General features: G+C 71.3%; 44 protein-coding genes, 3 tRNA genes and 2 pseudogenes (1 of these 49 running past the window's edge). 26 read left to right on the forward strand and 23 right to left on the reverse strand.

The window, feature by feature from the left end:
• Positions 1-48: 48 nt before the first annotated feature.
• The 3 genes from ACWDZ7_RS06710 to ACWDZ7_RS06720 all read right to left on the reverse strand — a co-directional run bounded on the left by ACWDZ7_RS06710 (position 49) and on the right by ACWDZ7_RS06720 (position 462).
• Positions 49-125 (reverse strand) — tRNA-Ile (locus ACWDZ7_RS06710).
• 186 nt (positions 126-311) lie between these two features.
• Positions 312-384: transfer RNA gene (locus ACWDZ7_RS06715), tRNA-Asn, on the reverse strand.
• Between the two features lie 5 nt (positions 385-389).
• Positions 390-462, reverse strand: a tRNA-Asn gene (locus ACWDZ7_RS06720).
• A 214-nt stretch (positions 463-676) separates the two neighbouring features.
• Here ACWDZ7_RS06720 and ACWDZ7_RS06725 point away from each other — a divergent pair.
• The 4 genes from ACWDZ7_RS06725 (at position 677) to ACWDZ7_RS06740 (ending at position 6286) form a co-directional block, all read left to right on the forward strand.
• Positions 677-979 carry a YtxH domain-containing protein gene (locus tag ACWDZ7_RS06725; RefSeq protein WP_451795398.1) on the forward strand — a complete coding sequence of 101 codons (303 nt, stop codon included), beginning with the start codon at positions 677-679 and terminating at the stop codon, positions 977-979.
• 55 nt (positions 980-1034) lie between these two features.
• Entirely contained in the window at positions 1035-2462 is a 1428-nt protein-coding gene (locus tag ACWDZ7_RS06730; RefSeq protein ID WP_451795400.1) for an FGGY family carbohydrate kinase, read from the forward strand.
• A gap of 168 nt (positions 2463-2630) precedes the next feature.
• Positions 2631-4364: an ABC transporter ATP-binding protein gene (locus ACWDZ7_RS06735; RefSeq protein ID WP_451795402.1), complete on the forward strand. Its 1734-nt coding sequence runs from the start codon at positions 2631-2633 to the stop codon at positions 4362-4364.
• The gene (locus ACWDZ7_RS06740) at positions 4364-6286 is read left to right on the forward strand and encodes an ABC transporter ATP-binding protein (RefSeq protein ID WP_451795404.1); all 1923 of its coding nucleotides are present in this window, start codon (positions 4364-4366) and stop codon (positions 6284-6286) included. Before ACWDZ7_RS06735 ends, ACWDZ7_RS06740 begins: the two co-directional genes overlap by 1 nt.
• 9 nt (positions 6287-6295) lie before the next feature.
• Here ACWDZ7_RS06740 and ACWDZ7_RS06745 read toward each other — a convergent pair whose 3' ends face one another.
• From ACWDZ7_RS06745 to ACWDZ7_RS06765, 5 genes are all read right to left on the reverse strand, one after another.
• The gene (locus ACWDZ7_RS06745) at positions 6296-7630 is read right to left on the reverse strand and encodes a sigma-70 family RNA polymerase sigma factor (protein WP_451795406.1); all 1335 of its coding nucleotides are present in this window, start codon (positions 7628-7630) and stop codon (positions 6296-6298) included.
• Between the two features lie 141 nt (positions 7631-7771).
• Positions 7772-9670 carry a DNA primase gene (dnaG, locus tag ACWDZ7_RS06750; protein WP_451795408.1) on the reverse strand — a complete coding sequence of 633 codons (1899 nt, stop codon included), beginning with the start codon at positions 9668-9670 and terminating at the stop codon, positions 7772-7774.
• A gap of 66 nt (positions 9671-9736) precedes the next feature.
• Entirely contained in the window at positions 9737-10999 is a 1263-nt protein-coding gene (locus ACWDZ7_RS06755) for an NAD(P)/FAD-dependent oxidoreductase (RefSeq protein WP_451795409.1), read from the reverse strand.
• A 120-nt stretch (positions 11000-11119) separates the two neighbouring features.
• Positions 11120-12493, reverse strand: coding sequence for a deoxyguanosinetriphosphate triphosphohydrolase (locus ACWDZ7_RS06760; protein ID WP_451795923.1), 1374 nt, complete (start codon positions 12491-12493; stop codon positions 11120-11122).
• Between the two features lie 58 nt (positions 12494-12551).
• On the reverse strand, positions 12552-13472 hold the full coding sequence (locus ACWDZ7_RS06765; RefSeq protein WP_451795411.1) for a sirohydrochlorin chelatase: 921 nt from the start codon (positions 13470-13472) through the stop codon (positions 12552-12554).
• Between the two features lie 247 nt (positions 13473-13719).
• Here ACWDZ7_RS06765 and ACWDZ7_RS06770 point away from each other — a divergent pair, with 247 nt between their 5' ends.
• Both ACWDZ7_RS06770 and ACWDZ7_RS06775 read left to right on the forward strand, forming a co-directional pair.
• Positions 13720-14511 (forward strand): SanA/YdcF family protein, encoded by a 792-nt coding sequence (locus ACWDZ7_RS06770; RefSeq protein ID WP_451795413.1) that lies wholly within the window; start codon positions 13720-13722, stop codon positions 14509-14511.
• Positions 14512-14631: 120 nt separating this feature from the next.
• Positions 14632-16962 carry a molybdopterin oxidoreductase family protein gene (locus ACWDZ7_RS06775; RefSeq protein ID WP_451795415.1) on the forward strand — a complete coding sequence of 777 codons (2331 nt, stop codon included), beginning with the start codon at positions 14632-14634 and terminating at the stop codon, positions 16960-16962.
• A 7-nt stretch (positions 16963-16969) separates the two neighbouring features.
• On the opposite strand, the gene ACWDZ7_RS06780 is transcribed toward ACWDZ7_RS06775, so the two are convergent.
• Both ACWDZ7_RS06780 and ACWDZ7_RS06785 read right to left on the reverse strand, forming a co-directional pair.
• Entirely contained in the window at positions 16970-17266 is a 297-nt protein-coding gene (locus ACWDZ7_RS06780) for a DUF6355 family natural product biosynthesis protein (protein WP_451795417.1), read from the reverse strand.
• 197 nt (positions 17267-17463) lie between these two features.
• Complete coding sequence (locus ACWDZ7_RS06785; RefSeq protein WP_451795419.1) at positions 17464-18123, reverse strand: NADPH-dependent FMN reductase; 660 nt, start codon at positions 18121-18123, stop codon at positions 17464-17466.
• Positions 18124-18186: 63 nt separating this feature from the next.
• On the opposite strand from ACWDZ7_RS06785, the gene soxR reads away from it, so the two are divergent.
• From soxR to ACWDZ7_RS06805, 4 genes are all read left to right on the forward strand, one after another.
• Positions 18187-18693, forward strand: a complete 507-nt coding sequence (soxR, locus tag ACWDZ7_RS06790) for a redox-sensitive transcriptional activator SoxR (protein WP_451795421.1) — start codon at positions 18187-18189, stop codon at positions 18691-18693.
• 9 nt (positions 18694-18702) lie between these two features.
• The gene (locus tag ACWDZ7_RS06795; protein ID WP_451795423.1) at positions 18703-19527 is read left to right on the forward strand and encodes an aminotransferase class IV; all 825 of its coding nucleotides are present in this window, start codon (positions 18703-18705) and stop codon (positions 19525-19527) included.
• A 309-nt stretch (positions 19528-19836) separates the two neighbouring features.
• Positions 19837-20433, forward strand: coding sequence for a hypothetical protein (locus ACWDZ7_RS06800; protein WP_451795425.1), 597 nt, complete (start codon positions 19837-19839; stop codon positions 20431-20433).
• A gap of 114 nt (positions 20434-20547) precedes the next feature.
• Positions 20548-21276 carry a class F sortase gene (locus tag ACWDZ7_RS06805; protein WP_451795427.1) on the forward strand — a complete coding sequence of 243 codons (729 nt, stop codon included), beginning with the start codon at positions 20548-20550 and terminating at the stop codon, positions 21274-21276.
• Between the two features lie 13 nt (positions 21277-21289).
• Here the strand turns inward: ACWDZ7_RS06805 and ACWDZ7_RS06810 are convergent, their stop codons facing one another.
• Entirely contained in the window at positions 21290-22072 is a 783-nt protein-coding gene (locus ACWDZ7_RS06810) for a sulfite exporter TauE/SafE family protein (RefSeq protein ID WP_451795429.1), read from the reverse strand.
• 298 nt (positions 22073-22370) lie between these two features.
• Between ACWDZ7_RS06810 and ACWDZ7_RS06815 the strand changes: the two genes are divergently transcribed.
• From ACWDZ7_RS06815 to ACWDZ7_RS06835, 5 genes are all read left to right on the forward strand, one after another.
• Positions 22371-23720, forward strand: coding sequence for an NAD(P)/FAD-dependent oxidoreductase (locus tag ACWDZ7_RS06815; RefSeq protein WP_451795431.1), 1350 nt, complete (start codon positions 22371-22373; stop codon positions 23718-23720).
• 1 nt (position 23721) lies between these two features.
• Entirely contained in the window at positions 23722-26292 is a 2571-nt protein-coding gene (gene nirB / locus ACWDZ7_RS06820; RefSeq protein ID WP_451795433.1) for a nitrite reductase large subunit NirB, read from the forward strand.
• Positions 26289-26639 (forward strand): nitrite reductase small subunit NirD, encoded by a 351-nt coding sequence (gene nirD, locus ACWDZ7_RS06825; protein ID WP_451795435.1) that lies wholly within the window; start codon positions 26289-26291, stop codon positions 26637-26639. The genes nirB and nirD overlap by 4 nt, the downstream gene beginning before the upstream one ends.
• A 33-nt stretch (positions 26640-26672) precedes the next feature.
• The gene (locus ACWDZ7_RS06830) at positions 26673-27257 is read left to right on the forward strand and encodes a TetR/AcrR family transcriptional regulator (protein WP_451795437.1); all 585 of its coding nucleotides are present in this window, start codon (positions 26673-26675) and stop codon (positions 27255-27257) included.
• A gap of 116 nt (positions 27258-27373) precedes the next feature.
• Positions 27374-28150 (forward strand): SDR family NAD(P)-dependent oxidoreductase, encoded by a 777-nt coding sequence (locus tag ACWDZ7_RS06835; RefSeq protein WP_451795439.1) that lies wholly within the window; start codon positions 27374-27376, stop codon positions 28148-28150.
• 23 nt (positions 28151-28173) lie between these two features.
• On the opposite strand, the gene ACWDZ7_RS06840 is transcribed toward ACWDZ7_RS06835, so the two are convergent.
• Both ACWDZ7_RS06840 and ACWDZ7_RS06845 read right to left on the reverse strand, forming a co-directional pair.
• Positions 28174-28611, reverse strand: coding sequence for a group III truncated hemoglobin (locus tag ACWDZ7_RS06840; protein WP_451795441.1), 438 nt, complete (start codon positions 28609-28611; stop codon positions 28174-28176).
• 233 nt (positions 28612-28844) lie between these two features.
• Positions 28845-29444 (reverse strand): hypothetical protein, encoded by a 600-nt coding sequence (locus ACWDZ7_RS06845; RefSeq protein ID WP_451795442.1) that lies wholly within the window; start codon positions 29442-29444, stop codon positions 28845-28847.
• A 237-nt stretch (positions 29445-29681) separates the two neighbouring features.
• On the opposite strand from ACWDZ7_RS06845, the gene ACWDZ7_RS06850 reads away from it, so the two are divergent.
• From ACWDZ7_RS06850 to ACWDZ7_RS06860, 3 genes are read left to right on the forward strand one after another with little or no spacing between them, the layout of a single operon-like run.
• Positions 29682-30938: an ABC transporter substrate-binding protein gene (locus ACWDZ7_RS06850; protein ID WP_451795443.1), complete on the forward strand. Its 1257-nt coding sequence runs from the start codon at positions 29682-29684 to the stop codon at positions 30936-30938.
• Positions 30935-31846 (forward strand): carbohydrate ABC transporter permease, encoded by a 912-nt coding sequence (locus ACWDZ7_RS06855; RefSeq protein ID WP_451795445.1) that lies wholly within the window; start codon positions 30935-30937, stop codon positions 31844-31846. Before ACWDZ7_RS06850 ends, ACWDZ7_RS06855 begins: the two co-directional genes overlap by 4 nt.
• Before the next feature lie 5 nt (positions 31847-31851).
• Positions 31852-32688 (forward strand): carbohydrate ABC transporter permease, encoded by an 837-nt coding sequence (locus ACWDZ7_RS06860; protein ID WP_451795447.1) that lies wholly within the window; start codon positions 31852-31854, stop codon positions 32686-32688.
• Positions 32689-32698: 10 nt separating this feature from the next.
• On the opposite strand, the gene ACWDZ7_RS06865 is transcribed toward ACWDZ7_RS06860, so the two are convergent.
• Entirely contained in the window at positions 32699-34687 is a 1989-nt protein-coding gene (locus ACWDZ7_RS06865) for an amylo-alpha-1,6-glucosidase (RefSeq protein WP_451795448.1), read from the reverse strand.
• Entirely contained in the window at positions 34680-36110 is a 1431-nt protein-coding gene (locus tag ACWDZ7_RS06870; protein WP_451795450.1) for an MGH1-like glycoside hydrolase domain-containing protein, read from the reverse strand. Before ACWDZ7_RS06870 ends, ACWDZ7_RS06865 begins: the two co-directional genes overlap by 8 nt.
• Before the next feature lie 385 nt (positions 36111-36495).
• Here ACWDZ7_RS06870 and ACWDZ7_RS06875 point away from each other — a divergent pair.
• The 3 genes and pseudogenes from ACWDZ7_RS06875 to ppdK form a co-directional block, all read left to right on the forward strand.
• Positions 36496-37014: pseudogene (locus ACWDZ7_RS06875) on the forward strand (ROK family protein); the annotation flags it as partial.
• 684 nt (positions 37015-37698) lie between these two features.
• Positions 37699-38343 (forward strand): annotated as a pseudogene (locus tag ACWDZ7_RS06880) (ROK family protein); the annotation flags it as partial.
• 428 nt (positions 38344-38771) lie between these two features.
• On the forward strand, positions 38772-41525 hold the full coding sequence (gene ppdK, locus ACWDZ7_RS06885) for a pyruvate, phosphate dikinase (RefSeq protein WP_451795452.1): 2754 nt from the start codon (positions 38772-38774) through the stop codon (positions 41523-41525).
• Between the two features lie 133 nt (positions 41526-41658).
• Here ppdK and murJ read toward each other — a convergent pair whose 3' ends face one another.
• Genes murJ through ACWDZ7_RS06900 form a run of 3 tightly spaced genes read right to left on the reverse strand, consistent with a single transcriptional unit; the run spans position 41659 to position 45126 of the window.
• A complete protein-coding gene (gene murJ / locus ACWDZ7_RS06890) occupies positions 41659-43341 on the reverse strand; it encodes a murein biosynthesis integral membrane protein MurJ (RefSeq protein ID WP_451795454.1) in 1683 nt (560 codons plus the stop codon).
• 48 nt (positions 43342-43389) lie between these two features.
• Positions 43390-44877 (reverse strand): hypothetical protein, encoded by a 1488-nt coding sequence (locus tag ACWDZ7_RS06895; protein ID WP_451795456.1) that lies wholly within the window; start codon positions 44875-44877, stop codon positions 43390-43392.
• A gap of 60 nt (positions 44878-44937) precedes the next feature.
• Positions 44938-45126 (reverse strand): hypothetical protein, encoded by a 189-nt coding sequence (locus ACWDZ7_RS06900; RefSeq protein WP_451795458.1) that lies wholly within the window; start codon positions 45124-45126, stop codon positions 44938-44940.
• A gap of 408 nt (positions 45127-45534) precedes the next feature.
• Between ACWDZ7_RS06900 and ACWDZ7_RS06905 the strand changes: the two genes are divergently transcribed.
• Positions 45535-46242, forward strand: a complete 708-nt coding sequence (locus ACWDZ7_RS06905) for an O-methyltransferase (RefSeq protein WP_451795460.1) — start codon at positions 45535-45537, stop codon at positions 46240-46242.
• 249 nt (positions 46243-46491) lie between these two features.
• Here the strand turns inward: ACWDZ7_RS06905 and dusB are convergent, their stop codons facing one another.
• Both dusB and ACWDZ7_RS06915 read right to left on the reverse strand, forming a co-directional pair.
• The gene (dusB, locus tag ACWDZ7_RS06910) at positions 46492-47625 is read right to left on the reverse strand and encodes a tRNA dihydrouridine synthase DusB (protein WP_451795462.1); all 1134 of its coding nucleotides are present in this window, start codon (positions 47623-47625) and stop codon (positions 46492-46494) included.
• 95 nt (positions 47626-47720) lie between these two features.
• Entirely contained in the window at positions 47721-48584 is an 864-nt protein-coding gene (locus ACWDZ7_RS06915; protein WP_451795464.1) for a helix-turn-helix transcriptional regulator, read from the reverse strand.
• Positions 48585-48685: 101 nt separating this feature from the next.
• Here ACWDZ7_RS06915 and ACWDZ7_RS06920 point away from each other — a divergent pair, with 101 nt between their 5' ends.
• Entirely contained in the window at positions 48686-50131 is a 1446-nt protein-coding gene (locus tag ACWDZ7_RS06920; RefSeq protein ID WP_451795465.1) for an MFS transporter, read from the forward strand.
• A gap of 95 nt (positions 50132-50226) precedes the next feature.
• Positions 50227-51684: an MFS transporter gene (locus ACWDZ7_RS06925; protein ID WP_451795467.1), complete on the forward strand. Its 1458-nt coding sequence runs from the start codon at positions 50227-50229 to the stop codon at positions 51682-51684.
• Between the two features lie 80 nt (positions 51685-51764).
• On the opposite strand, the gene ACWDZ7_RS06930 is transcribed toward ACWDZ7_RS06925, so the two are convergent.
• Positions 51765-54299, reverse strand: coding sequence for an eCIS core domain-containing protein (locus tag ACWDZ7_RS06930; protein WP_451795469.1), 2535 nt, complete (start codon positions 54297-54299; stop codon positions 51765-51767).
• Positions 54300-54446: 147 nt separating this feature from the next.
• Entirely contained in the window at positions 54447-54908 is a 462-nt protein-coding gene (locus tag ACWDZ7_RS06935) for a VOC family protein (RefSeq protein WP_451795471.1), read from the reverse strand.
• Positions 54909-54987: 79 nt separating this feature from the next.
• Between ACWDZ7_RS06935 and ACWDZ7_RS06940 the strand changes: the two genes are divergently transcribed.
• A complete protein-coding gene (locus tag ACWDZ7_RS06940) occupies positions 54988-55872 on the forward strand; it encodes a helix-turn-helix transcriptional regulator (protein ID WP_451795473.1) in 885 nt (294 codons plus the stop codon).
• A 37-nt stretch (positions 55873-55909) separates the two neighbouring features.
• Here ACWDZ7_RS06940 and ACWDZ7_RS06945 read toward each other — a convergent pair whose 3' ends face one another.
• Entirely contained in the window at positions 55910-57292 is a 1383-nt protein-coding gene (locus ACWDZ7_RS06945) for a glycine--tRNA ligase (RefSeq protein WP_451795475.1), read from the reverse strand.
• 166 nt (positions 57293-57458) lie between these two features.
• On the opposite strand from ACWDZ7_RS06945, the gene ACWDZ7_RS06950 reads away from it, so the two are divergent.
• On the forward strand, positions 57459-57671 hold the start of the coding sequence (locus ACWDZ7_RS06950; protein WP_451795476.1) for a metal ABC transporter substrate-binding protein. The gene runs 795 nt beyond the window's last position; the window shows 213 of its 1008 coding nt (coding positions 1-213); the start codon lies at positions 57459-57461; its stop codon lies off the right edge, out of view.

The following is a 57671-nucleotide window of genomic DNA, read 5'->3' on the forward strand; positions in this document are numbered from 1 at the left end:
CGGGCGCACAGTTGACGCAGGTGGAATCGTTCCTGCGCCCTGACGCCGTGGTGGGGCGGGTGGGACTCGAACCCACGGCCGACGGATTATGAGTCCGCTGCTCTAACCGGCTGAGCTACCGCCCCTAACGGCGCGTCGCGCACATTTGTGCGCGCCGTCTGCCGCAGCATAGCCGCTCATACGATCTCTTGCTTCGGATGGTCGGCATCGCTGTCGCATCGCTCGACCATGAGGACCGCAGGGCTGCCCGCGTGGTTCCACCGGCACGGAAAAGGACCCCGGAGACGTGTCTCAGGGGTCCTTCCGTACAGCTCTCCCGACTGGACTCGAACCAGTAACCTGCCGGTTAACAGCCGGCTGCTCTGCCAATTGAGCTACAGGAGACCGAGCTCCCCCGACTGGACTCGAACCAGTAACCTGCCGGTTAACAGCCGGCTGCTCTGCCAATTGAGCTACAGGGGATCGTCTCGTTGCATCGAACGCACCTGCCTGGGAACTCTCCGGGCGGCGGGCGGTCGCTGCGACACATACATTAGCGCAAGCAGGGGGGTGCTCCGCCAATCGGTACCTCTCAGCCGATCAGTGGACGAGCGACAGACCGGCGACAGACAGCGACAGACCAGCGACAGACGAGCGAACAGACGTGCGATGCCGACGCAAGGGAAGGGTGGCAGCCATGCGGTACCGGCTCACATTCGTGGCGGGACTGGCCCTCGGGTACGTACTCGGTACCCGGGCCGGACGCGAGCGCTACGAGAAGCTGAAGAAGTCCGCCCGCGAGATCGCGCAGAACCCGGCCGTGCGCAACACCGTCGAGTCCGCGAGCCAGCAGGGGCGCGAGGTGGCGGGCAAGGCCTTCCACACGGTCTCCGAGAAGGTCGGGGACCGGATGCCCGACTCGGTGGCCGACCGGGTGCGGTCGGTGCGCGAGCGCGGACAGAGCCCCGGTGAGGACGACTGGGGCACGAGCAACACCTAGCCCTGATTCCCGCCGCAGTACGGGAGACGTTCAGCGGTGCGGCAGAATTCCAGGCATGGGGATAGTCGCAGGGTTGGACAGTTCGCCCGATTTCACGCGCATTGTGGTCTGTGACACGGACACGGGCGCCGTACTCAAGCAGGGGTATGCCCCGCATCCACTGGAGAGCGCCGAGGGCGGCGGGCGGCCGGTCGACGTCGATCCGCAGGCCTGGCTGCTCTCCCTCGGCGAGGCCGCGGGCGGGGGGCTGCTCGAAGGCGTGCAGGCCATCGGCGTCTCCGCGCAGCAGAACGCGCTCGTACCACTGGACCAGCACGGCAACACGGTGCGGCCCGCGCTCGTCGGCAACGACCGGCGGGCGCAGGTGGCCGCCGTCGACCTGATCGACGCTCTCGGCGGCCGCGAGGCCTGGGCGCACGCCGTGGGATGCGTACCGCAGTCCGCGCAGCCCGTGACGAAGCTGCGCTGGCTGGCCAGGACCGAGCCGGAGGCGGCGCGGCACGTGGCCGCTCTCATGCAGGCCCCCGACTGGCTGGTGTGGCAGCTCCTCGGCCGCCCGGGGCGGCGTACCACGGACCGCGGCGGGGCGTCCGGCACCGGCTACTGGTCGGCGGCGACCGGCGCGTACCGCCCGGACCTGGTCGAACTGGCCCTGGGGCACCAGGTGATGCTGCCCGAGGTGATCGGGCCCGCCGAGCCGGCGGGGACGACGCCCGAGGGGCTGCTGATCTCTGCCGGGACCGGTGAGACGATGGCGGCCGCCTTCGGGCTCGGCGTACAGCAGGGCGATGCCGTGGTGTCGCTCGGGGCGTCGGGGTCGGTGATGGCGGTGCACCACGAGGCACTGGTCGACGCGGGCGGGATGATCACCTCGCTCGCGGACGCCACAGGACTGCATCTGCCGGTGGTCCACACGATGAACGCCGTGCGGGTGCTGCGCGGCACCGCAGAGATGCTGGGCGTCGCGGACCTGGAGGAACTGTCCGCGCTCGCCGTGAAGTCGACGCCGGGGGCGCACGGCCTCGTACTCCTCCCCTACCTGGAGGGCGAGAAGACGCCCAACCTGCCGCATGCCGCGGGGACGTTGACCGGTCTTCGGCGGGAGTCGATGAAGCCCGAGCATCTGGCGCGGGCCGCGTTCGAGGGCATGCTGTGCGGGCTCGGGGACGCGCTCGACGTGCTGCGCGGGCGGGGGGTGGAGGTGCGGCGGGTGTTCCTGCTGGGCGCCGCCGCCGAGCTGCCCGCCGTGCAGGCGGTGGCCCCCATGCTCTTCGGTACGCAGGTCGTGGTGCCGCAGCCCGCCGACTACGCCGCGATCGGTGCCGCGCGTCAGGCCGCGTGGGCGCTGACCGGTCAACTGCCGTACTGGCAGGGGGCCGCGGCCCAGGTGTTCGAGCCGGGCGAGGAGCTGGCGGTGGGTCAGGCGGTGCGGCAGCAGTACGCGACGGTACGGGAGCAGTCGCACCCCGGAGCGTTCTCGTGACCCTTGTCTCGGCAGGGCCCACACGACCTTTGAGTGAGCCCACTTCTTTACCCGGGCTGATTTTTGACCCGGTCATGGGTTAATCGGTTGCATCCCGAGGGGTCGGGTGCCGCAGGATAGGGGCGACCTCGCCAACTTGCCGACACCCGACTCCTCGAGAGACCGAGCGTGCTCATACGACTCCTGCGGACGTACCTGCGACCGTACAAGAAACCGATCGCCCTGCTGGTGCTCCTGCAGTTCCTGCAGACCTGCGCCTCGCTCTATCTGCCCACCCTGAACGCGGACATCATCGACAACGGTGTCGTCGAGGGGGACACGGGCTACATCCTCACCTTCGGCGGCATCATGATCGCCGTCACCATCGTGCAGATGGTCTGCAACATCGGCGCCGTCTTCTACGGCGCGCGGACCGCTTCCGCGCTCGGGCGCGACGTCCGCGCCGCCGTCTTCGACCGCGTGCAGTCCTTCTCCGCGCGCGAGGTGGGGCAGTTCGGCGCGCCCTCGCTGATCACGCGGACCACCAATGACGTCCAGCAGGTGCAGACGCTGGTCCTGATGTCGTTCACGCTGATGGTGTCCGCGCCCATCATGTGCGTCGGCGGCATCGTGATGGCGCTCGGTCTGGACGTACCGCTCTCCGGTGTCCTCATCGCCGTCGTCCCCGTCCTCGGTATCAGCGTCAGCGTGATCGTGCGGCGACTGCGGCCGCTGTTCCGCACCATGCAGGTGCGGCTCGACACGGTCAACCGCGTGCTGCGCGAGCAGATCACCGGCAACCGCGTCATCCGCGCCTTCGTCCGTGACGCGTACGAGAAGGAGCGCTTCCGGGAGGCCAACGCCGACCTGACCGACGTGTCGCTCGGCACCGGCAAGCTGCTCGCGCTGATGTTCCCGATCGTCATGACCGTCGTGAACATCTCCTCGATCGCGGTGGTGTGGTTCGGCGCGCACCGCATCGACGACGGCGGCATGGAGATCGGCGCGCTCACCGCGTTCCTCGCCTATCTGATGCAGATCGTGATGTCCGTGATGATGGCCACCTTCATGTTCATGATGGTGCCGCGCGCGGAGGTCTGTGCCGAGCGGATCGAGGAGGTCCTCGACACCGAGAGCAGCGTGGTGCCCCCGGCCGCCCCGGTGCGCGCACTGCGCGGCCACGGGCACCTGGAGATCCGGGCGGCGGGCTTCCGCTACCCCGGCGCCGAGGAGCCCGTCCTGAAGGCCATCGACCTGGTCGCCCGGCCCGGCGAGACGACCGCCGTGATCGGCTCGACCGGCAGCGGCAAGTCGACGCTGCTCGGCCTCGTGCCGCGGCTCATCGACGCGACCGAGGGGCAGGTGCTCGTCGGCGGCGTGGACGTGGGCACCGTCGAGCCGGCGCTGCTCGCCAGGACGGTGAGCCTCGTCCCGCAGAAGCCGTACCTCTTCGCCGGCACGGTCGCGACGAATCTGCGCTACGGCAATCCGGACGCGACGGACGAGGAGCTCTGGCACGCCCTTGAGGTCGCCCAGGCCAAGGGGTTCGTGGAAGGCCTTGAGAAGGGCCTCGACGCGCCCATCTCCCAGGGCGGCACGAACGTATCCGGTGGCCAGCGCCAGCGCCTGTCCATCGCGCGCACCCTCGTACAGCGCCCGGAGATCTATCTCTTCGACGACTCGTTCTCCGCGCTCGACTACGCCACCGACGCGGCGCTGCGCAGAGCCCTGTCCCAGGAGACCGCGGAGGCGACTGTCGTCATCGTCGCCCAGCGCGTCTCCACCATCCGGGACGCCGACCGCATCGTGGTCCTCGACGAGGGCCGCGTCGTGGGCACCGGGCGCCATCACGAGCTGATGGAGAGCAATGAGACCTACCGGGAGATCGTCCTCTCCCAGCTCACGGAAGCGGAGGCCGCGTAATGCCCCCTGGCATCGGTGGACCGATGATGGGCCCCGACTCCCGGTCGATGGACTTCAAGGGCTCCGGCAAGCGGCTGCTCGCGCAGTTCAAGCCGGAGCGCGCCACGATGTACGGGATGATCGCGGCCGGAATCCTGAGCGTCGCGCTCTCCGTACTCGGCCCGAAGATCCTCGGCAAGGCGACCGATCTGCTCTTCGCGGGCATCATCGGGCGTGACATGCCCGACGACCTGACCAAGGAACAGGTCATCGAGGGCATGCGCGACAAGGGCGACGGCGGCACGGCGGACATGCTCACCGGCGTCGACTTCACGCCCGGCGAGGGCATCGACTTCGGCGCGATGGGCGAGGTCCTGCTGCTCGCCCTCGGCACGTTCGTGGTCGCCGGCCTGCTGATGGCCGTGGCGACCCGGCTCTCCAACCGCGCCATCAACCGGACCGTCTTCCGGATCCGTGGCGACGTACAGGAGAAGCTGTCGCGGCTTCCGCTGGCGTACTTCGACAAGCGGCAGCGCGGCGAGGTCCTGAGCCGCGCCACGAACGACCTCGACAACATCAACCAGACGCTCCAGCAGACGATGGGCCAGCTCATCAACTCGCTGCTGACGATCGTCGGCGTCCTGGTGATGATGTTCTGGGTGTCACCGCTGCTCGCGCTGGTGGCGCTGGTCACCGTGCCGCTGTCGTTCTTCGTGGCGACGAAGGTCGGCAAGCGGTCGCAGCCGCAGTTCGTGCAGCAGTGGAAGACCACCGGCAAGCTGAACGCGCACATCGAGGAGATGTACACCGGGCACACCCTGGTGAAGGTGTTCGGCCGGCAGGAGGAGTCGGCGAAGGCGTTCGCCGAGCAGAACGAGCAGCTGTACGAGGCCGGGTTCAAGGCGCAGTTCAACAGCGGTGTCATGCAGCCGCTGATGTTCTTCATCTCGAACCTCAACTACGTGCTCGTCGCCGTGGTCGGTGGCCTTCGGGTCGCGTCCGGGTCGCTGTCCATCGGTGATGTGCAGGCCTTCATCCAGTACTCGCGGCAGTTCTCGATGCCGCTCACGCAGGTCGCCTCGATGGCCAACCTCGTGCAGTCGGGCGTCGCCTCCGCCGAGCGGATCTTCGAGATCCTCGACGCGGAGGAGCAGGAGGCCGACCCGGTCCCCGGCGAGCGGCCGGAGAAGCTGCGCGGGCGGGTCGAGATGGAGCACGTGTCCTTCCGCTACGCCGAGGACAAGCCGCTCATCGAGGACCTCTCCCTGGTCGTGGACCCGGGCCACACGGTCGCCATCGTCGGGCCGACCGGCGCGGGCAAGACGACGCTCGTCAACCTGCTCATGCGGTTCTACGAGGTGACGGGCGGGCGCATCGCCCTGGACGGGGTCGACATCGCGAAGATGTCACGGGACGAGCTGCGGGCCGGGATCGGCATGGTCCTCCAGGACACCTGGCTGTTCGGCGGCACCATCGCGGAGAACATCGCGTACGGCGCGACGAAGGACGTCACGCGCGAGGAGATCGAGGAGGCGGCGCGCGCCGCCCACGCCGACCGCTTCGTGCGCACGCTCCCCGACGGGTACGACACGGTGATCGACGACGACGGCACGGGGGTGAGCGCGGGCGAGAAGCAGCTCATCACCATCGCGCGGGCGTTCCTGTCCGACCCGGTGATCCTGGTGCTCGACGAGGCGACCAGCTCCGTCGACACACGGACCGAGGTGCTCATCCAGAAGGCGATGGCTCGCCTCGCGCACGGGCGCACTTCTTTCGTCATCGCGCACCGGCTCTCCACGATTCGGGACGCCGACACGATTTTGGTCATGGAGGACGGGGCGATCGTGGAGCAGGGTACGCATGACGCCTTGCTGGCGGCGGACGGGGCGTACGCGCGGTTGTACGCGGCCCAGTTCGCTGAGGCGGTGGCTGAGGTCGACTAGCGCCGTTGGTCAGTCCAAGTAGCCCCTCAGCTGGTCCGCGAACGCGTGGTCGCGGAGTTTGTTGAGGGTCTTGGACTCGATCTGGCGGATGCGTTCGCGCGTCACGCCGAAGATGCGGCCGATCTCCTCCAGGGTGCGGGGCCTGCCGTCCGCGAGGCCGTAGCGCAGTTGTACGACCTTGCGTTCGCGCTCGCCGAGCGTGGAGAGGACCGCCTCCAGATGCTCGCGGAGCAGCAGGAACGCGGCCGATTCCACGGGGGAGGTCGCGTCGCCGTCCTCGATGAGGTCGCCGAGCGCCACGTCGTCCTCCTCGCCGACGGGGGCGTGCAGCGAGACCGGCTCCTGCGCCAGGCGCAGCACCTCGCTGACCCGCTCGTGGGGCAGGTCGAGCTGGGCGGCCACTTCCTGGGGCGTGGGCTCGTACCCGCGCTCCTGGAGCATGCGGCGCTGGACGCGCACGACGCGGTTGATCAGCTCCACGACGTGGACGGGCACGCGGATCGTGCGGGCCTGGTCCGCGAGGGCGCGGGACATGGCCTGCCTGATCCACCAGGTCGCGTACGTCGAGAACTTGTAGCCCCGGGCGTAGTCGAACTTCTCGACGGCCCTGATCAGGCCGAGGTTCCCCTCCTGGACGAGGTCGAGCATGGTGAGCCCGCGGCCCACGTAGCGCTTGGCGACGGAGACGACCAGGCGGAGGTTCGCCTCGATGAGGCGGCGCTTGGCCATCCGGCCCATGACGACCAGTTTGTCGAGGTCCAGGGCGAGTTGGGAGTCCAGGTCGGGGGTGTTGCTCAGCTTCTCCTCGGCGAAGAGGCCGGCCTCCACGCCGCGGGCGAGCTCGACCTCCTCCGCCGCGGTGAGCAGGGGGATCCGCCCGATCTCGCGCAGGTACTGGCGGAACAGGTCGGAGGACGGGCCGCCGGTGTCGGCGCGGCTGCGGGGGGCTGGCAGCTCGCTGGTCTCGGGTTCGAGGGCCAGGACCTCGGGGGCTTCGGGGGTTTCAGGGGCCTCGGGGGTGGGCCGTACGCCCGGCGCTTCGGCCACCTCCTGGGTGGCCAGTGTCTCCGGGTGACGGGGGGCGCGGCTCTGCTGAGGGACCGCTTCCAGGACGTCCGTATCCGTTTCCGTATCCGTATCCGCTTCGGCGCGCACGGCGGTTTCGGTCTGGGTGAGGGTCTGGGTCTGCACGGGGGCGACCTCCAGGGTGATCGCTGCTGAGGCGTGCGGCAACGGGAGAGGGACCACGGCCTCGCCGCTGTCCGTCCCGGACACGATGGGTGGAACCGCGGGGGTGTCGGGCCCGCTGTCTGCGGGCCGGCCGCGCTCCGAGGACTCAGGCACCGGAACCCAGTGTGGGGTACGACACACGGCCGCCACGAGGGGCGTGCGGTGACTTTTTGCGTCCAGTCCGTAACCGCCTGGTTACCCGCCGGGTAACCCTTGGCCCCAGGGCCACGCCTCTGGAGGGCCTTCAGAAGGCGCCTAGAGGGCGTCGACTCCGCGGTCGCGAAGCGCCTGGCCGTACTGCTGGAGGACCCACAACTCATTCTGTACGGCGGTCAGTTGCTGAGGGTCACCGCCCGCGCCCAGCCGGGCGAGGCTGCCCTGGACGTCGCGGATGCGGCGGTCGACGGCGCGCAGCCGGACCTGGACGAGCTGCACGCCCGCGTACACCTCGTCGACGGTCTTGCGCAGGATCGCCTCGACGGCCAGCTCGGTGACCATGCGGCGCACCGTGTCGTCGGGCGCCGCGTCGAGCACGCGCGCGAGGTAGGCCTGCGGCTCGGCGATGCCCGCGTCGGCGCCGCCCGCCTCCTCGATGCACTGGCGCACGGCGGCGTAGGGCGGGGCGGTGAACTCGTCCGCCCCATAGGCGTCGAAGGCCGGGGAGACCAACTGGGGGTACTGCAAAGCCAGTTTGAGCAGCTCGCGCTCCGTGCGGTGGGCGGGGCTGCGCAGGGTGAGCGCGGGGCCGCTGGGCGCGGGCGGACCCTGCGCGTATGTCTGCTGGGGCCTGCCCTGCGGCTGCGCGGGGCCCCTGCCGCCGCGGTCGCGGGCCCAGCGGGCCAGCTGCGACACGCGCTTGACGACGAACTGGGTGTCCAGGATGCCGAGCATGCCGGCGAGCTGGACGGCCACTTCGTGCTGCGCGCCGCTGTTCTTGATGCGGGCCACGACGGGCGCCGCCTCGTCCAGGGCCGCGGCGCGCCCGGCGGGGGTCTCCAGGTCGTACCGGCCGACGATCTGGCGCAGCGCGAACTCGAAGAGGGGTGTGCGGGGCTGGACGAGGTCGGCGACCGCCTCGTCACCCTTGGCGAGGCGCAGCTCGCAGGGGTCCATGCCTTCGGGGGCGATGGCGATGTACGTCTCGGCGGCGAACTTCTGGTCGTCCTCGAAGGCGCGCAGGGCGGCCTTCTGGCCCGCCGCGTCGCCGTCGAAGGTGAAGATCACCCGGGCGCTTCCATTGTCCATCAGGAGGCGGCGGAGGATCTTGATGTGGTCGCCGCCGAAGGCCGTGCCGCAGGTCGCGATGGCGGTGGTGACGCCGGCGAGGTGGCAGGCCATGACGTCCGTGTACCCCTCGACGACGACCGCGCGGGAGGCCTTGGCGATCTCCTTCTTGGCCAGGTCGACGCCGTACAGCACCTGGCCCTTCTTGTAGATCGGGGTCTCGGGGGTGTTCAGGTACTTCGGGCCGTTGTCGTCGTCGCGCAGCTTGCGGGCGCCGAAGCCGACGACCTCGCCGCCGATGTCGCGGATGGGCCACATCAGGCGGCCGCGGAAGCGGTCGATGGGGCCGCGGCGGCCCTCCTGGGAGATGCCGGAGAGGGTCAGCTCCTTGTCGGTGAAGCCCTTGCCGCGCAGATAGCGGGTGAGGTGGTCCCAGCCCGCGGGGCTGTAGCCGACACCGAAGTGCGCGGCGGCGGCCTGGTCGAAGCCGCGCTCGGCGAGGAACTTGCGGCCGATCTCGGCCTCGGGGCTCTCCAGCTGCTCCATGTAGAACCGGGCGGCGGCCTGGTGGGCCTCGACCAGGCGGATGCGCTCGCCGCGCTGGTGGCTGGGGTTGTACCCGCCCTCCTCGTACCGCAGCGTGATGCCCGCCTTGGCGGCGAGGCGCTCGACCGTCTCCGAGAACGTGAGGTGGTCGATCTTCATCACGAAGGCGATCGTGTCGCCGCCTTCCTGGCAGCCGAAGCAGTGGAAGAGACCCTTGCTCGGGCTGACCTGGAAGGACGGGGACTTCTCGTCGTGGAAGGGGCACAGGCCCTTGAGGTTTCCGCCCCCGGCGCTGCGCAGCTGGAGGTAGTCGGAGACCACGGCGTCGATCGGGACCGCGTCCCGAACCGCCTTCACGTCCTCGTCATTGATCCTGCCTGCCACGTAGGAATACTACGGCTCGCCTGTGACACTCCCTCCCGACCACCGCCCGGACCACCGTCCGGACCGTCACGCCAGGAGCGACTCCAGGGGGACGGACGGGTCCGCGAGGCGCTCGACGTCCGGCCGCGCGCCCGTGCGGATCAGCTCCTGGAGGGTCTCCGTGACGTCCCACACATTCACGTTCATCCCGGCGAGCACCCGCCCCTCGCGCAGCCAGAACGCGATGAACTCCCGCTTCCCCACGTCGCCGCGGGCCACCACCTGGTCGTACGTCCCCGGGGGCGCCCAGCCCGAGTACTCCAGGCCCACGTCGTACTGGTCGGAGAAGAAGTAGGGCACCCGGTCGTAGCGGACGTCCTGGCCGAGCATGGCGCGGGCCGCCGCCGGGCCGCCGTTCAGGGCGTTCGCCCAGTGCTCGACGCGCAGCCTGGTGTCGAAGAGCGGGTGGTGCAGGGCGGCCACGTCGCCCGCGGCGTGGATGTCCGGGTCCGAGGTCCGCAGGGAGGCGTCGACCACGATGCCGCCGCCGTGCGCGCGCTCGACGAGGTCGAGGCCCGCGGCCTCGGCGAGCGCCGTGCGCGGGGCCGCTCCGATCGCGGCGAGCACGTCGTGCGCGGGGTGCTCCTCGCCGTCGTCCGTGTGGACGGCCAGGACCATGCCGTCCTGGCCGACGATCTCGGTGAGGGACGCCCCGAAGTGGAAGCGCACCCCGTGCTCGGCGTGCAGGTCGGTGAAGACCTGGCCGAACTCGGGGCCGAGGACGGCGTGCAGCGGGGTCGGCTCGCGCTCGACGACGGTGACCTCCGCGCCGTACTCCCTGGCGGCCGCCGCGATCTCCAGGCCGATCCAGCCCGCGCCCGCGATCACCAGGTGGCCGTTGTCCCTGCCGAGTGCCGTGAGGACCTGCCGGAGGCGGTCGGCGTGGGCGAGGCGGCGCAGGTGGTGCACGCCCGCGAGGCCCGTGCCCGGGATGTCGAGGCGGCGCGGCTCGGCGCCGGTGGCGAGCAGCAGCTTGTCGTAGTGGACGACCGTGCCGTCGCCCAGGCGCACGCTCCTGGCCTCGCGGTCGATGGCGACGACGGGCTGGCCCAGGTGCAGTTCCACGTCCGCCTGCGCGTACCACCCCGGTTCGTGGACGAAGACGCTGTCGCGCTCCTCCTTGCCGAGGAGGTAGCCCTTGGACAGGGGCGGGCGCTCGTAGGGGTGGTCACGCTCGTCACCGACGAGGATCACCCGGCCGGTGAAACCCTCGGAGCGGAGGGTCTCGGCCGCCTTGGCACCGGCCAGACCTCCTCCCACAATGACGAACGTCTGATGCGCGTCGACCACTTGTTGCCTCCTTGTCGCCTTGCCAACACAGGGAGCGTCCCGCACGGAGCGTGATGACGGAAGGGGTCATGGCTCAATCCGGCCACTTTCCGTCACCCCCTGTGGTCACTTATCGGTCACTCACCGTTGCGCGCCGGGTGTCTGGCGTGCCGTGAGCCGCGCGTGCAGGGCGCGGGCCGCCGCGTCGGTGAGCGACGCGATCTGGTCGACCACGACACGCTGCGCGGCCCGGTCGTCGGGCGCCGTGTCGTACAGCGCGCGGAACTGCGGGTCGAGCCCGTCGGGGGCGCGCGTGGTGAGTGCCTCGGCTAGCTCGGCGACCACGATGCGCTGGTCCGCGCGGATCCGCTCCTGTGCGGGACGCTGCATCACATAGCGGTCGGCGACGGCCTTGAGCACCGCGCACTCGTGCCGTGCCTCGCGGGGCACGACGAGCTCGGCGGCGTACCGCGTGAGGGGGCCGTCGCCGTGGCGCACGCGCGTGGCGGTCTCCGCGGCCAGACAGAAGCGGCCGATGAGCTGGCTGGCGGCGTCCTTCAGCCGGGCCTGGGCGACGGCCGACCCGTCGTATCCATTCGGCCACCACTCCTGCTCCAGGAGGCGGTCGAGGGCCTGGGCGAGCTCTTCGGGGTCGGTGTCCTTGGGTACGTAGCGTCCGAGGGCCACGGCGTAGATGTCCTGCCGCTCGGGCTCGGCGTGCAGTGCGTTCGGGTCGATGTGCCCGGCGTGCAGGCCGTCCTCGAAGTCGTGGACCGAGTACGCGACGTCGTCCGACCAGTCCATGACCTGTGCCTCGAAACAGATGCGCTGCCCCGGGGCCTCCTTGCGGACCCAGTCGAAGACCGGCCGGTCGTCCTCGTAGACACCGAACTTCATGGACTCCGGGTCGGTGGGGTGGGCGCCGCGCGGCCAGGGGTACTTGGTGGCGGCGTCCAGGGCGGCGCGGGTGAGGTTGAGGCCGACGCTGACCAGGTCGCCGGTGGTCTCGGAGCGGACGAAGCGCTTCGGCTCGATGCGGGTGAGCAGGCGCAGCGACTGGGCGTTGCCCTCGAAGCCGCCGCAGTCCGCCGCCACCTCGTTCAGCGCCTGCTCGCCGTTGTGGCCGAAGGGCGGGTGGCCCAGGTCGTGGGAGAGACAGGCGGTCTCCACCAGGTCGGGGTCGCAGCCCAGGGCGGCGCCCAGCTCGCGGCCCACCTGGGCGCACTCCAGGGAGTGCGTCAGCCGCGTACGGGCGCTGGCGTCCCAGGCCTGGCTCCTGGTGCCTGGCGTGACGACCTGGGTCTTCCCCGCGAGACGGCGCAGCGCGGCGGAGTGCAGCACGCGCGCGCGGTCGCGCTGGAAAGCCGTACGCCCCGGCCTCTTGTCGGGCTCGGCGGCCCACCGCTCGACGGCGGCGTCGTCGTAGGCCTCGTGGGCCTCACATCGCGCGTCCGGTGCGGTGCCGTTCGGTGTTGCGCCGTTCGGTGCTGTGCCGTTCGGTGCTGTGCCTTCCATGCCTTCCATGCACCGACAGTAGACGCAAGCAGTGACAGAAAGGGACCTGGCTTTTTCGTCAGACCGCGGTCAGCCGACGGGGTTCGGCCACCGGCGGAGCGGTGCGGGCCCGGTCGTAGCGGTGCAGGACGAGGCGGGCGAGCGCCGGGTGGGCGCCGAGCGGGGCCGCGGCGACCCAGGGCGCGGCGGCCGCGCTCTGGCCGGCGAAGCGGCCCGGGGCGGTGAAGTACGCGGCGACGGCGGCCCGGGTCCGGCCCTCGGCGGCCAGCGCTTCGAGCGCCTCGGGCACGGTGCGGGTACAGGCCGCGGTGGGCGCGGCGTAGGCGGGAACGACGGGGACGCCCAGCCGGTCGGCGAGCAGAGCGGCGGCCCTCTCGGTGTCGGCGGCCGACTCCGGGTCCCGGGAGCCGGCGGCGGCGAGGACGACCGCGTGACGGCGGCGTGCGGCGGCGCCCGGAGGCCGTGCGGGCCAGCCCGCCTGGACGAGCCGGGTGTGCAGGGCCTCGGCGAGCAGCGGGTGCGGGCCGAGCGGGGCGGCCACGCGGGTATCGAGGTGGGACGCGTCGGCGGCGGCCGCCGGGATGTCACGCTTCACGTGCTGGCCGCGGCTCAGAAGCAGGGGCACGAGCACGGCCGGGCCCCCTCGTTGCGCGGCGAGGGTGTCGCCGAGCAGCGGCTCGTTCAGCTCGATGTGCCCGAGGCGGACGGCGAGCCCGGGACGCTGCTCGCGTATCCGGTCGGCGAGGGCCGTGACGGCGGCGAGGGCGCGGGGGTCGCGGCTGCCGTGGCCGACGAGGACGAGCGTGGGACGGGCGACGGGGCGGAGGCCGGGGCTGTGCAGGCCGGGGCGGCGCCTGCCGTCGGGTGAGACGAGGCTGAGCTGGCTGTCGAGCTGGCTGGTGATGCGGTCCATGAGTTGCGCCGTACTGTCGAGGTGAGTGCTGCCGGACTCGTCGCGGAGAGGGTTCGACGGCGTCATGGACCGAGGATGACCGGGCCAGATTGCGTAGGCGTTGCGCGGCCGTGACGACTGTTTTCGCGGGGCTCACGGAGGGGGGTGGGGCGTGGTCAGGGGCAGGCGTGAGGGGTGTGTGTAGGGGGTGGGGTCAGGGGGGTTTCAGGGTTGCTTCCGGGGCGCGGGGCATGCTCGGCGGTGGCGGGGGCGTTTACCGTTGTGGCAGTGATCGGATCGGGGGAGATCCGGGGGCACGGGGGGCGGAACGCATATGGACCGGATGGACCAGACGGGTCGGACGGACCAGACGGGTCGGACGGACCAGACGGGTGGGACGGGCCGGACGGGGTGGGCACGGCTGCGAGGCCGGGCATGGGCGTGGCTGCGGCGGCCCGCATGGCTGCGGCTTCCGCGTACACGCAAGGGACAGCGGCGGACCGTACAGGCCGCGATGGCGCTCTGCGTGCTCGCGCTGCTGCCCGCGACCTGGCTGTTCGTCACGACGGACCGTGACATCGGCACGGTCGCGGACGCGCCGCGCGCACCGGTCGCGGTGGTCTTCGGCGCCGGACTGTGGGAGGGCGAGCCCTCGCCGTATCTCGCGCACCGGCTGGACGCGGCGGCCGAGTTGTACCGGGCGGGACGGATAGAGGTCGTGCTCGTCACGGGCGACAACGGCCGCGATGAGTACGACGAACCGGACGCGATGCGCGCCTACCTGAAGAAGCACGGCGTGCCGGACCGGCGGATCGTGAGCGACTACGCCGGGTTCGACACGTGGGACTCCTGCGTCCGCGCCAAGAAGATCTTCGGCGTGGACCGGGCGGTGCTGATCAGCCAGGGCTTCCATATACGCAGAGCGGTCGCGCTGTGCGACGCGGCGGGCGTCTCGTCGTACGGCGTCGGCGTGGACGCCGTGCACGACACGACCTGGTACTACGGCGGCGCGCGGGAGGTGTTCGCGGCGGGCAAGGCGGCGCTGGACGCGGTGTTCACGCCCGATCCAAGGTTCCTCGGCCAGCAGGAGCCGGGCGTGGAGCGGGCGCTGGCGTCACGGCGCTGAGCCTTGGGCGGCTCGGTCCCGGACCTCACAGCGAGGCGCGGCCACGGCTGAGATCGGCTTACCGCGTGCGTAACGCGAGCACGTCGGGGCACGTAACAAGCACGGCGGACGCTGGGCGGCATGCACTCCACGGCGACACCCGCGACACCGGCGACCTCCGCGACACCCGCGGCCACGGCGGTGACGGCGACCCACTGCCCGTACTGCGCGCTGCAGTGCGGGATGGGACTGACGGCGAGCACCGGTGGTGCTGTGGAGGTCGTGGAGCGCGCGGCGTTCCCCGTGAACAAGGGCGCCCTGTGCGGAAAGGGACGTACGGCGCCCGCTCTGCTCTCCTCCCGGGTGCGCCTGACCGAGCCCCTCGTCCGATCCCACGCCACGGGCAAGCTCGCGCCGGCCACCTGGGAGGAGGCTCTCGACCGGATCGCCGGCGAGCTGTCCCGCGTGCGTACGGAACATGGCGCGGACGCGTGCGGGGTGTTCGGCGGCGGTGGGCTGACCAACGAGAAGGCGTACGCGCTGGGCAAGTTCGCGCGGGTGGTGCTCGGCACGTCGCAGATCGACTACAACGGACGGTTCTGCATGTCGTCGGCGGCGGCGGCCGGGCAGCGGGCGTTCGGGCTCGACCGGGGGCTGCCGTTCCCGCTGGAGGACATCCCGCGCACGGGCTGCGTGATCCTCGTCGGGTCGAACCTCGCCGAGACGATGCCGCCCGCCCTGCGGTACCTCACGGAGCTGAGGGAGAACGGCGGCACGCTGATCGTCGTGGACCCGCGACGGACACGGACCGCCGAGCAGGCCGACCTGCATCTGGCGCCGCGCCCCGGCACGGACCTCGCCCTGGCGCTCGGTCTGCTGCACCTGGTCGTGGCGGAGGGCCGCACGGACGAGGCGTTCATCGCGGAGCGGACGAGCGGATGGGAGGAGGCACGGGCGGCGGCGATGGCGCACTGGCCCGAGCACGTCGAGCGGATCACCGGGGTGCCCGTGCCCCAACTGCGGGAGACCGTCCGCATGTTCTGCGACGCGGAGGCGTCGATGGTGCTCACCGCGCGCGGGCCCGAGCAGCAGTCCAAGGGCACGGACACCGTCGGGGCGTGGATCAATCTGTGCCTCGCCACGGGACGGGCCGGGCGGCCGCTGTCCGGGTACGGCTGCCTGACCGGGCAGGGCAATGGGCAGGGCGGGCGCGAACACGGGCAGAAGGCGGACCAGTTGCCCGGGTACCGCAAGCTGACGGACCCGGCGGCGCGGGCGCACGTGGCGGCGGTCTGGGGCGTGGACCCCGATGCGCTGCCGGGGCCCGGCAGGTCGGCGTACGAGCTGCTCGACGCGCTCGGCGGGGACGTCAAGACGCTGCTCCTGATGGGTTCCAACCCGGTGGTGTCGGCGCCGCGGGCCGCGCATGTGGAGGAGCGGCTGCGTTCGCTGGACTTCCTCGCGGTGGCGGACGTGGTGCTGTCGGAGACGGCCGAGTTGGCGGACGTGGTGCTGCCGGTGACGCAGTGGGCCGAGGAGACCGGGACGGTGACGAACCTGGAGGGGCGGGTGCTGCTGCGCCGCCAGGCGGTGTCCGCGCCCCCCGGGGTCAGGAGCGACCTGGACGTTCTGCACGGACTCGCGGCGCGGCTCGGCCACGGAAAGGGTTTCCCCGTCGATCCGGAGGAGGTCTTCGAGGAACTACGACGAGCGAGCGCGGGCGGACCCGCGGACTACTCGGGGATCTCGTACGAGCGGCTGAGGGAGGGAGAGGGCGAGGGGGTGTTCTGGCCGTGCCCTGGCGGGGGCGGCGCTGCGGGCGCCGGCGGGGATGCCGATGCGGGCGCCGATATGGACCCCGGTGCGGGCACCGGCGAGGAGGCCGACGCAGGCTCCGACGGCTGTGGTGAGGGCACCGGTGCTGAGTCCAGGGAGGACGCCAGTGAAGGTGGCGGCGGTGCGTCCGCGCATCCCGGGACGCCGCGGCTGTTTCTGGAGCGGTTCGCGACGCGGGACGGGCGGGCGCGGTTCGTGCCGGTTGTGCACCGGGCCGCCGCCGAGGAGCCGGACGCGGAGTATCCCGTGCTGCTCACCACCGGGCGGGTGCTCGCTCAGTATCAGTCGGGGGCGCAGACGCGGCGGGTCGAGGAGCTCAACTCCGCGGCGCCCGGCCCCTTCGTGGAGCTGCATCCGCGGCTCGCGGCGCGGCTCGGGATAGCCGAGGGCGAGGCGGTCGCCGTGGTGTCGCGGCGTGGCCGGGCGGTGGCTCCGGCGCGGGTCACGTCGTCGATCCGTTCCGACACGGTGTTCATGCCGTTCCACTGGCCGGGCGAGGGGCGGGCCAATTCGCTGACGCATCCGGCGCTGGACCCCGTGTCGCGGATGCCGGAGTTCAAGGTGTGCGCGGTGCGGCTCGAACACGCGGACAGGGCCCGGGACGCGGTGCGCCCGGGCCCGTCAGGACAGGACTAGGAGGGGATCAGCAGGTGCGCCCGATGTACCAGGCGCCGTCCACGTCTCCAGCCTTTCCGATCCAGGTGACGCCGGGGCCGACACACCTGGTCGTGTTGGGACCCCAGTCGTCGATCTCGATCAGAACCTTCGAGCCGTCGCTCGTGCAGTGGTTGTAGTAGGCGTCGCTGTGGGTCTCGTAGAACCCGCAGGGGTTCTGGATGGCCGGCGAGGCGGCGGTGGCGGAGGCGCCGGCCGCCATCGACATGCCGAGGGCGAGCGTGACGGCTCCGACGAAGGCCGGCAGGGAACGGCGGACTCGCATGAAGCGGCTCCTTCTTGGGGACAGGGTGCGCACGCACCGGTCGTGTGCTCCACACGGGGCACACGCAGAGCATCGTCGCCATTACTCTGGGTGGTCGCGCGATGTAGTCCGTATGAGTGATGGAGTACGTCAGATCGAGTGCGTCGGCGTTTGAGCTGCGGTTTTCGTCTCCTGGGTCGGATGTGAAAGGGGCGGACCTAACTGCCGTACGGCCGGGCCGCCTTGGCGCTCCGCAGGGCCCAGCCCCACCACACCAGCTGGTCGAGCATGGCCTTCGCGGCGGCGTCGGCGCCCGCCGGGTCGCGGTGGTTGCCGTCGTCGTCGAAGAGGGCGCCGGCGTTGTGGAAGGAGACGGTGTCGCGGATGGTCACGGTGTGCAGCTCGGCGAAGACCGGGCGCAGGTGCTCGACGGCGCGCAGGCCGCCGGAGAGCCCTCCGTACGAGACGAAGGCCAGGGGCTTGGCCTCCCACTCGGCCTTGTGCCAGTCGATGAGGCCCTTCAGGGACGCCGGGTAGGAGTGGTTGTACTCGGGGGTGAGGACGATGAACGCGTCGGCGGCGGCCAACTTCGGCGTGACCTTGGCGAGTTCGGCGGCGACGGCGGATGACGGGTTGAAGGAGAGGGAGGTCGGCAGGTCGGACTCGGCCAGGTCGACGACGTCGAAGGTGAGGTCGGGGTGTTCGCGGACCCGGGCGAGCAGCCACTCGGCGACGATCGGCCCGAAGCGGCCCTCGCGGTTGCTGCCCACGATGACGGCGACGCGCAGCGGCGCGTCACCCTCGACACCGCCACCAAAGGCAGCGGCGGTGGCAGGAGCGGCGGAAGGGGTGGACAGGGAGGGCGTGGTCTCGGTCATGGGACAAGCCTCTTAGTTAAACCTTGGTTCAGGTCAAGCCCGTTCTGTGGCTAACCTGACCGCATGACCGCCCATCTCGCACCGGACGCCAAGGAAGCCACCGTCGGAGAGCTCGCCGCGCGCAGCGGAGTCTCCGCCTCCGCCCTGCGGTTCTACGAGCGCGAGGGGCTCATCAAGTCCCGCCGCACGACGGGAAACCAGCGCCGCTACAGCCGCGACACCCTGCGCAGGGTCGCCTTCATCCGCACCTCGCAGCGGCTCGGCATCCCGCTGGCCACCATCCGCGAGGTGCTCGGCCTGCTCCCCGAGGACCGCACGCCGACCCGCGAGGACTGGGCGCGGATCTCCGAGTGCTGGCGCGCGGACCTCGACACCCGTATCCGCACCCTCCAGCGGCTGCGCGACAACCTCACCGACTGCATCGGCTGCGGCTGCCTCTCGCTCGCCAAGTGCGCGCTGACCAACCCGTGGGACGAGCTGGGCGAGCACGGGCCGGGGCCGCGCCGCCTGCTGGAGGAACAGGACCCGCGCGCCACCGGGAGCCCGCCGGAACCGGAAGCCGTCTCGTAGCGTGTCCGCATGACAAACCCTGCGCTGGTGCAGCGAATTGAGATCGACGGACGTCCGGCCACCGCGGAGAGCCTGCTCTGGCCGGCCCTCGTCACCACCGGGCACTTCACCGCGATGCAGGTCAGAGGCGGCAAGGTGCGCGGCATCGACCGCCATCTGGCCCGGCTCGACGCGGCCACGCGCGAGCTGTTCGGGCGGGAGCTCGACGGGGAGCGGGTGCGCGGGGCGGTCCGGCACATCCTGCGCGGCGGCGGTGACGGCGGTGACGGCCTCGGAGATCTCGATGACGCGTCCGTACGTGTATACGTCCACGCCCCCGAAGGGGAGCCGTCCCTCATGGTCACCGTGCGGCCGCCCATCGAACTGCCCGTCGGCATGGAGGCCCGGGCGCAGTCGCTGATGTCCGTGCCGTACCAGCGGCCGTTCGCCCACATCAAGCACCTGGGCGGCTTCGGGCAGGCCCGCCACGGCGAGCTGGCGCGGGGCGCCGGGTTCGACGACGCGCTGCTCACCGGCCCCGGCGGGGAGATCAGCGAGGGCGCCGTCACCAACGTCGCCTTCTTCGACGGGGCACAGATCGTGTGGCCCGACGCGCCGCATCTGTCCGGCATCACGATGCAGCTGATCGAGGCGCGCCTGCCCGGCGCCGGGCTGCCCTCCCGGCACGCGCCCGTCACCCTCGCGGACCTGCCGTCGTACACGGCGGCCTTCGTCACGAACGCGTGGGGGGTCAGCCCGGTGCGGCGCGTGGACGACGTCGCGTACGGCGTCGACGAGAAGCTGATGGCGACGGTGGCGGAGATCTACGAGCAGGTGCCCTGGGCCACGATCTGACCGCGCCACCGAGCGGTCCCCCGTCCACAGCCGCCCCGCGGGGTCACCCACTCGCAGGCGCCGCGCGGGGTCACCCATTCACAGCCGCCGTTCGCGCTCTTCGGATTCTTGCCGTCGAAAGCCGGTGACCTGCTGGAACGCAAGCCTTACCGGGGTGAAAGCCGCCCATTCGGCAGCATTCTGGCGCCTCATCAGGAGGCGTGCGCCGTCGAGTGCCACTTACCTCGGTACAGCGGGGTTCGACCGACGCAGCGGCACTTGGGGGTGTCGCGGGCCGTGTCCCGCGAAGGCCTCGGAGGAACAAGCACCATGCGCAACGCCCGCCTGCTGTCCGGTACCGCGCTCGCCGTAGCGGTGACGGGCGCCCTGGCCGTCCCCGCCACCGCCGCGACGGCCGCGCCAACCGTGCCCGTCGCGCCCGTCGCGCCCGTCGCGCCCGTCGGGAGCCTGGAGATCCAGCCGTCCACCGTCACCCCCGGCTCCGCCGTCACCGTGAACACCACCGCCTGCGGCCCCGGAGGGACCGCGACGGGTGACGCGAGCGCGGTCGGGGCGGGCACGTTCAGCCTGGCGCCGGGCGCGCGCCCCGAGGACGCGGCGGGGCGGTTCGAGGTGCCGCCCTCCGCGCAGCCGGGGACGTACGAGATCGTCGTGAAGTGCTCCGGGGCCGGTGGCGCCGCCGTGAAGGACAAGCAGGTCGCGGGCGATCTGGTGGTGACGATCACCTCCACCGCGGCCGCCGGGGAGCGACCGCAGCCGCATCCCAAGGGACATGTGAAGACGGGGGTCGGTGGCGCGCTCGGTCCCGACCCCGTGCAGACCGCGGCGGGAGTGGCGGCCCTGGCCGTCGCCGCCGCGGGCGGTACCTGGCTCCTGCATCGCCGGGCGAGAGGCGACAGGATCTGACGGACACCCTCCGCTGTCCACCGGTACCGCCGCCCCTGCCCCCTCCCGGCCCGTGTCCCCTCGTGGGCGGGGAGGGGGACGAGGGACCGGCCCGACCGACCCCGAGGGGGACATATGCGCGAGTCCGGTACGAGCAAGAGGACCGGCAACGCCGTCATAGCGACCGTCACCGTCGTGGCGCTCTGCTCCGGCGCGTGGCTCCTGAGCAGCGGCACCGCGTCGCACCCGCCGCCGCAGCCCTCCTCGGCGCAGGCCGCGCGGACCGGGCAGGAGGAGCACGTCGGGCGGGAGGAGCACGCCGGGCGGGAGGAGCAAGGCGGGCAGGCCGAGCAGAGCGCCCCGACCCGGCCCGGCGCCCACCGCCCCGACCCGGGCACCGCGCCGCTCCCGCCGTCCCCGCCCGACCGGGTGCGGATCCCCGCGATCGGCGTCGACGCGCCCCTGATGGGGCTCGGCCTGACCCGGCAGGGCAGCCTCGACGTGCCGCCGCCCGAGCGGAAGAACCTCGCGGGCTGGTACGAGGCGGGCACGACGCCCGGCGAGCGGGGCACCGCGATCGTGGCGGGCCACGTCGACAACCAGGAGGGCCCCGCCGTCTTCTACGAGCTGGGCGCGCTGCGCAAGGGCCGCACGATCGAGGTCGAACGCAGGGACGGCAGCGTGGCCGTCTTCACGGTCGACGCGAACGAGGTGTACGACGCCAAGGACTTCCCCGACGAGAAGGTGTACGGCGCCGCTCCCCGGCCCGAGCTGCGGGTGATCACCTGCGGCGGGAAGTACTCGAAGCGGACCGGCTACCAGGGCAACGTGGTGGTCTTCGCGCATCTGACGGCGGTGCGCTGAAACAGCCGCTCACTCACGCCACCCACTGCTCGTACGCCATCTTCACCACGAGCCCGAAGACGGTGGTCAGGAGCACGACCCGGACGAAACCGCTGCCCTTCTTCAGCGCCGTGCGCGCCCCGAACATGCCGCCCGCGAGGTTGAAGACGGCCATCAGCGCGGCCAGTCGCCACAGGACCGCGCCCTGCCAGGCGAACATCGCGAGGGCACCGGCGTTGGTGCAGCAGTTGACGATCTTGGCGGTGGCCGAGGCGGAGACCAGATCGAGATGGAGCACGGCGGTCAGGGCGAGCACGAGGAAGGTGCCCGTGCCGGGCCCGATCAGACCGTCGTAGAAGCCGATGCCGAGCCCGGCGAGGCCGATCGCGGCGAGGATCCGCTTCGGCGAGGCGGGTTCGGCGGAGGGCGCGGTGCCGAAGGCGGGCCGCAGGATGACGAAGGCGCCGACGGAGACCAGCACCACCATGATCACGGGCTTCAGTACGTCGGTGCTCATCCCCGCCGCGAAGAAGGCGCCGCCCATCGACCCGGCGAGGGCGGCGAGGCCGATCCGTACGGCGGTGGCCACATCGACCCGGGTCTTCCTGACGTACGTCACGGCGGCACCCGTCGTCCCGACGATCGCCACGGCCTTGTTGGTGCCGAGGGCGTGCGCGGCCGGGGTGCCGCCCGGCAGCCCGAGCAGCAGAGCGGGAAGCAGCAGCAGTCCGCCACCGCCGACCACGGCGTCGATCCAGCCGGCCGCGAGGGCGGCGAGACAGAGGACGACGACCGTGGTCAGGGATATGTCAGGCATGATCGCGACCTTATGGAGGCGGAGAGCACGCCGTCCACGAAAGCCCGGAGAGTTGAGGGTCCCCTGAGGTTCCTGGGGTTTCCGACAAGAACGCGACGCGAGGCAAACGGCCCGGCCCCTACGGCAAGGGCCCGACGCGGGGCAAACGGGTGGGTGGGAGAGCATCCGCCGCGAAGCGGCGGCACAGGCACAGGCACAGCCCCCTCACACCACCCCCCGGCGAACGCTGAGCGCTCCGTTCCAGCAGAGAAACAACCCGGCCCCGACCGGGAAACACCCACCCCGCAGGCTGCGGAACATGACAGACACGGCAGTGGTGATCGGCGCGGGCCTGGCCGGCACCCGCGTAGCGGCCCGCCTCGTCGCCAACGGTGCCGACGGCCCTGACGGCGCTGACGGCGCTGACGGCACCGACACCGTACTCATCGGCGAGGAGGATCACGCCCCGTACAACCGCGTCCTCCTCGCGGAGGTCCTCGCGGGCCGCTACGGCCCGGACGTGATCACCCTGCCGACCCCCCGGGCCACCACCCTCCGCACCCGAGTGATCCGCGTCGACCGCGCGGAGCGCCGCGTGCACTGCGAGGACGGCACCGTCGTCCCGTACGGCACCCTGATCCTCGCGACCGGCTCCAACCCCGTCCTGCCGCCCCTGCGCGGCCTCTTCGCGCCCGGCGCACGGGAACTGCCGGGCGGCGTGCACGCCTTCCGGACGATGGACGACTGCCTGGCCCTGTCCGCCGCCGTGACGCCGGGCACCCGCGTCGTCGTCATCGGCGGCGGCCTCCTCGGTGTCTCGGCGGCCCGCGCCCTCGCCCAGCGGGGCGCGCAGGTCGTCCTCACCCAGCAGGCCGAGCGGCTCATGGAGCGCCAGCTCGACCCGGCCTCCTCGGAGCTGGTGCGGGCGCACCTCACCGGCCTGGGCGTCGAGGTGCACACCGAGTGCCGGGTGCGCGGCGTCGGCGTCACGGACGGCGCCGTACGCCACGTGGAGCTGGCCGACGGCTACACGCTGGACACCGACGTGACCGTCCTGGCCTGCGGCGTACGCCCCCGCACCGGTCTGGCGCTGGCCGCCGGACTCGACGTACGCAAGGGCATCGTCGTGGACGACCGGCTGCGTACGTCGGATCCGCACATCAGGGCGATCGGCGACTGCGCGGAGCACGCGGGCCGCGTCTACGGCCTCGCGACCCCGGCGCTCGAACAGGCCGACGCTCTCGCCGACGCCCTCACCCACAAGAGCGCCAACAAGAGCACCCACAAGAGCACGGGCACGAGCACCGGCACGAGCACCGGCAAGAGCGCCGCCCCCTACACCGGCAGCCGCATGCTCACCCGCCTCACCCTGGCCGGGCCAGGGCCCCTGGACCTCGCCGCGTTCGGCGACCCCGAGCCGCGCCCCGACGACGACGTCATCCAGCTCGCCGACGCCACCCGCGGCACCTACCGCAAGGTCGTCGTCCGCGGCGACCGCCTGGTCGGCGGCGTCCTGCTGGGAGACCTCGCCTCGGTGGGCGCGCTGGCCCGCGCCTGGGAGGCCGACGACCCGCTGCCCGACGACGACAGCCCGCTGCTCGACCTGCTCACCCATCCCCACGCTCCCGACTTCGTTCGAGCAGGGCAGACCCCCAACGGAGGCCGCTGACATGCCGACACCCCAGCCGAACACCGCACAGACCCCGCACCGGCCCACGATCGTGCTCGTCGGCCACGGCATGGTCGGCCAGCGCTTCCTGGAGGCCGCCGTCGAGCGCGGCCTCGCGGCGAGCCACCGGATCGTCGTGCTCTGCGAGGAGCCCCGCCCCGCCTACGACCGCGTCCAGCTGACCTCGTACTTCTCGGGCCGCACACCCGACGAGCTCTCGCTCACCGACCGCGACTTCCTGGACCGGCACGGCATCGAGCTGTACGTCGACGAGCCCGCCGAGAGCCTCGACCGCGAGGCGAAGACGGTCACCGCCCGCTCCGGCCGCACACTCACGTACGACACGCTCGTGCTGGCCACCGGCTCCTACCCGTTCGTGCCGCCCGTGCCCGGCAAGGACGCGACGGGCTGTTTCGTGTACCGCACCATCGAGGACCTGCTGGCCATCGAGGAGTACGCGAAGCAGCGCGCCACGACCGGCGCGGTGGTCGGCGGCGGTCTGCTCGGCCTGGAGGCGGCGGGCGCGCTGCGCGGTCTCGGCCTCGCCACGCACGTCGTGGAGTTCGCGCCGAGGCTGATGCCGGTCCAGGTCGACGAGGGCGGCGGCGCGGCCCTCCTCCGCACCATCACCGGCATGGGTCTGACCGTGCACACGGGCACCGGCACACAGGAGATCGTGACGGGCGAGAACGGCGCGGTCAGCGCCATGAAGCTGTCCGACGGCAGCGAACTCGCCACCGACCTCGTGGTGTTCTCCGCGGGTGTCCGCCCGCGCGACCGGCTCGCCCGCGAGCACGGCCTCACCGTCGGCGAGCGCGGCGGCATCACCGTCGACGAGCGGTGCCGCACCAGCGACCCGGACGTGTACGCGATCGGCGAGTGCGCGCAGGCGGCGGACGGCCGCGTGTACGGCCTGGTCGCGCCCGGCTACGAGATGGCGCAGACCGCGGCCGCCGCCATCGCCGCCGAGGAGGGCAGCTTCACCGGCGCCGACCTGTCCACCAAGCTGAAGCTGCTCGGCGTCGACGTCGCGTCCTTCGGCGACGCGCACGGCACGGCGGACGGCTGCCTCGACGTCGTCTACTCCGACTCGCGCTCGGGGACGTACAAGAAGCTGGTGATGGGCGCGGGCGGTGAGCTGCTCGGCGGCATCCTGGTCGGTGACGCAGACTCGTACGGTCTGCTGCGCCCCCTCACCGGGACCGTGCCGCCGCTGCCCGCCGAGCAGTTGGTGCTGCCCGAGGGCGCGGGCGCCCCCGCCGCGCTCGGCCCGGAGTCGCTGCCCGGTTCGGCGGTGATCTGCAGCTGCCACAACGTCACCAAGGACGCCATCCAGGCCTGCGCCACGCTGCCCGAGGTGAAGAAGTGCACCAAGGCCGGTACGGGCTGCGGCAGTTGCGTGAAGGTCATCGGCCGGCTGCTTCCCCAGTCCGGCGACAAGGGGCTGTGCGGCTGCTTCGCCCAGACCCGGCAGGAGCTGTACGAGATCGTGCGCGTCCTGCGGGTCACGTCGTTCCGCGCGCTGCTCGACGGGCACGGCCGCGAGGCGGCGCGCGGCGGCGAGGGCTGCGAGGTGTGCAAGCCGGCGGTCGGCTCGATCATCGCCTCGCTGGCCCCGACGATCGGCGCCGAGGGGTACGTCCTCGACGGCGAACAGGCGGCCCTCCAGGACACCAACGACCACTTCCTCGCCAACCTCCAGAAGAACGGCTCGTACTCGGTGGTCCCCCGCATCCCCGGCGGCGAGATCACCCCCGAGAAGCTCATCGTCATCGGCGAGGTGGCACGCGACTTCGGCCTCTACACGAAGATCACCGGCGGCCAGCGCATCGACCTCTTCGGAGCACGGGTCGAGCAACTCCCGATCATCTGGACGCGATTGGTGGACGCGGGCTTCGAGTCCGGACACGCGTACGGCAAGGCGCTGCGCACGGTGAAGTCATGCGTCGGCCAGACCTGGTGCCGCTACGGAGTGCAGGACTCCGTACGCATGGCCATCGACCTGGAGCTGCGCTACCGAGGACTCAGGGCACCCCACAAGCTGAAGTCGGCGGTGTCCGGCTGCGCCCGCGAGTGCGCCGAGGCCCAGTCCAAGGACTTCGGGGTGATCGCCACGGCGAGCGGCTGGAACCTGTACGTCGGCGGCAACGGCGGCGCCACGCCGCGCCACGCCGATCTGCTCGCGCAGGACCTGAGCGACGCCGAACTGGTGCGCCTCATCGACCGGTTCCTGATGTTCTACATCCGCACCGCCGACCGCCTGGAGCGCACCGCCGCCTGGCTGGAGCGGATCGACGGCGGCCTCGATCACGTACGTGACGTGGTCGTCCACGACTCGCTCGGCATCTGCGCCGAACTGGAGGCGCTGATGGCCGACCACGTCACGCACTACCGCGACGAGTGGGCCGAGACCCTCGACGACCCGGAGCGCCTCGCCCGCTTCGTCTCCTTCGTGAACGCGCCGGGCGTGCCGGACCCGACGGTGGGCTTCGTCCCGGAGCGGGACCAGATCAAGCCGGACCTGCCCCTGCTCTCCATCAGCCCGCGGCCCCTGGAAGGAGCCTCCCGATGAGCGCCATGTCCTCCACCCCCGACACCCGTGTGCAACTCCGGCTGTCCGACGACTGGTTCGAGGTCTGCGAGCGCGCCCGGCTGACGCCCGGCCGGGGCCTCGCCGCGCTGCTGCCCGACGGCAGCCAGGCCGCGCTCTTCCTCGACCGCGAGGGGCGCGCGTACGCGATCGACAACCGCGACCCGTTCACGGGCGCCGCGGTGCTCTCCCGGGGTCTGCTCGGCTCCCAGGGCGGTCGGCCGTTCGTCGCCTCTCCGCTTCTCAAGCAGCGGTTCGATCTGGAGACGGGGCGGTGCCTGGACGACGACGAGGTGGCGGTGGCGGTCCATCCCGTTCGTATTGCTTGACCGATCGTTCCAGAAAAACGTAGAGTCTCATTCGTGGCCAGGACCAAGGAATTCGACCCCGACGCCGCGCTGCAGTCAGCCCTGGAGCTGTTCTGGCGGCGCGGCTACGAGGCGACGTCGATGGCGGACCTCGTCGAGGCGCTCGGCATCGGGCGCGCCAGCATCTACGCGACCTTCGGCAACAAGCACGACCTGTATCTGAAGGCCCTTGAGCGGTACGCCGAGACCCAGAATCCCCGCCTGCTGGCCGCGCTGTCCCAGCCGGGCCCCGCGCTGCCCGCGGTGCGCGAGGTCGTGCGCCGCTTCGGCGGCGAGGCGACCTCGGAGGAGGACCGCCACTCCGGCTGCTTCATCACCAACACCGCCGCCGAACTCGGCCCCCACGACGACGCGGCGCTGCGCCGCGTCGAGCGCAACTGGGAGCACATCGAGACCCTGCTGCACTCCGCGCTGGTCCGGGCGCGGGCTCAGGGCGAGCTGCCCGAGGACCGCGATCCGCTGACGCTCGCCCGCATGCTGCTGGTCCTGATGCAGGGGCTGCGCGTGGTCGGCAAGGTGTCCGGGGATCCGGCGCGGGTGCGGGACGCGGTGGAGCAGGCGCTGAAGCTCCTTGAGTAGAGAAGCAGTTCCATTCCTTCTTCCCTACACCTTGCCTCCTTCCTTCTCCATGCCCTATTGCCCCATTTTCCATGCCCAGATAATGGACCGACCGGTCAAGAAAAGAGTGCTCTGTCATGACTGAAGCAACCCGTACCCGCTTCTCCGGCCGCACCGCCCTCGTCACCGGCGGCGGCTCCGGCATCGGCCGTGCCATCGCCCTCGCGTTCGCCGCCGAGGGGGCGAACGTGGTCGTGGCCGGGCGCACCGAGGCCTCCCTGAAGGAGACCGTGGCGCTCATCGAGGGCGCCGGCGGCACCGCCCTCGCCGTCACCGCCGACGTCTCGCGCTCGGCGGACCTCGCCGACCTGGTCGCCGCGGCCGTGGACCGCTTCGGCTCCCTGGACGTGGCCGTCAACAACGCGGGCGTCCTGCGCGCCGGGCAGCCGGTCGCCGAGCTGCCCGAGGAGGACTGGCGCACGATGCTCGACATCAACGTCACCGGTGTCCTGCTGGCCCTGCAGGCCGAGGTCAGGCAGATGCGCACGCAGGCCGCGGGTGGCGCGATCGTCAACATCGGCTCGAACCTGGGCGCCCACACGAGCGTCCCCGGCACGGCCGCCTACGGGGCGACCAAGGCGGCCGTCTCCGCGCTGAGCCGCGCGGCCGCCGCCGAGCACATCCGGGACGGGGTCCGCATCAACACCGTCAGCCCGGGCTCCTCCGACACCTCCATGTCGCTCCGCCCCGGCGAGACCGAGGCCGAGCGGGCGGCGCGCATGAAGGAGCAGACGCCGCTGGGCCGGGTCTCGACGACCGAGGAGGTCGCCGCGGCCGTGCTGTATCTGGCATCGGACGAATCCGGCTCCGTGGTCGGCACGGACCTGGTCATAGACGGAGGCGCGGCGGCCTGAGCCGGGCCTGTCCGTATGCCGCCCTATGCCGCCGTACGCAGTTCCACCGCCGCCAGCGGGACGAAACCGGGGCCGTCCCCGGCGGTGGACGCGTCCTTGCCGCCGACGCGCCGCAGCATGGCGAGCGCGATCCGCTCACCCTGCGCCTTCGCGCGGTCAGCGTCCGGGCCGTGGTGCAGCCCGTCGACCGTGGCGTGCCACAGCTGCACCCAGCGGCCGAAGTGCTCGGCGGTCAGCGGGCGCGCCGTGTGCAGGGCGGCGTGCGGGGCGAAGGCGTCGCGGCGGTAGTCGGCGGTGCGCCAGAGCGCGCGCTCCCAGAAGTCGGTGATGCGCGGCAGGTGGACATCGAGGTCGGTCCCGGCGACCTCCGTGAAGAACGGGCCGATCAGCGGGTCGGCGAACGCGGCCGCGTAGAAGCGGCGGAGCAGCACGTCGAGGTCGGCGCGGGTGGCGATGTCCATACCCCGAGCCTCCCCACCCGCCCCACCATCATCCAGAGCCGAAGGTCCCCCTGACCTGCACTCAACGCCATGCGGGCCCGCGTCCGACACACGAGCAGCCCACGCCATCGCTCCACCAACGGCAGCCCCGACACCCCGCCCACCACCGAGCCGCCGCCCCGCCCCGCGGCAGACCCGACGCCTCGAGCATGCCCGCACGCCGCTCCACCCCTCACCGAACCGCCTCCCCTCCCCTACCGCAGCCCCGACGCCTCGAACACGCCCCGTGCCGCCGCCCCGTCCACACGTGCCGTCAGTCGCCGTAGTTCGGCGCAGCCCGTTCTGAGCAGGCCCGCCTCGCGCGCGTAGCGGGCGCCGCGGTCGAGGCGGTGGAGCAGCAGGGGGTTGTCGATGAGGATCCGCGGGTCGAGTTCGACGCGGTTGCCGAGTGAGTCGCACAGGACCAGGCGCGCGGCGACGCCCTCGCTGTACCGCACGGCGGTCAGCAGACCGGTGCAGACGTGTCTGCGGCGCCCGAGGCCCTGGACGGCGAGCCAGCCGGGGCCCGCCGTCACCCGTACGGGGTGCAGCACCACGTACAGCAGCGCGGCGAGCCCCGCCCACAGGGCGAGTCCGGCCATGCCGACGCTGCGGTCGTCGGCCAGGTCGAGGAGGACCAGGAGCACGAAGAGCGCCGCCGCGCAGAAGACGGCGGTCCGCACGTGCGCCGCCCGGCTCCGGTCGGTCACCGTGTCGTCCGCCCCCGCCCCCGCCCCCGCGCCCGCCCCCGCGCCCGCCCCCGGCGCGACGCCGCCGCGCCGGGTGGCGCCCCATGTCGTCCTGTTGTGTCCCATGTGCGGCACCGTAAGGCGGCCCGCGCGGTCGCGGCGTCGGCGTTGACGCGTCGCATACACGGAAGTAGCAGACCTTGACGAGGCGCTGACGGCGACACTCGGCTCTGACGGGGACGCTCGGCGCCGACGGCGACACTCGGCCGCAACACGTCTGTCGTAATCACCGCGCATGGTTGATCGTTGGGCCGACACGTCGACACGTACAGGAACACCGACACACGCAGGGGGACGATCAGCATGACCATCAGCCGCAGGACACTGCTCGGGACCGGCGCGTCGCTCGGGCTGCTCACCGCGTGCGGGTCCAACACCGGCCGGGGCGGCGGGGGTTCGGGCGGCAAGGGCCCGCGGCTCGCGCAGTGGTACCACCAGTACGGCGAGGCGGGCACCGAGCAGGCCGTGAAGCGGTACGCCGCCGCGTACGACAAGGCGGACGTCAGCGTGCAGTGGCGGCCCGGGAACTACGACGAGCAGACCGCCGCCGCCCTGCTCACCGACTCCGGGCCCGACGTCTTCGAGGTCAACGGCCCCTCCCTGGACCAGATCCGGGGCGGGCAGGTCGTCGATCTGAGCGACCTCTTCGACGGTGTGAAGGACGACTTCAACCCGGCGGTGCTCGCCCCGAAGACGTACGACGGGAAGATCTGGGCGGTCCCCCAGGTCGTCGACATGCACCTGCTCTACTACCGCAAGAGCCTGCTCGACGACGCGGGCGTGCGGCCGCCGGAGAGCCTGGACGAGCTGGTCGACGCGGCGAAGGCGCTGACGACGAAGACGGTCAAGGGTCTCTTCCTCGGCAACGACGGCGGGGCGGGGGCGCTCGGCATCACCCCGCTGTACGCGGCGGGCCTCTCCTCCGTCACGCAGGACGGCGAGGTCGGCTTCGACGACCCGGCGGCCGCCCGTGCCCTCGGCAAGCTGCGCCAGCTGTACGCCGACAAGTCGCTGCTGCTCGGCGCGCCCGCCGACTGGTCGGACCCGTCGGCGTTCACGCAGGAGCTGACCGCCATGCAGTGGTGCGGCCTGTGGGCGCTGCCCGCCGTCCGCAAGGAGTTCGGCGACGACTTCGGCGTCCTCGCGCTGCCCGCCGACGGGCCCGGCGGGAAGCCCGCGCTGCCCGTCGGGGCGTACGGCGCCGCCGTGAGCGCCCGCAGCGACCACAAGAAGGAGGCGAAGGACTTCCTGAAGTGGCTGTGGATCGACAGGACGGAGTACCAGGAGGACTTCGCGCTCTCCTACGGATTCCACATCCCGGCCAGGCTCTCCCTCGCCAAGAAGGCCGGCAAGCTGAAGGAGGGCCCGGCCGCGGACGCCGTGCGCTACTCCACCGAGTACGGCTACGCCGAGCCGCTGCTGTGGACACCCGCGAGCCGCACCGCGTACCAGGACGCGCTGAGCCGGATCATCAAGTCCGGCGCGAATCCGGAGAGCGAGCTGAAGTCGGTGGTGCGCAAGGTGCGGGCGGAGCTCGACCGCGTCAAGAAGAAGCCGTGAGGCGGGTCCTCGGCACCCAGAACCGCACCCTCTGGTTCTGGGTCTTCGTCGGTCCCTTCGCGCTCGGCCTGGTCCTCTTCACGTACGTACCGCTCGCCTGGAGCGTGTACCTCAGCTTCTTCGACGCCCACAACACGGTCTCGCCCGACGAATTCGTCGGTCTGGACAACTACACGTCGATGATGCGGAACGACGCGTTCACCGACAGCCTCGTCACCTTCGCGGTCTTCTCCGCCTTCATCGTCCCGACGACCTTCGTGCTGTCGCTCGCGCTCGCCCTGATGGTGAACCGCGTGCGCCGCGCGCAGGCGTTCTTCCGGTCGGTCTTCTTCCTCCCGGCGGCGTGCAGCTACGTCGTGGCGGCACTGGTCTGGAAGCTGTCGATCTTCAACGGGGTGCGGTTCGGGCTCGCCAACACCGTCCTCGGCTGGTTCGGCGCCGACCAGGTCGCCTGGCTCTCGACCACACAACCGCCCTGGTACTGGCTGGTCATCGTCACCGTACGGCTCTGGCTCCAGGCGGGCTTCTACATGATCCTCTTTCTCGCGGGCCTCCAGAGGATCTCCCCGACCCTCTACGAGGCGGCGGCCGTGGACGGGGCGCGGCCCGGCTGGCAGGTCCTGCGCCACATCACGCTCCCGCAGCTGCGCGCGACCTCGATCGCCGTGACGCTGCTGCTCGTCATCAACGCCTTCCAGGCCTTCGACGAGTTCTACAACCTGCTCTCCGACTCCCGCGGCTACCCGCCCTACGCCCGCCCGCCGCTCGTCTACCTCTACTACACGGCACTCGGCCAGGGGCAGAACCTCGGGCTCGGCAGCGCGGGCGCGGTGATCCTCGCGCTGATCATCGCGGTGGTGACGGTCGGCCAGGCGCGCTGGTTCGGCCTCGGCAGGAAGGAGGACTGACGAAAATGGACAACGCCCTGGTCCGGGTGGGCCGCGCGCTGCGGGTCGTACTGCTCATCGCCCTCGCGCTGCTGTTCCTGATCCCCTTCTACCTCCTCGTACGCAACGGACTCGCGTCCGAGGACGACATCACGTCCCCCGACTGGACCTTCTTCCCCTCCACCCTGCACTGGTCCAACCTCTCCGAACTCTTCGACGACCCCACCGTGCCGATGGCGCGCGCCCTGCTCAACTCGACGCTGATCGCGGTCGCGACGACCCTCGGCACCCTCGTCCTCGCCTCGCTCGCCGGATACGGCCTGGCGCGCATCCCCTACCGCCACGCCGACCGCGTCTTCTACGCGATCCTCGGCACGATGATGGTCCCGGCCGCCGTCACCTTCGTACCGAGCTTCGTGCTGGTCTCGTCGCTCGGCTGGGTCTCGACCCTGCGCGGCCTGATCGTCCCGACGCTCTTCTCGGCCTTCGCGTGCTTCATCTTCCGGCAGTACTTCCTGGGCTTCCCCCGGGAGCTGGAGGACGCGGCGCGCGTGGACGGGCTCGGCTACTGGCGTACGTACTGGCGTGTGGTCGTCCCGAACTCCCGGCCCGTCTTCGCGGCCGTCGGCACGATCGTGTTCATCGGCGCGTGGAACTCCTTCCTGTGGCCGCTGGTGATCGGCCAGGACCGCGATGCGTGGACGGTCCAGGTGGCGCTGGCCACCTTCACCACGTCGCAGGTCATCCGCCTGCACGAACTCTTCGTGGCGGCGGCGGTGTCGATCGTGCCGCTGCTGGTGGTCTTCCTGTTCTTCCAGCGGTGGATCGTGGCGGGGGTGGAGAGGTCGGGGATCGACGACTGAGGTCGGGCCGTCACCCTCCCACCGCCGTGAGCAACGCCAGCGGCGCCGCCGCCGAGCGGGATTCCAGGACGCAGGCGTGCGGGTACGGGACCGGTACCGGATACGCCGCCCTGTCGTAGCCCGCGAGGACCTCCGGGAGGCGGCCGCCGGCGGTGGTGGCGGCGGAGAGCAGGCCGTGGGCGACCGTGCGGGCCTCGTCGTGCAGGCCGTAGCGCGCGAGGCCCAGCGCGATCAGCGCGTTGTCGTGCGGCCACACCGAACCGCGGTGGTACGACAGCGGATGGAACGCCGCCTGCCCGGCCGCGACCGTCCGTACGCCCCAGCCCGAGAAGAAGTCCGGCTCCAGGAGCCGCCGGCCCACCGCCTCGCCGTACTCCTTGTCGAGCAGCCCGGACCACAGCAGGTGCCCGGCGTCCGAGGCCAGCGCGTCGACCTGGCGGCCCTCGCCGTCCAGGGCGAGCGCGGGAAAGCCCTGCCCCGGCATCCAGAAGTCCCGCTGGAAGCGGTCCCGCAGATCGCCCGCCGCCTGCGCGAGCAGATCCGCGTACACCGCGTCGTCCCAGACGGTCCGCGCGAGCCGGGCGGTGCGGCGCAGCGCGTCGTACGCGTAGCCCTGCGCGCCCGCCGCCATGACGGGCCCGCTCGCGCGGCTGCCGTCGGCGGAGCAGATCGCGCCGGGCGAGTCCTTCCAGTTCTGGTTGGCGAGGCCGCCCTTGTCCGCGCGGTAGACGAGGTAGCCGCGCGAGGTGAGCCCGCCGTGGTCGAGCATCCAGCCGACGGCGGCGCGCGCGGCCGGCTCCAGGCGGCGGGCGAGCGCGAGGTCCGCCGTCCGCTCCGTGTACGCGCCGAGCAGCACGAGGAAGAGCGGCGTCGCGTCGACCGAGCCGTAGTAGCGGCCGAACGGCACCTGCCCGAAGTGCGCCAGCTCGCCGTGCCGCACCTCGTGGACGATCTTGCCGGGCTGGGCGACCGCGCCCCCGTGGGCCCGCGTGGCCTGCGTCGCGGCGAGCGCGGGCAGCGTCGCGGCGGCCAGGCCCGGTACGTACGGCAGCGCGAACAGCGAGGTCAGCAGAGCGTCGCGGCCGAGCAGCGTGAGGTACCAGGGCACGCCCGCGCCCGGCACGCTCAGCTCCTCGCCGTCCAAGCCCATCGCCGGGACCTGGAGCACCGCGAGGTCCGCGAGCCCGCGCGCGCAGGCGTCGGCGAGGGCGGGCCACCGGGTGGGCAGGGTGACGCCGGGCGCGAAGTCCGCCTGCAACGCCTCCAGTTGACGTACCGCCTCGGCGGGCGAGTCGGGCAGGTCGGGCCCGGCCGCCCCATGCGGATACGCGGCGGCACGCAGTGCCACCTCGGTCGAGCCGTGCGGGTCGACCTCCAGCGTCCATACGAGGCGACGCGCGCCGCCGCCGGTCTCCTCGACGGCGTCCGGCGCGGGGTCGGCGGTCACCGTCGTCCGCGCCGACCACTCGCCCCGCCGGTAGCCGAACTCGACGCCCCGCACGCCCTCGCCGTCGCCGCCGTCATCGCCGCCGCCGAGCGGCCGCCGGGACCTGACGGCGCCCGGCTTGGCGTACGTACGGTGATCGGCGCGCAGTTCGAACTGGTCGGTGAAGTCGGCGTCCACGGTCAGCGCGAGCCGCACCCGGGTCGGCACCGGGCGGTTGCTCACGACCCGCAGCGACTCGACGAACGCGCCGTCGCAGACCGCCTGTTCGCGTACGAGCGTATACGCGGGCGGCTCCTGGCGGCCGCCGCGCGGTACGAGCACGCAGCGCGCCGCGCCGGTCACGGCGGCCGCGGTCTCCACCGGGGCGAGGACCTCGGGCACGGCCCCGTCGACGGTCAGCTGCCAGCGGCTCAGATGACGCGCGTCCCGTACGAACAGGCCGTCCGGGCCCGCCCCGCCGCCGCGCGCCCCGCCGACCCCGCTGATGTCGCCGCCCGTGCCGACGGCCACGAACGTCCGTCCCCGCACCAGCAGCCGATGCCGGTCACTCATGGCCCCACCCCTTCTCCCGCGAGCCCCCTTCGCAGAGACCGCCGCGCCGGTCGTGCAGCAGGTCCAGCGTCAGCGCGGCCGTCCAGCCGAAGCCGCGTGCGCCGCATCCCGCGCCGGTGTACGGATCCACGTACTCGGCGAATCCGGAGGCGCCCGCCACGTCGAGCAGGGACTCGCGCAGCCCGTCCGCCAAGCCCTCCTCCCCGTGCAGCCGGAGCCCTCTCTCCACAAGCCAGTTGGTGTTGAACCACGCCGGGCCGCGCCAGTAGCGCCGTGGGTCGAAGGCGGGCGCGGTCAGGTCGTGGCTCGGCACGAGCCGGGTCGCGCCGCCGAGCCCGAAGTGCGGGCCGCGGGCGGTGCGCACCAGGGCGGCGGCGATGCCGGGCGGCAGCGCGGGCAGCACGAGGGGGATCAGGCCGGTGACGCCGCGTTCGGTGATGAGTTCGCCGGAGCGCAGGTCGCGGCAGAGGAACAGCTCCCTGGCCGGGTCCCACAGGCGGGCCACGAGGGTCTCCGTCAGCTCCCGGGCCCGCTCCTTCCTCGCCCGCGCCCGCTCCGACGGCTCGCCCAGCTCGTCCCCGATCAGGGCGAGGGCGTACTCCGAGGCGATCAGCAGGGCGTTGAAGGAGGGGTCCTCCACGGAGAAGGAGAACGCGCCGGGGTCGGCGGTGTCGGCATACCCACGGTCGCGGTACTCCGCGGCGAGCCGCACATACCGCCCGTAGTCCGCGTCGGTCGGCCGGTCCTCGGGCGCCCCGTGGTCCAGGTCGGCGCGGCGGAAGGCACCGGGTGCCGCAGGCTCCACGCGGCTCAGCGGGCCGTCCCAGCAGGGGCTGTTGTCCATGCCCTGCTCCCACGGGTGCAGCACGGCGGCGAGTCCCGCGCCGCCCGCGTCCCTGGCGTCCAGCAGATAGCGGTGCCAGGCGGCGAGGCGGGGCCGGACGCGGGCGAGGAAGGAGCGGGCCCGGGACAGTCCGGGGTCGGCGCGGTGCACCAGCCAGGCGGCGAGCGCGTGCACCGGGGGCTGCACGATGCCGGAGGTCTGTACGCCACCGGGGGCGCCGGCCGGGCGGCCGGCCGTGGTCGAGCGCCAGAAGTCGGGGCTCGGGAAGTAGGCGTCGAGGGGGACGGCGTCGTTGAACACGATGTGCGGGACGCGGCCGTCGCCCCACTGGGCGGACAGCAGTGTCTCCAGCTCCAACTGGGCCCGTAGCGGCGAGAGGTGCCGCAGCCCGATCGCGATGAACGCGGAGTCCCAGGACCACTGGTGCGGATAGAGCGCCCGCGACGGCACGGTCGACGTCCCCGTCCAGTTGGCCCACAGCACCTCGGCCGCGCGCTCCCGCAGCGGATCGGTGGTGCGGCGTGCGGGCGGGTGCGCGGGCTGATGTGCGGGCGGGCGAGTGGTCGTGCTGCGGTCCACGCGGATCTCCCCGAGGGCTGTCGACGTACCGTCAGTTCCAGGTCGGCCACCATAGAGTTACGCCTACTTAGTACGCAAAACCCAATATGTAACGCTGAGTTGACGAGCACAAGGGGTGCGGGTAAGGGGTGCGGTTGCGGGGTCCGTCGGGCAACCTGAGGTACGGCTCGGGGCCGGACCGCCCATACGGTGAGCGCCGGCGGATATACGTTCGAACGCGGAGGGGCACATGGGAGGCAGGGGAGACGGCGTCGCCGACAGGGAGGGCGCCATGGCCGCGCGAGGCCCGGCGCCGGCCGCCACCGAACCGGCGCCCCCCTCCCCCACCACCTCCACCTCCCGCTCCCGGCCCCGGGCCGCCGTCGGTCAGCCCGGCGCCGGGGAGCTGCTGGAGCTCGTACGCACGGGGCGGGCCACCACGCGCGGGGCGCTGCAGGAGGTCACCGGGCTGTCGCGGGCCACGGTGGGGCAGCGGCTCGGGCGGTTGTTCCGGGCCGGGTGGGTGCGGGAGGGCGGCGGGGGGCCGGTGGATTCGCCGCTCGGGGGACGGCCCGCGATCCAGCTGGAGTTCGACGAGGCGCATGCCGTCGTGCTCGCCGCCGACCTGGAGACCCGGCACGCCCGTACCGCCCTGCTCACCCTCGGCGGCGAGATCGTCGCCGAGCGGGCCGGTCCCCTCGCCGTCGAGGACGGGCCCGACGCGGTCCTCGACGAGCTGGGCGCCCGCTTCGGCGAGCTGCTGCGCGAGACCGGGCACTCCGCCGCGTCGGTCTGCGGCATCGGGCTCGCCGTACCGGGGCCCGTCGACACCGGGACGGGCCGCGTCGTCCAGCCGCCGATCATGCCGGGCTGGGACGGCTACGACATACGGGGCCGCCTACGCCGGGCGATCGCCGAGCACACGCGCCCGGACACGCGCATGGGCGACGCCCCCACCACCGCACACACGCCCACAGGCACACACACGGGCGACGCCCCCACCACCACACACGCCCAGCCGGATACACCCACGGAAGCCGCCCCTGCCGCCGCGCAGGCCCAGCCGGATACACCCACGGAAGCCGCCCCTACCACCGCACACACCCCCGCGGGCACAGACCCGGGCGACGCCCCCACCACCACACACGCCCAGCCGGGCACACACACGGGCGACGCCCCTGCCGCCGCGCAGGCCCAGCCGGATACACCCACGGAAGCCGCCCCTACCACCGCACACACCCCCGCGGGCACAGACCCGGGCGACGCCCCCACCACCACACACGCCCAGCCGGGCACACACACGGGCGACGCCCCTGCCGCCGCGCAGGCCCAGCCGGATACACCCACAGGCGACGCCCCCGCCACCGCACACACGCCCACAGGCACACACACGGGAGCCGCCCCCACCACCACACACGCCCAGCCGGATACACCCACGGAAGCCGCCCCTGCCGCCGCGCAGGCTCTCCCGAGCACGCGCACGGGCGACCCCCCCGCCGTACACGCTCAGCCGGGTACACCCAGGGGCGACGCCCCCGCCGACCTCCCCATCCCTGCCGACCTCCCCGGCCTTCCCGCTCTCGCCGAGCTTCCCGACCTTCCCGTCCTCGCCGACCTTCCCGTCCTCGTCGACAACGACGCCAACCTCATGGCGTACGCCGAACAGCACGCCCACTACCCGGACTGTGCCGCCTTCGCCCTGGTCAAGGTCTCGACGGGGATCGGCGCGGGCGTCGTGGTGGACGGCGCGGTCTACCGCGGCATCGACGGCGGCGCCGGCGACATCGGCCACATCCGGGTGCCCGAGGGAGCGGACGCACTGTGCAAGTGCGGCTCCTACGGCTGTCTCGCCGCCGTCGCCAGCGGCCGCGCCGTGGCCCGCAGACTGACGGAGGCGGGCATACCGGCGGCCTCCGGCTCAGATGTGCGGGCACTCCTCGAGGCGGGGAACCCCGAGGCCGTGGGGTTCGCGCGCGAGGCGGGGCGGCATGTCGGCGAGGTCCTGGCGACCGTGGTGACGCTCCTCAACCCGGGCGTTCTGATGATCGCCGGAGATCTGGCCGGAACCCCGTTCCTCACCGGCGTCCGTGAACTGCTCTACCAGCGGGCGCTGCCCCGCTCCACCGCCCACCTGGACGTCGTCACCTCACGCCTGGGCGAGCGCGCGGCGCTGATCGGCGCGGGAACACTCGTGGTGGAGCACTTGTACGCCCCGCGGCGGGCGGAGGAGCGGCTCGCCGCGCTGGGCCTGTAACGCGACCCCGAAGCCCGCCTCGCCGCATCTCCCCCAGTGACCGGGAGCGTCCGGATGGTGACATGGAGACGCTTCGGACAGCGTGATTCTCGCCACCCCTGATAGACCTTGCGCTCACATGAGCACCCAAAAGGCGGCTGCACTTCTCCAAGGAGTGGCACTCAGTGCCACTGCTCGATCATTCAGGACGTGAACTCACATCTGAGATCTTTCCGCTCGTTTGAGCGTTTCGCAGGGTCTACGGGAGTTGTGTCTTCAAGAGTTGAAGACATGCGCCCGCGTCCCCCTACCGCCGAGTCACTTTCGATCTAGCGGCGGACGGGTGGTTACGGCCGCATGACGCGCAAGTGGACGTACCCACACGCCTTCGATCTGGGTATGTTCCTCGCCGTCAGGGCAGCCACCGAGTCCTCGAGGAGTCGAGACCCGTGTCGGAAAACAAAGATCTCCACGTAGCTCACACGAGTGAGACGACCGAGGCGACCGAGGGGGTGAAGTTCGTTTACGACTTCACCGAGGGCAACAAGGAACTCAAGGACCTTCTCGGCGGCAAGGGCGCGAACCTCGCCGAGATGACCAACCTCGGGCTGCCCGTCCCTCCGGGCTTCACCATCACCACCGAGGCGTGCAAGACGTACCTCGACAGCGGTGAGGAGCCGGCGGCGCTGCGCGACGAGGTCAGTGCGCACCTCGACGCCCTGGAGAAGAAGATGGGCAAGAAGCTGGGTCAGGCCGACGACCCGCTGCTCGTCTCCGTCCGCTCGGGCGCCAAGTTCTCGATGCCCGGCATGATGGACACGGTCCTGAACATCGGGCTCTCCGACAAGTCCGTCACCGGGCTCACCAAGCAGTCCGGCGACGACCGCTTCGCGTGGGACTCCTACCGCCGGCTCATCCAGATGTTCGGCAAGACCGTCCTCGGCGTCGACGGCGACCTCTTCGAGGACGCGCTGGAGAAGGCCAAGGAGGCCAAGAAGGTCACGGTCGACACGGACCTCGAGGCGGCCGACCTGAAGAAGCTGGTCACCAAGTTCAAGAAGATCGTCAAGACGGAGGCCGGGCGGGACTTCCCGCAGGACCCGCGCGAGCAGATGGACCTCGCGATCCGTTCGGTCTTCGAGTCGTGGAACACCGACCGCGCCAAGCTCTACCGCCGTCAGGAGCGCATCCCGCACGACCTCGGCACGGCCGTCAACGTCTGCTCGATGGTCTTCGGCAACCTCGGCCCCGACTCCGGCACGGGCGTCGCGTTCACCCGCGACCCGGCCAGCGGCCACCAGGGCGTGTACGGCGACTACCTCCAGAACGCGCAGGGCGAGGACGTCGTGGCGGGCATCCGCAACACCGTGCCGCTCGCCGATCTGGAGCAGATCGACAAGAAGTCGTACGACCAGCTCATGCAGATCATGGAGACCCTTGAGACGCACTACAAGGACCTCTGCGACATCGAGTTCACCATCGAGCGCGGCCAGCTGTGGATGCTGCAGACCCGCGTCGGCAAGCGCACCGCCGGTGCCGCCTTCCGTATCGCGACGCAGCTCGTGGACCAGGGCCTGATCGACGAGGCCGAGGCGCTGCAGCGCGTCAACGGCGCGCAGCTCGCCCAGTTGATGTTCCCGCGCTTCGACGACGGCGCCAAGGTCGAGCAGCTCGGGCGCGGGATCGCCGCGTCGCCGGGTGCCGCGGTCGGCAAGGCGGTCTTCGACTCGTACACCGCCATCAAGTGGTCGCGTTCGGGCGAGAAGGTCATCCTGATCCGCCGCGAGACCAACCCCGACGACCTCGACGGCATGATCGCCGCCGAGGGCATCCTGACCTCGCGCGGCGGCAAGACCTCGCACGCCGCCGTGGTCGCGCGCGGCATGGGCAAGACGTGCGTCTGCGGCGCGGAGGACCTGGAGGTCGACACCAAGCGGCGCCGGATGACGGTCGGCACGACCGTCGTCGAGGAGGGCGACGTCGTCTCCATCGACGGCTCGACGGGCAAGGTCTACCTCGGCGAGGTGCCGGTGGTCCCCTCCCCCGTCGTCGAGTACTTCGAGGGCCGCATGCACGCGGGCGCCGACGACGCCGACGAACTGGTCGCCGCCGTGCACCGGATCATGGCGTACGCGGACCGCGTACGGCGTCTGCGGGTGCGCGCCAACGCCGACAACGCCGAGGACGCGCTGCGCGCCCGCCGCTTCGGCGCGCAGGGCATCGGCCTGTGCCGCACCGAGCACATGTTCCTCGGTGAGCGCCGCGAGATGGTCGAGCGCCTGATCCTCGCCGACGCGGACGACGAGCGCGAGGACGCGCTGAAGGAGCTGCTGCCGCTCCAGAAGAAGGACTTCGTCGAGCTGTTCGAGGCGATGGACGGCCTGCCGGTCACCGTCCGTCTGCTGGACCCGCCGCTGCACGAGTTCCTCCCGGACATCACGGAGCTCTCCGTCCGCGTCGCCCTCGCCGAGTCCCGCAAGGACGCCAACGAGAACGACCTGCGCCTGCTCCAGGCGGTCCACCGGCTGCACGAGCAGAACCCGATGCTGGGCCTGCGCGGTGTGCGCCTCGGCCTCGTCATCCCCGGCCTGTTCACCATGCAGGTGCGGGCCATCGCGGAGGCGGCCGCCGAGCGGAAGAACGCCAAGGGCGACCCGCGCGCGGAGATCATGATTCCGCTCGTCGGCACGGTCCAGGAGCTGGAGATCGTCCGCGAGGAGGCCGAGCAGGTCATCGCGGAGGTGATCGAGTCCACCGGCGTCGACCTGAAGCTCGCGCTCGGCACGATGATCGAGCTGCCGCGCGCCGCGCTGACGGCCGACCAGATCGCGGAGGCCGCCGAGTTCTTCTCCTTCGGTACGAACGACCTCACGCAGACCGTCTGGGGCTTCTCGCGGGATGACGTGGAGGCTTCGTTCTTCACCGCGTACCTGGAGAAGGGCATCTTCGGGGTCTCCCCGTTCGAGACCATCGACAAGGACGGCGTCGGCAAGCTGGTGCGGGACGCGGTCGAGGCCGGTCGCCGGACCCGCCCCGACCTGAAGCTCGGCGTCTGCGGCGAGCACGGCGGCGACCCGGAGTCCGTGCACTTCTTCCACGAGGTGGGCCTGGACTACGTCTCCTGCTCGCCGTTCCGCATCCCGGTGGCCCGCCTGGAAGCGGGCCGCGCGGCCTCGCACTCGACGGGCAGCGACCACCGGTAGCCGTTCGGCGCCGGTAGATGCTCCGGGGCTGCCGCCGTGTCCCCGACCCTCAACCGATGCGGCGGCGGCTCCGGTCCACGACGAAGGGGCGGCACCCTGTGCGGGGGTGCCGCCCCTTCGGTGCGGTTGGACCTCAACGCATTCCGGGCGGGCGACGCAGCTCGTCGACCTTCATCAGCCGGGCGAGAAGGAGATACCCCAGGGCTGTCACGAGCACTCCGGCAGCCAGTGCCACGGCCGTGGGCCACGTTCCACTGCCCAGGTCCGCGCACGCACGCGCCGCGGCCCAGCCCAGCCCGGCAGCCGGGCCCGCGGCGCAGAGCACCTTTACGTAGGTGCGGCGCAGGCCGCCGTCGTCGATGCGGCCCCCCAGTCTCCTGCGCAGCAGATACGCGGTGAGGGCGAGGCCGGCCACGTAGGAGAGGGTGTAGGCCCCTGCCATGCCGACCACCGCCCAGCGGGCAGGCAGCAGCACATGACAGGCGGTGGCCAGGGCAATGTTCACCCCCGCGATCCAAGCCGCCATGAAGAACGGAGTGCGGGTGTCCTCGAATGCGTAGAAGCCGCGCAGCAGAAGGTACTGGGCAGAGAACGGGATGAGCCCGAGCCCGAACGCCTGCAGCATGTAGCCCAGCGGGCGGACCGAGTCGGCGTCCGCCGCTCCGTGGGCGTACAGCAGCGACGCGATCTGCGGCCCCAGAGCGAGGAAGAGGAAGGCGGCCGGCACGATGACCACGCCGCTGATCCGCAGCACCCGGGAGAGGTCCGCGCGCAGATCCGGGATGCGCCCCTCGGCGGCGGCCCGGCTCATACGCGGCAGCAGCGCCGTCACCAGGGACACGGTCACGATCGACTGCGGCAGCATCCAGATGGTCTGCGCGTAGGTGTAGGCCGAGTAACCCGCGCCGGCCTGCGGCAGTTCCTGGTCGGCGGCGTTGGCGTAGTTCGTGACGACTGTCAGCGCGGCCTGGTTGGCCAGGACGAACAGCAGCGTCCACTTCGCCGCGTGGACGCTCTTGCCCAGGCCGGTGCCCCGCCAGTCGAACCGTGGGCGGAAACGGAAACCCGCCGCCCGCGCGAACGGGATCAGCGCCAGGGCCTGTACGGCGACGCCTGCCGTCGTGCCGATCCCCAGCAACCACACCTGGTCGGCGGTGATGTCCTCCACCCGGTCGGGCACCGCCATCAGCCCCAGATAGGCGGCGAACATGCCGACCAGCACGACATTGTTCAGCACCGGGGTCCACATCATCGCGCCGAACTTCTCGCGGGCGTTCAACACCTGCCCATAGATGCTGAACAGGCCGTAGAAGAAGATCTGCGGCAACAGGAACCGGGCGAACGTCACCGTCAGCTGGAACGCCTCATGGCTGTCCGGGGTGTCCCGCATGTACAGGCCCACGATCTGCGGCGCCGCCCACACTGCCAGCGCCGTCCCCACACCCAGCACGCACACCACGAGCGTGACCAGACGCTGCTCGTAGGCCCGACCGCCGTCGGGCTGCGTCGTCCTGGCACGCACCAGCTGCGGCACCAGCACGGCATTGAGCGCGCCGCCGATCAGCAGCGTGTACAGACTCGTCGGCACCGTGTTCGCCGTGTTGTACGTACTGGCCAGCAAGCCCGTGCCAAGCGCCGCGGCCTGCAGCACCTGACGGATCAGCCCCGTCGCTCGTGACACCACCGTGCCAACGGCCATCAGTAAGGACGAACGAGCCAGTCCGCCCTTGTCCTTCTTCCGCCGGGCGGCATGCCGCCCTCTTCTCTGCTGCTCCTGCGGCATGGTCTGCGCCGCGGAGTCCGCCCCCTGCACCATGCCGTCAACTTATGTCCTCGAAGTCACACGGCCCCAATCCTACGTGCGTTACGTGATCTCCCGCATCGTCGCCAGTGCGTGGCTGGAGGACTCCACCATGTCGCGGACCATGTCGTCCGGGCGCCTGGGGGCGTGCGGGGAGAGGGAGTTGAGACTGTAGCCGTCCGGGGCCAGGGTGGTGAGGGTTGTGGCGATGACGTGGCGCAGGTCCGGGAAGGTAAGGGCGGAGGCCAGGGACTTGGCGAGTCCGTCCGTGGGAGTGCCCGTCGCCTCCAGGATCGCGCGGGCCGAGGCCGACTCCACCTCGGCGAGCGCCGCCAGCCTGCGCTCAAGGGTGGGGTCCGGGAGGGCCTTTCGGGCCTTGGCCGCCTCGCGCAGATAGCGGTGCAGGAGCAGGTGGAGCGTGGCGCCCGGCGGTGGGGACGCGGGGTCGAGCGCCTGGAGGATCGACGTCAGCCAGTCGGCCAGGCCCCGCCCGGCCAGGCCCAGTTCGGGCCAGGTGGTCGCGCGGAGCTGCTCGCCGAGGTAGTGGGCACGTTCGAACGCCTTGCGGCCCGGCGTCATGGGGTGGGGGGCGTCGACCGGCCCGTATGTGCTCTCCAGTGCGGGGGCGCGGTGTTCCGCGAGGGTGCAGAAGAGCGACAGATGGACGTACACGTGAAAGGCCGCGATCGTTCGGTGCGGGTCCCATCGGTTGGTTCCGGCCAGGCCCGGTGAATTCCAGAGCGACGTCACTTTCCGTACGTCGTCGGGGAGTCCGTGGTCGCTTTCCACGTCCCGTACGAGCAAGGAGTGCGCGTGCCGGAAGTCGTAGAGCTTCTGGTGCAGTGATTCATGCAGAAGGTGTTCCGCTACCCACCAGGGGTTCGTCAGCAGTTTCTGGTTCAGGAAGACGATTCCGGCCATTCTGAACTGGGACGTGGAGGATTTCCTCGCCCAGGCCCCGACGCCCGGGGAAATACCGATCACATGGGTGTGGTGCAGGGCGCTGCGGGAAGTCCCGGGAAGGATTTCCCGGAGCAGTCCCGCGGCTTTCCGCAGCATCGCGACATCGGCCGGGGCGGGTGCGCAGATCTGGTCGGTGAACTCCCTTTCGACGAGCATCCGGAGCGCCTGGGCGAAGGCGTCGTCGCGGCGCTCCGGATGCCAGAACCATGCCGGGCCCGCCACCGGGTCGAGGCGCTGCGCCCCGGTGGCGCCCGCCTCCGACGGCCCGTCGGCGGTCCCGGTGTCGAGGTGGCGCCTGGTCGCGTCGAGGATCTCCTCGCAGAGTGCGAGGGGGAGTACGACCTCGGCACCCGCCGTGACGCGGGCCAGCGACTGCTGGATGACGCAGCGGACCACGGGATCGCCCAGCACGCGGTACTCGCGGTGCGGGTCGGCGCCGGCGAGTGCGTCGAGGAGGCGCCGGGCGGCGGGGAGCCGGTCGGCGACCTTCTTCAGCCGGTGCAGGTGGGCGCCGCGCATCTGCTCGTGCACATAGGAGCTGTCACCGAACGGCCGACCCTGCGACAGAACGGCATCGAAAGCGGACATCTCTGTCATGGGAATCGGCCTCTGCCCTGATCGGTGGGTGCCTGATCGTGCGTGGAAGGGTCAGACTTCCGCGGCGTGGTCGTGGTCGTGGTCGTCCGGCAGCTGTGGCTGGACGACGGCGCGCAGCGCGTCGTGCTGCGCCTGCATCTCCTGGGCTTCCGCCTCGGAGATCTCACGGGTGAAGACGAGGGTCACCGCGGTGAGGGCCTGCGGGGATTCCGGCTCCTGGGAGGATGGCGATTCGCTCATTGCGACTCCGTTCAAACGGAAAGGAAGTGCGGAGACCTCTCTCTTCGCGTCTCCTCTCTCTTCGTGTCTCCTCGGTGGCAATCTACGAGTGGAGTTGCAGGGAGGTCAACGAGAACAGGACGCGCGAATTCTGTTCGCCCGCCGGAACAAGCCACGCGTTATTAATGGCCAAGGGTCAGCACGGCCGGGCCGCGAGGGAATGGTGTGCGGCATGGTTCGGCTGAGCACGGGGTCGGCGCCGCGCTATACCGTGAAATCGACCCAAAATGTACGGGACCTCTGCCTGTGGAGATCGTTTCTCTTCCCGTTCGGGTCCGCCATTAACGGCATGATTACGAAAGGTGATAGTTCCGGCCGATGGGCTACGGTCCTCATGACTGAGCGGGAGGAAAGGAGAAAGAGGCCATCATGACTCAATTCGATTTTCCGCAGGGCCGAGGCGAACAGGCGCGAAAGGCCGCGCGCCCGAGCCGGGTCACCCTGACCTTCGACCACCCTCTGACCACGGCCGAGGTGGACCGGCTCCAGCGGAGCACCGACGCGCAGGCCGCCGTACGGGTGCCGCCCGGGGTCGCCCTGGCCCACGACCGCGAACGGAAACTGGCGTTCGACAAGTCGTCGGACCCCGAGGTCGGCGCGCTCCTCGCCGTACTCGCGGCGGCGGTGCCCGTGGGCGGGCGCATCCTGGAGACGGGGACCGGGGCGGGGATGGGCCTGGCCTGGATCGCGCACGGACTCGGGGCGCGCGAGGACGTCGAGGTGCTCAGCGTGGAGCTGGACGCCGAGCGGGCCGCGTCCGTGCGTGCCGCGGGGCTGCCGCCCGGGGTGTCCGTCCTGGTGGGCGACGCCCTTGAACTCATCGCCTCCCAGGGCACGTTCGACCTCGTCTTCGCCGACACCCCGAGCGCCAAGACGACGGGCCTCGCCGACGTCGTCGACGCGCTGCGGCCCGGCGGCACGCTTCTGATCGACGACATCGCCGACGCCACCCACCCCGAGAGCTACACCCGGATCACCACCCTGCGCGAGCGGCTCTTCGGCGACCCCCGCCTGGTCGTCACCGAACTCACCTGCGCCACCGGAATGTTCCTGGCCACGCGACGCCGCCCGAACTGACGACTACGCGCCGGACGGACCACCGGCGGCGCACCGAGCGGCCCGACGGCCACGCACCGGACAGACCACCGGCCGCACACCGGACGGACCACCGGCCGAATGCCGAGCAGCCCGACGGCCACGCGCCGGACGGACCACCGGCCGCCCACCGGACGGCCCGACGGCCGCCCACCGGACGGCCCGACGGCCGCCCACCGGACGGCCCGGCAGCCACGCGTCGGGCGGACCGGCAGCCACGCGTCGGGCGGATCAACCCCCCGACGTGTCCAGCTCCGCTTCCTCGCTCACGCCCGCGCAGTCGTACGGGTCCTTCAGCCAGCCGTCCGGCAGGACCACGCGGTTGTTGCCCGATGTACGGCCCCGTGGGCCGTCCGCGCCCGTCGGCCACTCCTGGTCGAGGTCCAGCTCACCGAGCCCGTCCTCCAGTTCGGCCAGCGAGGAGGTGATCGCGAGACGCTTGCGCATCTCCGAGCCGACCGCGAAGCCCTTCAGATACCAGGCCACGTGCTTGCGGAAGTCGATGACGCCCCGCGACTCGTCGCCGATCCACTCGCCGAGGAGCGTGGCGTGGCGCAGCATGACGGCGGAGACCTCGCGCAGGTTCGGGGCCTTGGGCGCGCCCGTGCCCTCGAAGGCCGCCACCAGGTCGCCGAAGAGCCAGGGGCGGCCGAGGCAGCCGCGGCCGACGACGACGCCGTCGCAGCCCGTCTCGTCCATCATGCGGACCGCGTCGGCGGCCGACCAGATGTCGCCGTTGCCGAGCACCGGGATCTCCGGCACGTGCTCCTTGAGACGGGCGATGGCGTCCCAGTCGGCAGTGCCGCCGTAGTGCTGGGCGGCCGTGCGGCCGTGCAGGGCGATCGCCGTGACGCCCTCCTCGACCGCGATGCGGCCCGCGTCCAGGAACGTGATGTGGTCGTCGTCGATGCCCTTGCGCATCTTCATGGTGACGGGGAGGTCCCCGGCGCCGCTGACGGCCTCACGGAGGATCGCGCGCAGCAGATGACGCTTGTACGGGAGCGCCGAGCCGCCGCCCTTGCGGGTCACCTTGGGGACCGGGCAGCCGAAGTTCAGGTCGATGTGATCGGCCAGGTCCTCCTCCGCGATCATGCGGACGGCCTTGCCGACGGTCGCCGGGTCGACGCCGTACAGCTGGATCGAGCGCGGCTTCTCCGTCGCGTCGAAGTGGACCAGCTGCATCGTCTTCTCGTTGCGCTCCACCAGGGCGCGCGTCGTGATCATCTCGCTCACGAAGAGGCCCTTGCCGCCGGAGAACTCCCGGCACAACGTCCTGAACGGCGCGTTCGTGATGCCCGCCATGGGGGCGAGCACGACGGGCGGCTGCACGGTGTGCGGGCCGATGGACAGGGGCTGGGACGGCATCGCGGCTCTCCGGGACGGACGACGGGACCCTCCATTGTCCCTCACTCCCGCGATAGCCCCGCCCGCCGTCATCCCCGCGACGACTCCGCCCGCCGTCATCCCCGCGACAGCTCCGCCAGCCGTTCCAGGCGCTCCTCCGACTCGTCGTCGGCGGGTACGTACGCGATGAGCCGGTGCGCCTGCGCCAGCGGGGCCATCCACAGCATGCGGTGCTCCAGCTTCAGCAGCCCCACCCGCGGATGCTGATACCGCTTGACGTGCGGGGACATCGCCGCGACCTCATGCCGCTCCCACAGCTCGCGGAACTCCGCGGACACCCCGAGCAGCCGGTCCCGCAGCTCCTTCCAGGCGGGCTCCGCACCATGCTCGGCCATGGCCCCGCGGAACTTCGCGGTCAGGTCGCGCAGCATCTCGTCCCGGTCGAGAAACGTCTCCCGCCAGCTGTGGCTGGTGGCCAGGAGCCACAGGCAGTTGCGGTCGCGCGGCTCCATCGCGTCGAAGTCGCCGAAGACGTGCGTCCAGGAGCGGTTGCACGCGAGGACGTCGTAGCGCCCGTTCTGCACGGTGGCCGGATACGGCGCGACGCGGTGCATCAGCCTCCGCACCGGCGCGGAAAGCGCCGTGCACTCGGCCTCGGGGCGCGGATCGACGGCCCCCGCGAGGGCGAAGAGGTGGGCGCGTTCGCCGGGGTCCATGAGCAGCGCCCGCGCGATCGCGTCGAGGACCTGCGCCGACACCTTGATGGGCCGGGCCTGCTCAAGCCACGTGTACCAGGTGACGCCCACGCTGGAGAGCTGCGCGACCTCCTCGCGGCGCAGCCCCGGCGTACGGCGCCGGGTGCCGCGCGGCAGCCCCGCCTGCTCGGGCGTGACGCGTTCGCGGCGGCTGCGGAGGAAGGCGGCGAGCTCTTGCCTGCGGATGTCGGCGCCGGGGTCTGCCGCAGCGGCGGTAATCGTCATGGGCCAAGGCTGTCCGATCGCGCAGCCTGTTTCCAGGTGCGTCTGATACCAGGATAAAGAGACTCTGGTACCCCTCTGAGCACCGCAACATCGTCGTGTACGTGACTCTTGCAACCCACACCGACAAGTCCCCCGCGGCCGCTTCTCCCGGGCTTCCCGAGCCCTCCGCCCTCACCCCCCTCGGTCTGATCACCGTCCTCCTCGGCGCCTCCCTCTCCAGCGTCGACTTCTTCATCGTCAACGTCGCCCTGCCCAGCATCGAACGCGACCTGCGCGCCTCCCCCGCCACCCTGGAGATGGTCGTCGCCGGTTACGCCGTCGCGTACGCCGTGCTGCTCGTCCTCGGCGGCCGGCTCGGCGACACGTACGGGCGCAGGAAGCTCTTCCTGTGGGGCGTGGCCGCCTTCGGGCTGACCTCGCTGGCCTGCGGGCTCGCGCCCGGCGCGTGGTGGCTCGTGGCGGCGCGCGTGGCGCAGGGCGCCGCCTCCGCGCTGATGCTGCCGCAGGTCCTCGCCACCATCCACGCCACGACGCGGGGCGAGCGGCGCGCGAAGGCCGTCGCGCTGTACGGCTCGGTGAGCGGACTCGGCGTCGTCCTCGGGCAGGTGCTCGGCGGGGTCCTCGTCGCCGCCGATCCGGCGGGCACCGGCTGGCGCATGGCGTTCCTGGTGAACGTACCGGTCGCCGTGGCCGCCCTGCTGTGCGCGGTGCGCGCGGTGCCGGACAGCCGCGCCGAGCGGCCCCGGCGCGGCGACATCGGCGGCACGCTCCTGCTCGGCGCCGCACTGACCGCCCTGCTGCTCCCCCTCTCGGAGGGCCGGGCCACCGGCTGGCCCCTCTGGTCGGTGCTGCTGCTCGCCGCCGCGCCCCTGCTCACCTGGGCGTTCGCGGCCGTCGAGCGGCGGGCGGAGAACACCGGAGGCAGCCCGCTGCTGCCGCCGTCACTCCTGCGCGAACCCGGCGTCCGCAGGGGACTCGTCCTCGGTCTGCCGATCTTCACCGGGTTCAGCGGCTGGATGTTCGTCAGCGCGGTGACGCTGCAGCAAGGGCTCGGCTACGGCGCCCTCAAGGCGGGCCTGACGCTGATCCCCATGGGCGTCGCACAGTTCGCGGCGTCGATCCTCGCCCCGCGCCTGGTCAAGCGGCTCGGCGGCCGGGCGATGACGGTGTGCGCGCTGGTGCACGGCTCGGGCCTCGCGGTGCTCGCCCTGACCGTGCTGTGGCTGCCGTGGCCCTCGATCGGCCCCCTGGCGCTCGCACCCGGCCTGGCCCTGTGCGGGCTCGGCCAGGGCGTCGAACTCGCCCTCTACTACCGGATCGTCCTCGCCGCCGTGCCGGCCGCGCGGGCGGGCGCGGGCAGCGGCCTGGCGGCGACCGTGCAGCAGTCGTGCCTGGCGGTGGGCGTGGCGACGATCGGCTCCCTCTTCCTCGCGCTGGTGCCGGGACTCGGCATGCGGGACGCGTTCACCCTCGTGCTCGGGACACAACTGGTCGGCCTGCTCGGCCTGGCGCTTGTGAGCATGCGGCTGCCGCGACAGCTGACCTGAGCGGCCGGGGCGGCCGGGGCGGACGCGCAAGCGGGCCCGACGGACGGTCGGTCGGGCGGGAGCCGAAATCCTTCCGGAAAGCTACCGTCGAATACATGCCCGATGAACTTACCCACCGCCGACGGATGCTCGTCCTCGCGATCTGCTGCATGAGCCTGCTGATCGTCAGCCTCGACAACACCGTCCTGAACGTCGCCCTCCCCACCATGCGCGAGGAGTTCGACGCGAGCGTCTCGGGCATGCAGTGGACCATCGACGCGTACACGCTCGTCCTCGCCTCGCTCCTCATGCTCGCCGGCTCCACCGCCGACCGCATCGGCCGCCGCAAGGTCTTCCAGGCGGGTCTGATCGTCTTCACCCTCGGTTCGGTGCTCTGCTCGCTCGCGCCCAACCTCGAATGCCTGGTGGCGTTCCGCATGATCCAGGCGGTGGGCGGCTCGATGCTCAACCCGGTCGCCATGTCGATCATCACCAACACCTTCACCGAACCGCGCGAGCGTGCCCGCGCCATCGGCGTCTGGGGCGGCGTCGTCGGCATCTCCATGGCGGCGGGCCCGCTGATCGGCGGGCTCCTCGTGGACTCGGTCGGCTGGCGCTCGATCTTCTGGATCAACCTGCCGGTCGGCCTCGCCGCGCTCTTCCTGACCATGCGGTACGTCCCCGAGTCCCGCGCCCCTCGGCCCCGCCGCCCGGACCCGATCGGGCAGCTCCTGGTGATCGTGCTGCTCGGCGCGCTGACGTACGCGATCATCGAGGCGCCCACCGTCGGCTGGACGTCACCGCTGATCCTCGCCTTCGCCGGCGCGGCGCTGCTCGCCCTGCTCGGCCTGCTGGCCTACGAGCCTCGCCGCACCGATCCCCTCATCGACCTGCGCTTCTTCCGGTCGGCGCCGTTCAGCGGGGCCACGGTGATCGCGGTCTGCGCCTTCGCGTCGCTGGGCGGCTTCCTCTTCCTCTCGACGCTGTTCCTCCAGGACGTACACGGCCTCGACGCGCTGCACGCCGGGCTGTGGATGCTGCCGATGGCGGCCATGACGCTGGTCTGCGCGCCGCTCTCGGGCCGCCTGGTCGGCAGCCGCGGGCCGCGCATGTCGCTGCTGATCGCGGGGGTGGCGATGACGGTCTCGGGCGTCCTCTTCGCCGCGTTCGAGGCGGAGAACGAGGTCGGCACGCGCTTCGTCGGCTATGTCCTCTTCGGCCTCGGCTTCGGTTTCGTCAACGCCCCGATCACCAACACCGCGGTCGCCGGGATGCCCCGCGCCCAGGCGGGCGTCGCCGCGGCGGTCGCCTCCACCAGCCGACAGATCGGCCAGACGCTCGGCGTCGCGGTGATCGGCGCGGTCCTGGCGTCGGGCGTCGCGTCGTCCTCGTACGCGACCGACTTCACCGAGGCGAGCCGCCCCGGCTGGTGGATCATCGCGGGCTGCGGCTTCGCGGTACTGGTGCTCGGGGTGCTGACGAGCGGGCGGTGGGCACGGGGGACCGCCGAACGGACGGCGGAGCGGCTGGAAGGGGCCGACACGGGACCGGACCGGGCGTCACAAACGGCCTGACCGTGTGCCGTGTGCCGTCTGCCGTCTGCCGTCTGCCGTCTGCCGTCTGCCGTGGCAGGATCAGCGGCGACCAGCGGCCGTCATCCCTTTTCCTGCGCGGCTCTCCTGGCGATCACCAGCGCACGGGCCCGCGTGAGGTGGGCATCACCGACCGATCTCGGATAGGCGGTCCCGACGATCCGCAGGTGATTTTCCACCAGTGCGACGAGTTGGCCTTCGGTGGCTTCTCCGGGAACGTCCAAGAGCTTCATCAGGTACGCCTGGAGATGCCCTCGCTGCAGCGGAACAGAGCCGTCCTCGTGTTTCCGCAGGTTCTTCCTGGCAGTGCCTTCCCCCTTACCGGCGGTGTCCGCGGACTCCAGGGTCGCTCCGGGGATGTAATTGATATAGGTGAGGAGCGCATTGATCGCTTTCTGGAGAAGGAGCGGCTGCCGCTTCATGGAGGTCGCGTCGTCGCCCTGGGAGGCCGCGCGCGAAACAACCCCCAGGACTGCTGCGAGCGCTTGGAAGTCGGCCTTGGCCGTGGCCAATCGTTCCAGATGATATCTGCCTTGCTCATCATCGGCAGGCCGGAATGCCTGGCCTACCGTGCTCTCCATGCCCTGGGCCTCTTTGAAAGCATACGTGACAATGAAATACGCCGCCTCGTCGAGGGTGCGTCCGATGAGTCCTCTGCGGATGCTGTCCATGTGGGCGATCCAAGCAGTGGTGTGCGCCCCCATGGTGTTGGAGAAGGGGGAAGGACTGCGACCCCCGGAATGAAGTGCACTGATCCGGCCGCCCTCCACCTCGATCTGAGAAGTGAGAGGTTGCCTCTCGGAATCCTGTTCCGGCTGTGCGGTGTTCACCTGGGGGGTGGCCTGCGCCGAGGCCGTCGCGGAGGAGCCCGTAGGGGATGGACCGGTCGGGCCGGTGGCGCCTTCCAGGGTCGCCGCCTTCATCATTTCGGCCAGATCGGTCATGGTCGCGCTCGGTTTGGCCGTGCTTCGGCTCGCCCTTCCCTCCGTAGGCGCCGGAGGCTGCGGAAAGGTCGGCACCGCCCCTCCGTTGAACGCCAGACCCCGCGCGTGCCGCGACCACTCGTCACATTCCGTCTGGAGAGCGCCGGAGGAACGCTTGTCGTTGTGCGCCCCCCTCCTGTAGAGGTTTTCGATGTTTTCCGTACTGGGCTTCAACCGCTCAAGATAGAAATATCTGTTCTTCCGCTTCCGGCCCTCTATTACGGGACCGATTTCCGTATTGAACGCAGCCAGTGCCGCTTCCTGACTTCCGAAGACACTCGCGACCCCGTCGGGGTAGGCCATCTCCACAGACATCAAGTGCTGTCTGATAATGATCTCCGCCCGTGCTGCCGGGGGCAGATCCGGGTTCATCCCTGGCATAAGCCTGGCCAGGACGACCGGATCGTGCTCGGCGGCGACGATCGCGACCCCGTCCCGGTCCATGAGTTTCCATATCGCTTCCTTGACAGCTTCCGGATTCGAGACATTACCCGAGAAGGCCGCAGACAGGACCTGGTTGGACCCGGCCTCCGCCTTCCCTTTCCCTGCGGTTCCTTGCGAGACTGCCGCCACATTCATCGTGGTGAACGGGATGAGTTCACGGAAATGCAGAAATTCCGTCACCATCTTCTGGACGAGAGGAAACTGCTGCGCCGGTGGAACATTCCCGGACAGCAGGGAAGCGATGGTCATCTCCAAGGCCGCGAACGCACTCTGGCACTCAGCCCTTTTGCCCTCCGGAAGATCGCCGACCGCTTTCGCGCCGGGGAGGTCGAGGGTCTTCTGGGCAAGCTCCTGGAGACTGGCCGCGGCTTCCTGCGGATTCCGGTTCAGCACGGCCCTCCTGACTGCCTCCTGCTGAACGACGAGAGCAGTGGAATGGTCGCCCTTGGAGTCGGAGTACGGCGACTTGGGCCGTCCCGCGAAGTGGATCTCCGAGACGGCCTGGCCGTCCACCGAGTCCACCTGGGCGGCGACCGCCCGCTGCACCGCACCCACGCGTCCGGACGGGCTCGGCCGCCCGCGCTGCGGGGCGGCGGCCGCGACCTCGGGCACGGACGCGGACATGACGCGCGTGGCGTTCGCCTCGGCCTCGCGTTCGTAACGGTCGGTGGGGTCGGAGATCCTGAGGCCGTCACCGCTGTCGGTACCGGCGACCGGGCCTTGGCGCTGCTGGATGACGTGGGTGAGTTCGTGGGCGAGGGTGTGCTCGTCGTCGCCTCCTTGCCCGATGACGATATGGCTGCCGCTGGTGTAGGCGCGGGCGCCGACTTCGGCGGCGGAGGCCCTGGCGGCCGTGTCGTTGTGCACGCGGACATCGGAGAAGTCGGCGCCGAGCCGGTTCTCCATGTCGGCGCGGGTGGCGTCGTCCAGGGGGCGTCCGGCGGTGCGCAGGACGTCGTGGACGGCGGAGCGCTGGACCGCGGGCTGCTCGTCCTGCTGGTGGCCGGCCTGACGGAGCAACTGGACCACGGCGGCGTTGCCCGCCGTGGCCTGGAGGCTCAGTAGACCGTTCGGATCGTGCAGACCGTGCGGCGGCGCGGGTGACGGGCTGTGGGCCGGGGTGCGGCTGGTGCCGGTCTCGGCGCCCCGGACATTCTGGTGATCGCGCAAAGGAGCCTCGCCTCTGGTGCGGTTTCGTCGACTCTTCGTGCATACGCGGCGAGGGGCGCTGATGCCCAGGTACGGGCGGGCAGTGTGACCTGACCGGACGGGCACCGTCGTACGCGGCACCGTCGTACGCGACACCGTCGTACGCGCCTAGAGCCCCTCCTCCGTGGGCCGGTGCTCCACGTACTCGATGAGCGTGCCGTCCCGGTGGCGGGCCGTGAAGCCGGAACCGGTGGGGACCTTGGTCAGGGGGTCGGTGATCTCGGCACCCTCGGCCGCCAGCCGTTCCAGGTACGCCTGCGCCGAGTCGACGAGCAGCGTGCCGTTCGTCGCGCGGAAGGGGGCCAGGGTCTCCTCCGTACCCTCGATCAGGAGGAACGGGCCGACGGCGGCGAGGGCGAGGTTCTTCTCCGGGTACGTGAACCGCATGTCGCGTTCCGTGCCGAGCAGGCGCTCGTACGAGGCCGCGACGGCGTCCAGGGTGCCGGGGCCGGTGTAGACGCGGATGAGGGCGCGGGGTGCGGTGAGGCCGGAGGAGTCGTTGTGGCGGCGCCACATCGTGGGGGTGAGGTTCGCCGGGGTGGGGCTCGCGGGGCTTGTCGTCTCGGTCATGGGTTCAGCCTCCGTCCCCCGGGCGGCCCCGGCCAGACAGGCGTCTGTAGGGGTGAGTCCACGTCATAGGCTTGGGCGCATGGCTACAGCGGCTGCGGTGCGAGAGGCGGCGGTCAGGCGCGAGTTGGGCGGTTTCCTGCGGGCCCATCGCGAGCGGCTGAGCCCCGGCGAGGTGGGGCTGCCGAGTACGGGTCGTAGGCGTACGTCAGGGCTGCGGCGCGAGGAGGTCGCCGTACTGTCGGGCGTCTCCGTGGCCTGGTACACGTGGCTGGAGCAGGGCCGCGTGGACACGTCGCGGCAGGTCCTTGACGCCGTGGCCCGCACGCTGCGTCTCGATGGCGCGGCCCATCGGCACGCGCTCGCGCTGGCGGGTTTCACCGCGCGACCGCGGGAAGCAGAGGCCGAAGCCGGGGCCGAAGCGGAGGCAGAAGCGAATGCTGAAGCCGATGCCGCCTACGATCCGAACCTCCGCGCGGTCCTGGACAGTTGGCCCACCAGCCCGGCCCTCCTCCTCGGCCCCGCGCTGGACATCCTCGCCTGGAACCGCGCGTACGCGACTCTGTGGCCGGACCCCGCGACGCTGCCCGAGGAGCGGCGCAACCTGCTGCTCCTGCTGGTCGGCGACGCGCGGCATCAGCGGCTGCTGCCCGGCTGGGAGCCGGTGGCCATGGACCTGTACCGGCACTTCCGCACCCGCGCCGACCGGCGCCCCCAGGCGGCGGCCCTCCGGAACACCGCCGCCCGACTGCACGCCGAACGCCCGGACTTGGCGGCGTGGTGGGCCTGCCGCTCGGTGGGTGACTTCGCCTCACGCACGGTCGAGATCACCCCGGGGGACGGGACCGCGCCCCGCGCGTACGGCATGACGCTGCTTCTCGCCCCGCGGCCGCAGGACGCCGCGATCCTCGTACAGACACCCGGCCCCGCAAACGGTCCCGGAAACGGGAAGCCCCCGGCTCCGTAACCGGAACCAGGGGCTTCCCGCTGAAGGCGTACGCCCGTCAGCAGCCCACGAGCCGCGTCGCGAGGTAGCCCTCGATCTGGTCGAGGGAGACGCGCTCCTGCTTCATCGAGTCGCGCTCGCGCACCGTCACGGCGTTGTCGTCGAGGGTGTCGAAGTCGACGGTGACGCAGTACGGCGTGCCGATCTCGTCCTGGCGGCGGTAGCGGCGGCCGATGGCGCCCGCGTCATCGAACTCGATGTTCCAGTTCTGCCGGAGGGCGCTGGCCAGGCCCTTGGCCTTCGGCGACAGCTCCGGGTTCCGCGAAAGCGGCAGGACCGCGACCTTCACCGGGGCGATGCGGTGGTCGAAGCGCATGACCGTCCGCTTCTCCAGCTTGCCCTTGGCGTTGGGCGCCTCGTCCTCGATGTAGGAGTCGAGGAGGAAGGCGAGCATCGTGCGGCCGACACCGGCCGCGGGCTCGATGACGTACGGAGTCCAGCGCTCGCCGGCCTCCTGGTCGAAGTAGGACAGGTCCTGGCCCGACGCCTTGGAGTGCGCGGTCAGGTCGTAGTCCGTGCGGTTGGCGACGCCTTCCAGCTCGCCCCACTCGCTGCCGCCGAACTGGAAGCGGTACTCGATGTCAGCGGTGCGCTTGGAGTAGTGGGAGAGCTTCTCCTTCGGGTGCTCGTACCACCGCATGTTCTCCTCGCGCAGGCCGAGGCCGGTGTACCAGTTCCAGCGCTGCTCCATCCAGTATTCCTGCCACTGCTCGTCCTCGCCCGGCTTGACGAAGAACTCCATCTCCATCTGCTCGAACTCGCGGGTGCGGAAGATGAAATTGCCGGGCGTGATCTCGTTGCGGAAGGACTTGCCCATCTGCGCGATGCCGAAGGGCGGCTTGCGGCGCGAGGTCTGCTGGACCTGGCCGAAGTTGGTGAAGATGCCCTGCGCGGTCTCGGGGCGCAGGTAGGCGACGGAGCCGCTGTCCTGCGTGGGGCCGAGGTGCGTGGCGAGCATGCCGGAGAACTGCTTGGGCTCGGTGAACTGGCCCTTGGTGCCGCAGTTGGGGCAGTTGATGTCCGCGAGGCCGTTGGCCGGGGGACGGTTGTGCTTGGCCTCGTAGGCCTCTTCCAGGTGGTCGGCGCGGTGGCGCTTGTGACAGGAGAGGCACTCGGTGAGCGGGTCGGAGAAGGTCGCGACATGGCCGGAGGCCTGCCAGACCTCGCTCGCCAGGATCACCGACGAATCGATGCCGACGACGTCCTCGCGCGAGGTGACCATGTAACGCCACCACTGGCGCTTGAGGTTCTCCTTCAGCTCGACGCCCAGGGGTCCGTAGTCCCAGGCGGCGCGCTGGCCGCCGTAGATCTCGCTACAGGGGAAAACGAAGCCACGGCGCTTGCTCAGGCTGACGATGGTGTCGATCTTGTCGGCGGCCACGGTGCTCTCTTCATAAGACGGTGGGCGAGGCGAATGCCTCAGGTTACCGGCGGCCTGACCCCCCTAATCAAATCGGTTCCCGGCAGGGGCCTCCGAGAGGGTCTCCGGCAGGGTCACATCGACCGCTTGTTGACAATCGTTTCCACATTTGTTGAAAATGAGTGTCATGAACGTACGACGACGCCTCATACCCACCGCCGCCCTCGCCTCCGCGACGGTCCTCGGCCTCACGGCGCTGACCGCCTGCTCCTCCTCCGCCGCGGACGACAAGGACGGCAAGCTCGACGTGGTGGCGTCGTTCTACCCCATGCAGTACCTCGCGGAGCAGATCGGCGGCGACCACGTCTCCGTCACCAACCTCACCGAGCCCGGCCAGGAG

It is taken from the genome of Streptomyces sp. NPDC003032 (assembly GCF_053591415.1).

Excerpts from the sequence above, each read along its gene's own strand:
- ACWDZ7_RS06850 (WP_451795443.1), top strand. The coding sequence starts at position 29,682 with ATGACCATCAGCCGCAGGACACTGCTCGGGACCGGCGCGTCGCTCGGG.
- dusB (WP_451795462.1), bottom strand. The coding sequence starts at position 47,625 with ATGCCGTCCCAGCCCCTGTCCATCGGCCCGCACACCGTGCAGCCGCCC.
- ACWDZ7_RS06730 (WP_451795400.1), top strand. The coding sequence starts at position 1,035 with ATGGGGATAGTCGCAGGGTTGGACAGTTCGCCCGATTTCACGCGCATT.
- ACWDZ7_RS06770 (WP_451795413.1), top strand. The coding sequence starts at position 13,720 with ATGGACCGGATGGACCAGACGGGTCGGACGGACCAGACGGGTCGGACG.
- ACWDZ7_RS06805 (WP_451795427.1), top strand. The coding sequence starts at position 20,548 with ATGCGCGAGTCCGGTACGAGCAAGAGGACCGGCAACGCCGTCATAGCG.
- nirB (WP_451795433.1), top strand. The coding sequence starts at position 23,722 with ATGCCGACACCCCAGCCGAACACCGCACAGACCCCGCACCGGCCCACG.
- ACWDZ7_RS06810 (WP_451795429.1), bottom strand. The coding sequence starts at position 22,072 with ATGCCTGACATATCCCTGACCACGGTCGTCGTCCTCTGTCTCGCCGCC.
- murJ (WP_451795454.1), bottom strand. The coding sequence starts at position 43,341 with ATGGTGCAGGGGGCGGACTCCGCGGCGCAGACCATGCCGCAGGAGCAG.
- ACWDZ7_RS06940 (WP_451795473.1), top strand. The coding sequence starts at position 54,988 with ATGGCTACAGCGGCTGCGGTGCGAGAGGCGGCGGTCAGGCGCGAGTTG.
- ACWDZ7_RS06840 (WP_451795441.1), bottom strand. The coding sequence starts at position 28,611 with ATGGACATCGCCACCCGCGCCGACCTCGACGTGCTGCTCCGCCGCTTC.
- ACWDZ7_RS06775 (WP_451795415.1), top strand. The coding sequence starts at position 14,632 with ATGCACTCCACGGCGACACCCGCGACACCGGCGACCTCCGCGACACCC.
- ACWDZ7_RS06845 (WP_451795442.1), bottom strand. The coding sequence starts at position 29,444 with ATGGGACACAACAGGACGACATGGGGCGCCACCCGGCGCGGCGGCGTC.
- soxR (WP_451795421.1), top strand. The coding sequence starts at position 18,187 with ATGACCGCCCATCTCGCACCGGACGCCAAGGAAGCCACCGTCGGAGAG.
- ACWDZ7_RS06725 (WP_451795398.1), top strand. The coding sequence starts at position 677 with ATGCGGTACCGGCTCACATTCGTGGCGGGACTGGCCCTCGGGTACGTA.
- ACWDZ7_RS06905 (WP_451795460.1), top strand. The coding sequence starts at position 45,535 with ATGACTCAATTCGATTTTCCGCAGGGCCGAGGCGAACAGGCGCGAAAG.
- ACWDZ7_RS06780 (WP_451795417.1), bottom strand. The coding sequence starts at position 17,266 with ATGCGAGTCCGCCGTTCCCTGCCGGCCTTCGTCGGAGCCGTCACGCTC.
- nirD (WP_451795435.1), top strand. The coding sequence starts at position 26,289 with ATGAGCGCCATGTCCTCCACCCCCGACACCCGTGTGCAACTCCGGCTG.
- ACWDZ7_RS06935 (WP_451795471.1), bottom strand. The coding sequence starts at position 54,908 with ATGACCGAGACGACAAGCCCCGCGAGCCCCACCCCGGCGAACCTCACC.
- ACWDZ7_RS06900 (WP_451795458.1), bottom strand. The coding sequence starts at position 45,126 with ATGAGCGAATCGCCATCCTCCCAGGAGCCGGAATCCCCGCAGGCCCTC.
- ACWDZ7_RS06795 (WP_451795423.1), top strand. The coding sequence starts at position 18,703 with ATGACAAACCCTGCGCTGGTGCAGCGAATTGAGATCGACGGACGTCCG.
- ACWDZ7_RS06800 (WP_451795425.1), top strand. The coding sequence starts at position 19,837 with ATGCGCAACGCCCGCCTGCTGTCCGGTACCGCGCTCGCCGTAGCGGTG.
- ACWDZ7_RS06865 (WP_451795448.1), bottom strand. The coding sequence starts at position 34,687 with ATGAGTGACCGGCATCGGCTGCTGGTGCGGGGACGGACGTTCGTGGCC.
- ACWDZ7_RS06765 (WP_451795411.1), bottom strand. The coding sequence starts at position 13,472 with ATGACGCCGTCGAACCCTCTCCGCGACGAGTCCGGCAGCACTCACCTC.
- ACWDZ7_RS06895 (WP_451795456.1), bottom strand. The coding sequence starts at position 44,877 with ATGTCCGCTTTCGATGCCGTTCTGTCGCAGGGTCGGCCGTTCGGTGAC.
- ACWDZ7_RS06925 (WP_451795467.1), top strand. The coding sequence starts at position 50,227 with ATGCCCGATGAACTTACCCACCGCCGACGGATGCTCGTCCTCGCGATC.
- ACWDZ7_RS06835 (WP_451795439.1), top strand. The coding sequence starts at position 27,374 with ATGACTGAAGCAACCCGTACCCGCTTCTCCGGCCGCACCGCCCTCGTC.
- ACWDZ7_RS06760 (WP_451795923.1), bottom strand. The coding sequence starts at position 12,493 with ATGGAAGGCACAGCACCGAACGGCACAGCACCGAACGGCGCAACACCG.
- ACWDZ7_RS06915 (WP_451795464.1), bottom strand. The coding sequence starts at position 48,584 with ATGACGATTACCGCCGCTGCGGCAGACCCCGGCGCCGACATCCGCAGG.
- ACWDZ7_RS06860 (WP_451795447.1), top strand. The coding sequence starts at position 31,852 with ATGGACAACGCCCTGGTCCGGGTGGGCCGCGCGCTGCGGGTCGTACTG.
- ACWDZ7_RS06815 (WP_451795431.1), top strand. The coding sequence starts at position 22,371 with ATGACAGACACGGCAGTGGTGATCGGCGCGGGCCTGGCCGGCACCCGC.
- ACWDZ7_RS06785 (WP_451795419.1), bottom strand. The coding sequence starts at position 18,123 with ATGACCGAGACCACGCCCTCCCTGTCCACCCCTTCCGCCGCTCCTGCC.
- ACWDZ7_RS06740 (WP_451795404.1), top strand. The coding sequence starts at position 4,364 with ATGCCCCCTGGCATCGGTGGACCGATGATGGGCCCCGACTCCCGGTCG.